At 71.7% G+C, this 55463-nt stretch carries 57 protein-coding genes (1 of these 57 running past the window's edge); 36 read left to right on the top strand and 21 right to left on the bottom strand.

What is annotated here, in order from left to right:
* From HYV93_06440 to HYV93_06410, 7 genes are all read right to left on the bottom strand, one after another.
* Nucleotides 1-808: the start of an efflux RND transporter permease subunit gene (locus HYV93_06440; GenBank protein MBI2525605.1), read on the bottom strand. Its footprint begins 2417 nt before the window's first position; 808 of the gene's 3225 nt are visible here — the first part of the coding sequence; it begins with the start codon at nt 806-808; its stop codon lies beyond the left edge, outside the window.
* A gap of 44 nt (nt 809-852) precedes the next feature.
* Nucleotides 853-2037, bottom strand: coding sequence for an efflux RND transporter periplasmic adaptor subunit (locus HYV93_06435; protein MBI2525604.1), 1185 nt, complete (start codon nt 2035-2037; stop codon nt 853-855).
* A gap of 228 nt (nt 2038-2265) precedes the next feature.
* Nucleotides 2266-3609: an aminomethyl-transferring glycine dehydrogenase subunit GcvPA gene (gene gcvPA, locus HYV93_06430; GenBank protein MBI2525603.1), complete on the bottom strand. Its 1344-nt coding sequence runs from the start codon at nt 3607-3609 to the stop codon at nt 2266-2268.
* Between the two features lie 22 nt (nt 3610-3631).
* Entirely contained in the window at nt 3632-4024 is a 393-nt protein-coding gene (gcvH, locus tag HYV93_06425) for a glycine cleavage system protein GcvH (GenBank protein ID MBI2525602.1), read from the bottom strand.
* A gap of 25 nt (nt 4025-4049) precedes the next feature.
* Nucleotides 4050-5168 (bottom strand): glycine cleavage system aminomethyltransferase GcvT, encoded by a 1119-nt coding sequence (gene gcvT / locus HYV93_06420; protein MBI2525601.1) that lies wholly within the window; start codon nt 5166-5168, stop codon nt 4050-4052.
* 147 nt (nt 5169-5315) lie between these two features.
* Nucleotides 5316-5750: a hypothetical protein gene (locus HYV93_06415; protein ID MBI2525600.1), complete on the bottom strand. Its 435-nt coding sequence runs from the start codon at nt 5748-5750 to the stop codon at nt 5316-5318.
* Nucleotides 5751-5833: 83 nt separating this feature from the next.
* A complete protein-coding gene (locus tag HYV93_06410; protein MBI2525599.1) occupies nt 5834-6607 on the bottom strand; it encodes a LamB/YcsF family protein in 774 nt (257 codons plus the stop codon).
* Between the two features lie 175 nt (nt 6608-6782).
* Here HYV93_06410 and HYV93_06405 point away from each other — a divergent pair, with 175 nt between their 5' ends.
* Nucleotides 6783-7556, top strand: a complete 774-nt coding sequence (locus HYV93_06405; protein MBI2525598.1) for an SDR family oxidoreductase — start codon at nt 6783-6785, stop codon at nt 7554-7556.
* 70 nt (nt 7557-7626) lie between these two features.
* On the opposite strand, the gene HYV93_06400 is transcribed toward HYV93_06405, so the two are convergent.
* From HYV93_06400 to HYV93_06370, 7 genes are read right to left on the bottom strand one after another with little or no spacing between them, the layout of a single operon-like run.
* Nucleotides 7627-8463: an MBL fold metallo-hydrolase gene (locus tag HYV93_06400; protein MBI2525597.1), complete on the bottom strand. Its 837-nt coding sequence runs from the start codon at nt 8461-8463 to the stop codon at nt 7627-7629.
* 37 nt (nt 8464-8500) lie between these two features.
* On the bottom strand, nt 8501-9826 hold the full coding sequence (locus HYV93_06395) for an aspartate aminotransferase family protein (GenBank protein ID MBI2525596.1): 1326 nt from the start codon (nt 9824-9826) through the stop codon (nt 8501-8503).
* A 10-nt stretch (nt 9827-9836) separates the two neighbouring features.
* Nucleotides 9837-10811: a biotin-dependent carboxyltransferase gene (locus HYV93_06390; GenBank protein ID MBI2525595.1), complete on the bottom strand. Its 975-nt coding sequence runs from the start codon at nt 10809-10811 to the stop codon at nt 9837-9839.
* The gene (gene pxpB, locus HYV93_06385; protein ID MBI2525594.1) at nt 10772-11647 is read right to left on the bottom strand and encodes a 5-oxoprolinase subunit PxpB; all 876 of its coding nucleotides are present in this window, start codon (nt 11645-11647) and stop codon (nt 10772-10774) included. Before pxpB ends, HYV93_06390 begins: the two co-directional genes overlap by 40 nt.
* A gap of 4 nt (nt 11648-11651) precedes the next feature.
* Nucleotides 11652-12440, bottom strand: a complete 789-nt coding sequence (locus tag HYV93_06380; GenBank protein ID MBI2525593.1) for a putative hydro-lyase — start codon at nt 12438-12440, stop codon at nt 11652-11654.
* 51 nt (nt 12441-12491) lie between these two features.
* Nucleotides 12492-13472, bottom strand: coding sequence for a hydroxyacid dehydrogenase (locus tag HYV93_06375; GenBank protein ID MBI2525592.1), 981 nt, complete (start codon nt 13470-13472; stop codon nt 12492-12494).
* A 21-nt stretch (nt 13473-13493) separates the two neighbouring features.
* Nucleotides 13494-14222, bottom strand: coding sequence for a class I SAM-dependent methyltransferase (locus tag HYV93_06370; GenBank protein MBI2525591.1), 729 nt, complete (start codon nt 14220-14222; stop codon nt 13494-13496).
* A 174-nt stretch (nt 14223-14396) separates the two neighbouring features.
* Between HYV93_06370 and HYV93_06365 the strand changes: the two genes are divergently transcribed.
* Together HYV93_06365 and HYV93_06360 are read left to right on the top strand one after the other, a co-directional pair.
* Nucleotides 14397-15380, top strand: a complete 984-nt coding sequence (locus HYV93_06365) for an NAD(P)-dependent oxidoreductase (GenBank protein MBI2525590.1) — start codon at nt 14397-14399, stop codon at nt 15378-15380.
* Nucleotides 15377-15895 (top strand): N-acetyltransferase, encoded by a 519-nt coding sequence (locus HYV93_06360; protein MBI2525589.1) that lies wholly within the window; start codon nt 15377-15379, stop codon nt 15893-15895. Before HYV93_06365 ends, HYV93_06360 begins: the two co-directional genes overlap by 4 nt.
* 15 nt (nt 15896-15910) lie before the next feature.
* Here the strand turns inward: HYV93_06360 and HYV93_06355 are convergent, their stop codons facing one another.
* The 4 genes from HYV93_06355 to HYV93_06340 form a co-directional block, all read right to left on the bottom strand.
* Complete coding sequence (locus HYV93_06355; GenBank protein ID MBI2525588.1) at nt 15911-16489, bottom strand: GNAT family N-acetyltransferase; 579 nt, start codon at nt 16487-16489, stop codon at nt 15911-15913.
* A gap of 162 nt (nt 16490-16651) precedes the next feature.
* Nucleotides 16652-18487: a TRAP transporter permease gene (locus tag HYV93_06350; protein MBI2525587.1), complete on the bottom strand. Its 1836-nt coding sequence runs from the start codon at nt 18485-18487 to the stop codon at nt 16652-16654.
* A 63-nt stretch (nt 18488-18550) separates the two neighbouring features.
* A complete protein-coding gene (locus HYV93_06345) occupies nt 18551-19531 on the bottom strand; it encodes a TAXI family TRAP transporter solute-binding subunit (protein MBI2525586.1) in 981 nt (326 codons plus the stop codon).
* A 19-nt stretch (nt 19532-19550) separates the two neighbouring features.
* Nucleotides 19551-20801 carry a [Fe-S]-binding protein gene (locus HYV93_06340; protein ID MBI2525585.1) on the bottom strand — a complete coding sequence of 417 codons (1251 nt, stop codon included), beginning with the start codon at nt 20799-20801 and terminating at the stop codon, nt 19551-19553.
* 80 nt (nt 20802-20881) lie between these two features.
* On the opposite strand from HYV93_06340, the gene HYV93_06335 reads away from it, so the two are divergent.
* The 5 genes from HYV93_06335 to HYV93_06315 all read left to right on the top strand — a co-directional run bounded on the left by HYV93_06335 (nt 20882) and on the right by HYV93_06315 (nt 25716).
* On the top strand, nt 20882-21670 hold the full coding sequence (locus HYV93_06335; GenBank protein MBI2525584.1) for an outer membrane protein assembly factor BamD: 789 nt from the start codon (nt 20882-20884) through the stop codon (nt 21668-21670).
* Nucleotides 21671-21674: 4 nt separating this feature from the next.
* A complete protein-coding gene (ltaE, locus tag HYV93_06330; protein MBI2525583.1) occupies nt 21675-22712 on the top strand; it encodes a low-specificity L-threonine aldolase in 1038 nt (345 codons plus the stop codon).
* A 96-nt stretch (nt 22713-22808) separates the two neighbouring features.
* Entirely contained in the window at nt 22809-23786 is a 978-nt protein-coding gene (locus HYV93_06325; protein MBI2525582.1) for an ABC transporter ATP-binding protein, read from the top strand.
* Nucleotides 23787-23799: 13 nt separating this feature from the next.
* Complete coding sequence (locus HYV93_06320; protein ID MBI2525581.1) at nt 23800-24741, top strand: ATP-binding cassette domain-containing protein; 942 nt, start codon at nt 23800-23802, stop codon at nt 24739-24741.
* Nucleotides 24742-24903: 162 nt separating this feature from the next.
* Nucleotides 24904-25716 (top strand): alpha/beta fold hydrolase, encoded by an 813-nt coding sequence (locus HYV93_06315; GenBank protein ID MBI2525580.1) that lies wholly within the window; start codon nt 24904-24906, stop codon nt 25714-25716.
* Nucleotides 25717-25781: 65 nt separating this feature from the next.
* Here the strand turns inward: HYV93_06315 and HYV93_06310 are convergent, their stop codons facing one another.
* A complete protein-coding gene (locus HYV93_06310) occupies nt 25782-26678 on the bottom strand; it encodes a M23 family metallopeptidase (GenBank protein MBI2525579.1) in 897 nt (298 codons plus the stop codon).
* Between the two features lie 279 nt (nt 26679-26957).
* Here HYV93_06310 and alaC point away from each other — a divergent pair, with 279 nt between their 5' ends.
* From alaC to HYV93_06245, 13 genes are all read left to right on the top strand, one after another.
* Nucleotides 26958-28130 carry an alanine transaminase gene (alaC, locus tag HYV93_06305; protein ID MBI2525578.1) on the top strand — a complete coding sequence of 391 codons (1173 nt, stop codon included), beginning with the start codon at nt 26958-26960 and terminating at the stop codon, nt 28128-28130.
* Between the two features lie 108 nt (nt 28131-28238).
* Nucleotides 28239-29540: a homoserine dehydrogenase gene (locus HYV93_06300; GenBank protein ID MBI2525577.1), complete on the top strand. Its 1302-nt coding sequence runs from the start codon at nt 28239-28241 to the stop codon at nt 29538-29540.
* 121 nt (nt 29541-29661) lie between these two features.
* Nucleotides 29662-30726, top strand: a complete 1065-nt coding sequence (locus tag HYV93_06295; GenBank protein MBI2525576.1) for a threonine synthase — start codon at nt 29662-29664, stop codon at nt 30724-30726.
* An 8-nt stretch (nt 30727-30734) separates the two neighbouring features.
* Nucleotides 30735-31733: a flippase-like domain-containing protein gene (locus HYV93_06290; protein ID MBI2525575.1), complete on the top strand. Its 999-nt coding sequence runs from the start codon at nt 30735-30737 to the stop codon at nt 31731-31733.
* A gap of 136 nt (nt 31734-31869) precedes the next feature.
* Nucleotides 31870-32247 (top strand): hypothetical protein, encoded by a 378-nt coding sequence (locus HYV93_06285; protein ID MBI2525574.1) that lies wholly within the window; start codon nt 31870-31872, stop codon nt 32245-32247.
* Nucleotides 32248-32333: 86 nt separating this feature from the next.
* Nucleotides 32334-32921 (top strand): sigma-70 family RNA polymerase sigma factor, encoded by a 588-nt coding sequence (locus HYV93_06280; protein ID MBI2525573.1) that lies wholly within the window; start codon nt 32334-32336, stop codon nt 32919-32921.
* Nucleotides 32918-33415, top strand: a complete 498-nt coding sequence (locus tag HYV93_06275; GenBank protein MBI2525572.1) for a zf-HC2 domain-containing protein — start codon at nt 32918-32920, stop codon at nt 33413-33415. Before HYV93_06280 ends, HYV93_06275 begins: the two co-directional genes overlap by 4 nt.
* Complete coding sequence (locus HYV93_06270) at nt 33416-33769, top strand: hypothetical protein (protein MBI2525571.1); 354 nt, start codon at nt 33416-33418, stop codon at nt 33767-33769.
* 1 nt (nt 33770) lies between these two features.
* Complete coding sequence (locus HYV93_06265) at nt 33771-34433, top strand: DUF3106 domain-containing protein (protein MBI2525570.1); 663 nt, start codon at nt 33771-33773, stop codon at nt 34431-34433.
* A 66-nt stretch (nt 34434-34499) separates the two neighbouring features.
* A complete protein-coding gene (locus HYV93_06260; GenBank protein MBI2525569.1) occupies nt 34500-35729 on the top strand; it encodes an aspartate kinase in 1230 nt (409 codons plus the stop codon).
* Between the two features lie 95 nt (nt 35730-35824).
* Nucleotides 35825-36961, top strand: a complete 1137-nt coding sequence (locus HYV93_06255) for a zinc-binding dehydrogenase (GenBank protein ID MBI2525568.1) — start codon at nt 35825-35827, stop codon at nt 36959-36961.
* Between the two features lie 539 nt (nt 36962-37500).
* Nucleotides 37501-37959 carry a helix-hairpin-helix domain-containing protein gene (locus HYV93_06250; GenBank protein MBI2525567.1) on the top strand — a complete coding sequence of 153 codons (459 nt, stop codon included), beginning with the start codon at nt 37501-37503 and terminating at the stop codon, nt 37957-37959.
* Between the two features lies 1 nt (nt 37960).
* Entirely contained in the window at nt 37961-40528 is a 2568-nt protein-coding gene (locus tag HYV93_06245) for a DNA internalization-related competence protein ComEC/Rec2 (GenBank protein ID MBI2525566.1), read from the top strand.
* On the opposite strand, the gene HYV93_06240 is transcribed toward HYV93_06245, so the two are convergent.
* Complete coding sequence (locus tag HYV93_06240; protein ID MBI2525565.1) at nt 40425-41426, bottom strand: DNA-directed RNA polymerase subunit alpha; 1002 nt, start codon at nt 41424-41426, stop codon at nt 40425-40427. The two genes, HYV93_06245 and HYV93_06240, sit on opposite strands and share 104 nt — an antisense overlap.
* Before the next feature lie 142 nt (nt 41427-41568).
* On the opposite strand from HYV93_06240, the gene mltG reads away from it, so the two are divergent.
* From mltG to HYV93_06220, 4 genes are read left to right on the top strand one after another with little or no spacing between them, the layout of a single operon-like run.
* Nucleotides 41569-42624 (top strand): endolytic transglycosylase MltG, encoded by a 1056-nt coding sequence (gene mltG, locus HYV93_06235; GenBank protein MBI2525564.1) that lies wholly within the window; start codon nt 41569-41571, stop codon nt 42622-42624.
* Between the two features lie 60 nt (nt 42625-42684).
* A complete protein-coding gene (locus HYV93_06230) occupies nt 42685-43425 on the top strand; it encodes a 1-acyl-sn-glycerol-3-phosphate acyltransferase (protein ID MBI2525563.1) in 741 nt (246 codons plus the stop codon).
* 28 nt (nt 43426-43453) lie between these two features.
* The gene (gene argH / locus HYV93_06225) at nt 43454-44863 is read left to right on the top strand and encodes an argininosuccinate lyase (protein ID MBI2525562.1); all 1410 of its coding nucleotides are present in this window, start codon (nt 43454-43456) and stop codon (nt 44861-44863) included.
* Nucleotides 44860-45939 carry a hypothetical protein gene (locus HYV93_06220; GenBank protein ID MBI2525561.1) on the top strand — a complete coding sequence of 360 codons (1080 nt, stop codon included), beginning with the start codon at nt 44860-44862 and terminating at the stop codon, nt 45937-45939. Before argH ends, HYV93_06220 begins: the two co-directional genes overlap by 4 nt.
* A 51-nt stretch (nt 45940-45990) precedes the next feature.
* Here HYV93_06220 and HYV93_06215 read toward each other — a convergent pair whose 3' ends face one another.
* Nucleotides 45991-47253 carry a diaminopimelate decarboxylase gene (locus HYV93_06215; protein MBI2525560.1) on the bottom strand — a complete coding sequence of 421 codons (1263 nt, stop codon included), beginning with the start codon at nt 47251-47253 and terminating at the stop codon, nt 45991-45993.
* 167 nt (nt 47254-47420) lie between these two features.
* Here HYV93_06215 and HYV93_06210 point away from each other — a divergent pair, with 167 nt between their 5' ends.
* The 11 genes from HYV93_06210 to HYV93_06160 all read left to right on the top strand — a co-directional run.
* Nucleotides 47421-48311, top strand: coding sequence for a 4-hydroxy-tetrahydrodipicolinate synthase (locus tag HYV93_06210; GenBank protein MBI2525559.1), 891 nt, complete (start codon nt 47421-47423; stop codon nt 48309-48311).
* A gap of 10 nt (nt 48312-48321) precedes the next feature.
* Entirely contained in the window at nt 48322-49125 is an 804-nt protein-coding gene (locus tag HYV93_06205) for a 4-hydroxy-tetrahydrodipicolinate reductase (protein MBI2525558.1), read from the top strand.
* Entirely contained in the window at nt 49122-49895 is a 774-nt protein-coding gene (locus HYV93_06200; GenBank protein MBI2525557.1) for a fumarylacetoacetate hydrolase family protein, read from the top strand. Before HYV93_06205 ends, HYV93_06200 begins: the two co-directional genes overlap by 4 nt.
* A gap of 14 nt (nt 49896-49909) precedes the next feature.
* Nucleotides 49910-51073 (top strand): LL-diaminopimelate aminotransferase, encoded by a 1164-nt coding sequence (locus HYV93_06195; GenBank protein MBI2525556.1) that lies wholly within the window; start codon nt 49910-49912, stop codon nt 51071-51073.
* Between the two features lie 71 nt (nt 51074-51144).
* Nucleotides 51145-51432, top strand: a complete 288-nt coding sequence (locus HYV93_06190; protein ID MBI2525555.1) for a dihydroneopterin aldolase — start codon at nt 51145-51147, stop codon at nt 51430-51432.
* Nucleotides 51433-51443: 11 nt separating this feature from the next.
* Nucleotides 51444-51983, top strand: a complete 540-nt coding sequence (gene folK, locus HYV93_06185) for a 2-amino-4-hydroxy-6-hydroxymethyldihydropteridine diphosphokinase (protein ID MBI2525554.1) — start codon at nt 51444-51446, stop codon at nt 51981-51983.
* Between the two features lie 22 nt (nt 51984-52005).
* A complete protein-coding gene (locus HYV93_06180) occupies nt 52006-52530 on the top strand; it encodes a sigma-70 family RNA polymerase sigma factor (protein MBI2525553.1) in 525 nt (174 codons plus the stop codon).
* 4 nt (nt 52531-52534) lie between these two features.
* Nucleotides 52535-53254 (top strand): hypothetical protein, encoded by a 720-nt coding sequence (locus HYV93_06175; protein ID MBI2525552.1) that lies wholly within the window; start codon nt 52535-52537, stop codon nt 53252-53254.
* A gap of 50 nt (nt 53255-53304) precedes the next feature.
* Nucleotides 53305-53799 (top strand): CinA family protein, encoded by a 495-nt coding sequence (locus HYV93_06170; GenBank protein MBI2525551.1) that lies wholly within the window; start codon nt 53305-53307, stop codon nt 53797-53799.
* A 58-nt stretch (nt 53800-53857) separates the two neighbouring features.
* The gene (gene leuC, locus HYV93_06165) at nt 53858-55261 is read left to right on the top strand and encodes a 3-isopropylmalate dehydratase large subunit (protein MBI2525550.1); all 1404 of its coding nucleotides are present in this window, start codon (nt 53858-53860) and stop codon (nt 55259-55261) included.
* A partial coding sequence (locus HYV93_06160) for an isopropylmalate isomerase (protein ID MBI2525549.1) occupies nt 55258-55463 on the top strand: 206 nt, incomplete at its 3' end. The genes leuC and HYV93_06160, both read left to right, overlap by 4 nt.

The raw sequence follows: 55463 nt of genomic DNA, 5'->3' as shown, positions 1-55463 counted from the left end.
AGCGCTGCTCGGCGGTGCCGTCCTCGGCGCGGCCGATGTCCCGCACCCGTATCGGCGCGCCGTTGGCGGAGGCGATCACGACGTCGTCGAAGGACCGCGGGTCGGCGAGGCGGCCGAGGGTACGGAGCGAGGACTCGCGAAGGCCGGCGGTGACATTGCCCCCGGGCATGTCGGCGTTCTGCCGGATCAGGGCGTCGCGGACCGCGGTGATCGGGAGCTGGTAGGCGGCCAGCCGGTCCGCCTCGACCCAGACGTTGATCGCGCGGGTCAGGCCGCCCACCAGCCGGACCTCCCCGACGCCGAACGACCGCTCGAGCCGGACCTTGACGACCTTGTCGGCCAGCTCGGTGAGCTCGCGCAGCGGCCGGTCCCCCGCCACCGCCACCGTGAGCACCGGGGCCTGGTCGTTGTCGGCCTTGGCGATGATGGGCGCCCTCGCGTCGCGCGGAAGGTTCCGGATCGCGAGAGCAACCTTCTCGCGCACGTCCTGGGCCGCCACGTCGATGTTCCGACGCAGCTCGAACTCCACGATGACGATAGACTGGCCGGGGCCCGAGATCGACCGGAGCTCGCGGATGCCCTGCACCGTGTTGACCACCTGCTCGATCTCGCGCGTGACCTGGGTCTCCACCTCCTCGGCCGAGGCCCCCGCCAGCTCCGTGCGGACGCTGACGGTGGGGAGATCCACGGAGGGGAACCGGTCGACGCCGAGGCGGGCGTAGGACGCGGCGCCGACCACGACCAGGGAGAGCACGATCATGGCCGCGAACACCGGACGGCGGATGCAGACCTCGGCGAGCTTCTGCACGGGGGGTCTGGCCTAAACCCTCGTGCGGGCGGAGCCGGGCGCGATCAGGGGTGCACCGCCACCGGCTGGCCGGCGGTCAGACTGCCCGGCTGGTCGACCACCGGCATGCCGGCTTCGACGCCGGCCACGATCTCGACACGATCGCCCAGACGGCGCCCGGTCTGCACGCGGACCTCGACGGCGCGCCCCTGGTCCACCGTGAGCACCTTCTCGACACCGGCGAAGGTGACCACGGCCGCCGCGGGCACGATGACGATGCGCACGTCGCCCGCCACCACGATATCGGCCTTGGCGAAGGCGCCGGGGCGGAGCGCGGCTCCCCCGTTGGCTACCTCCGCCTCCACCATCAGCGTGCGGCTCAGCTCGGTGATCGCGGGCGAGATGCGGGCGACGCGACCGCGGTGCTCGCCCGGCGCGCCCTCGACGGTCACGAGAACGGGCTGCCCCACCCGCACCCCGGCCGCCTCGCGCTCGGGGACGGCCAGCCGGAGCCGCAGCGGGTGCAGCTTGACGATCGTGACGACCGGGGCGCCGGCCGCGAGGTACTCCCCCACCGATGCCCGGCGCTCGCTCACCGCGCCGTCGATGGGGGAGGTGACGATGGTGTCGGTCAGCTGCTGGCGCGCCAGCTCGAGATCAGAGCGGCGCTGGAGCAGCACGGCCTGGCGGATGCGCACTTCCTCGATCGCGTCCTGGTAGCGTCCCTCTGCCACGCCCAGCGCCGAAACCGCCGTGTCGACCTGGGCCCGGGCCACGAGCTCCTGCTTCCAGAGACGCTCCATCCGCTCCCGGGTGAGTCTGGCCTCATCCAGCACCGCGCGCGCCTGTCGCACGGGGGCGGTTTGCTCGGGATCGACGCGATCGTCCCTGGCCTGGGGGGACAGCCCCAGCCGCGCCCGCGCCTGCTGGAGCGCCGCCACCGCCTGGTCCACCCGGATCTGCGCGTCGGTCGGGTCGAGCCGCGCCACCGCCTGGTCGCGGCGGACTCGACTGCCGAGATCCACCAGCAGCTCCCCGACGCGGCCGGCGACCTTGGCGCCGAGCACGACCTGCTCGTCCGCCGCCAGCGTCCCCGTCGCGTTGACGCGACGGTCGGTGACGGACTCCCGCGCGGGGACGAGCCGAACCGGCCGCGGCTCGAGCGCGTGGCCCGCGGACGACGCCGGGGCCGCCGCCGGGCCCGGGCCCTCGCAACCGAGACCCGCGAGGGCGGCTGCCAGCCCGAGCACGCATGACAGGTGGCCTTGGCGCGCGCGTGACGCAGCCATACTTGGATGTTACACCAGCAGCTCCCGGGAGGATGGGCTGTGAGGTGGCCCCCCGCTGCGGCCGGGGCGAGCCGGCTCCCGGCCCCGCCCGGCGCGTTACGTGGCGGGCGCCGGGACGGAACAGTAGCGGGGACACCCCGGCGAGAGGTGGAGCCACATCTGCGTCACCGGCGTGGAGATCCTCGCCGCTCAGGCCACCGCGGCGGCGAGGGCCGCCGCGTAGGCGTCGATCTCGCCCCGGGTCCGCTGCTCGGTCACCGCCACGAGGAGACAGTCCTTGTGGGCCCGGTCGAAGGCCTTGAGCGGCACCCCGGCGAGGATCCGCGCCTTCATCAGCCGCTTCACGACGCGGTCGGGCGCCTTGGGCAATGCGAGCACGAACTCCTTGAAGAAGGGCGCCCCGTAGCGGAGGCGGACGCCGGGAACCTCCGTGAGCCGCGCCGCCGCGTAGTGCGCCTTGGCCGTGGACAGCTCCCCCACCCGGCGCAGACCCTGCGTGCCCATGATCGCCACGTAGATGGTGGCCATGAGCGCGCACAGGGCGACGTTGGTGCAGATGTTCGAGGTGGCCTTCTCGCGGCGGATGTGCTGCTCGCGCGTCTGGAGCGTGAGCACGAACCCCCGCCGCCCGTCGCGGTCCACGGTGGCACCCACCAGGCGCCCGGGCATGCGGCGGACGATCTCCTGCCTCGCGGCGAAGACCCCCAGCCCCGGTCCCCCGTAGCTCATGGGCACCCCGAGCCCCTGCCCCTCGCCCACCACGATGTCGGCCCCGAGCGCGCCGGGCGGGGTGAGGAGGCCCAGGTTCACGGGGTCCGCCGCCACGATCAGGAGCGCGCCGGCCGCATGCGCGAGTTCCCCCGCGGCGCGGATGTCCTCGAGGCAGCCGAGGAAGTTCGGGTACTGGATCACCACGCCGGCGGTCTTCTCCGAGACCGCCTTGCGGAGGGCATCGAGGTCCGTGACGCCGTCGCCCAGGGGCGCCGAGCGGAGCCGGAGATCCACCCCCTCGCAGTAAGTCTCCACCACCTGCCGGTAGAGCGGGTTCACCCCCCGGGAGAGCAGGATGCCGTCGCGCCCGGTCACCGCATGCGCCATGAGCGCCGCCTCGGCCAGCGACGAGGCGCCGTCGTAGATGGAGGCATTGGCCACGTCCATGCCGGTGAGCTCGGCCATCATCGTCTGGTACTCGAAGATGGTCCGGAGCGTGCCCTGGCTGGCTTCGGGCTGATAGGGCGTGTAGGCCGTGAAGAACTCGCCGCGGGAGATCAGGTGGGTGATGGGGCTCGGGATGGCATGGTCGTACGAGCCGGCCCCCAGGAAGCAGGCGAAGTCGTCGGCTGACGCGTCCCGAGCGGCCATGGCCCGCATGTGGCGCACCAGCTCGTTCTCGGCCATGGCGGCCGGCAGGCCCAGCGGCCGCGACAGCCGGGCCTTGGCGGGGATGCCGGCGAGCAGCTCCTCGATGCTGCCCGCGCCGATCCGCGCGAGCATCTCCCGCTGCTGGGCGGGCGTGTTGGGGATGTAGCGCATGTCCGGGGCTCGCCGCGTCCGCTCAGTGGCCGGCGGCGGCGATGAGCTGCTCGTACGCCTCGGCGCTCAGGAGGCCGTCCGCCTCGGCGGGATTGGACAGCTTCACGACGATCATCCACCCCCGGCCATACGGGTCGCTGTTCACGGTCTCCGGCTGCTTCGTCAGCTCGACATTGACCTCGACGACCTCGCCGGAGAGGGGCGCGAAGAGATCCGAGACGGCCTTCACCGACTCCACGACGCCGAAGCTCTTCGCGCCCGTCACCCTGGCTCCGACCTTCGGCAGCTCGACGAAGACCACGTCCCCCAGCTGCTCCTGGGCGAAGGCCGTGATGCCGACGCGGGCCTGTCCGCCCTCGATCTTCGCCCACTCGTGCTCCTTGGTGTACTTGAGGTCCGCCGGCACGTTGGACATCTCGCCTCCCTGGGACTGGCGGCCGCTAGGCCTTCTTGGTGTGGGACGGGCAAAAGGGCGTGCGCGCGACGCGCGCCGGGTGGGATGCGCCGCGGATCTCGACGTCGATCTCGGTGCCGATCGCGGCGAGGCCCGCCCGGACGTAGCCCATGCCGATGCCGCGCTCGAGGCTCGGCGCGAAGGAGCCGGAGGTGACGGCGCCGACGGGGGCGCCGGCTCTGAGGAGCCGGTAGCCGTGCCGCGGCACCGCGCGCTCGATCATCTCGAAGCCCACGAGCTTTCGCGTGAGGCCGCGCGCCCGCAGGGCCTCGATGGCCCCCCGGCCGACGAACTCCCCCTTGGCCGGCTTGACCACCCAGCCGAGCCCGGCCTCCAGCGGGCTCGTGCTGTGATCGATGTCGTTGCCGTAGAGCGCGTAGCGCATCTCGAGCCTGAGCGTGTCGCGGGCGCCGAGCCCGATGGGACGGAGGCCGTGGGGCCGACCGGCCTCCATGAGGGCGTGCCACAGCCGCTCCGCGTCCCCGGCCGCCACGTAGAGCTCGAAGCCGTCCTCCCCCGTGTACCCCGTGCGGGAGATAAGGGTCGGCACGCCGGCCACCGCGCCCCGGGCGAAGTGGTAGTAGGCGACGCCCGTGACGTCACGGTCCGCGAGTCCTCCGACGAGGGCCTCGGCCGCGGGCCCCTGCACCGCCAGGAGGGCGGTCTCCTGGCTCAGGTCGCGCCACTCGACCTCCGCGCCCTGCGCCGTGACCCACGCCCAGTCCTTGGCGGTGTTGGCGGCGTTGACCGTCAGCATGAAATGCTCGGACCCGAGCCGGTAGAGCGTGAGATCGTCCACGATCCCGCCCTCCGGATCGCACAGGAGCGTGTACTGGACCTGGCCCTCGGCGAGCGCCGCGGCGTCGTTGGTGGTGAGCCGTTGCACCACCGTCAGCGCCCGGGGCCCGCGCACCTCGAGCTCGCCCATGTGGCTGATGTCGAAGAGCCCCGCGGCCCCGCGCACCGCGCGGTGCTCCTCGATGATGCTCGAGTACTGCACCGGCATCTCCCAGCCGCCGAAGGGCACCAGCTTCGCTCCCGCCTCGACGTGGACGTCGAACAGCGGCGTGCGCTTGAGCGGGGACGTGGATGCGGAGGCGGTCATGAGAAAACCCGACTCATCTTAATCGAGCGGGAGCGGCAGGTAAAGCGCGAGTGCGGCCCGACAGCGGGCGACGAGCCACCCGCGCGGGCCGGCGCGCGGCGCCGCTCCCCGGCCACGCAACTCGCCGGGGGGTCGGGCCATCGGATCTCAGCGAGTGGAGTAGCCGCGGCCGCCCATGCAGGCGCCGAAGGCCTGGTCGTACCCGCCCTTCGACTTGGAGTAGTTGTAGGTCCCGCCGGTGGCGGCCCCGCCGATGCCGCCTGCCGCCGCCCCGATCGCCGCTCCCGTGCCCGGGCTCCCGGTGGCCGCGCCGATGGCAGCACCCGCGGCGGCCCCGCCGAGGGCGCCGAGCACGGCGCCGACGCCGGCGCCCTTGGCGGTGTCCATCGCCGGGTCGAAGCCCGACTGCTGCTTGGCCCAGGCCTGGCACTCCATCGTGTCCCGCGACTGCTGCTCGGCCGTCTGGCCCTTCTTCGGGTAGGCGTAGACGTTCGGGCGCTCCGCCGAAGCGCAGCCCGAGAGCGCGGCCGCGAAGCCGATGACGGTCCCCCAGCTGGTCACGCGCTGCCATGCACGGTTCATGTGAGATCCTCCCTGCGAGCGGATGGGACGGCGCGCGGCCGTCTCGCTCCATTATGCACAGGAGCGGCGGCCAGGGCGAACACTCAAGGCAGGGGCAGCCAGTGGCGCAGCGGCTTCACCTGGCAGCCCGCCTTCTCCAGTGCCTCGCGCACCGCCCGCACGTTCCGGTCGGCCCCGGGGGTGTCGCCGTGGCAGCAGATGGTCTGCACGGAGATGTCGATCTCGACGCCGTCGAGGGTCCGCACCTTTCCTTCCATGGCCATCTTCACCGCCTGGGCGGCGGCCTTGGCAGGATCCGTGATGACGGAGCCGGCAATCTTCCGCGAGGTGAGCGTGCCGTCCACGTTGTAGGTGCGATCGGCGAAGCCCTCCGAGGCCACACGGGCGCCCAGCTTGCGGCAGGTGGCGTCGTACTTGCCAGACGCCAGCGTCATCAGGATGAGCCCGGACTCCATGGCCGCTTGCCCCGCCGCCGCCGCCAGGGCCTCGTCGGCCTCCATCATGTTGTAGAGGACCCCGTGGGGCTTGACGTGCTGCAGCTCGGCGCCGGCCACCCGGAGGTATTCCCGCAGCGCGCCGGTCTGGTAGCACATGTAGTCGCGCACTTCCTGCGGCGTGACCTCCAGCTTCCGCCGCCCGAAGCCGATGAGGTCGGGCAGCCCCGGGTGCGAGCCCACGGCCACGTTGTGCCTGAGCGCCAGCTCCACGGTCTTGCGGATCACGTGGGGATCGCCGCCGTGGAAGCCGCAGGCCACGTTCGCCGAGGTGATGAACGGCATGACGGCCTCGTCGGCCCCGAGCGTCCAGCGCCCGTAGGACTCCCCCATGTCGCAGTTGAGGTCGATGCTCTTCGCCATGGCGGCGGCTCCTTTCTCAGTTCCTGGGTCGACGGCCTCTCCCGTGTGACGATTCTAACTCGCCGGGAGCGGCGCCGCGCAGCGCGGAACACCGCGGGGCCCTGGCGGCGGCGCCGGCACCACCCGTGCTAGAGTCCCGCGAGGGGCAGTGACCGCGTCACAGGGGGGGAGCGACATGGCCAGGGGCTTCGAGGGCAAGGTGGTCGTCATCACGGGCGGCGGCGGCGGCATCGGCCGGGCCGCCGCGGTGCGCTTCGCGACCGAGGGCGCGCGCGTCGCGCTGGTGGATCTGGCAACGGCGGGCCTCGACGAGAGCGCCCGGGCCGTGACGCGCGCGGGCGGGGAAGCGCTCACCGTGGAGGCCGACGTCACCCGGGCCGCCGACGTCCAGCGCTATGTCGCCGCCGCGGTCGAGCGCTGGGGCGGCATCGACTGCTTCTTCAACAACGCGGGCGTGCTCGGCGCCGTCGCGCCGCTGGTGGAGTACCCCGAGGACGTCTTCGACCGCGTGATCGCGGTCAACCTCAAGGGCGTGTGGCTCGGGCTCCGCTCCGTGGCGCCGGCGATCCGGGCGCGGGGCGGCGGCGCCATCGTCAACACCGCCTCGATCTCGGGGATGCGGGGGACTCCGGGCCTGGTGGCCTACACGGCCAGCAAGCACGCCGTGGTGGGGCTCACGCGCACCGCCGCCCTGGAGCTGGCGCGCCACGGCATCCGCGTGAACGCCATCTGTCCCGCTCCCATCGAGACGGCCATGGCGCACGATCTCCACGTTGGCTTCAACGCCAGGGACGAGGAGGGAGCGCGGCGGCGGTTCGAGGCCACGATCCCCCTGCGGCGCTACGGGACGCCCGGAGAGGTGGCCGAGCTGGTGGCCTTCCTGTGCAGCCCGGGCGCCGCCTTCATCACCGGCGGCCTCTACACGGTGGACGGCGGCGCCATGGCGTAGCAGGCTGCTGCACGGAGTTGTCCCGCATCCTGCTAGCCGGCCCCGCGGCCCGTCGCGCGGCGGCCCGGACTCAGACGTCGAGGATCAACCCCTCGAAGGCGGCGCTGCACCGCGTCCGCGCGCCGGCCCGCTCGAGCCACGCCCGCGCGTCGTCCTGGATGGCGTCGATCTCCGCGTCGTCCCGCTCGGGATCGTGGTGGTAGAGGACCAGGTGCTTCACCTGGGCAGCGACGGCGAGCCGGCAGGCGTGACTCACCACGCTGTGGCCCCAGCCGTGCTTGCGCCCCATGTCGCTCTCGAGGTACTGAGCGTCGTGGATCAGCACGTCAGCCCCCCGGCAGAACTCCGCGAACTGCTCGCGCGTCGTGGTCTCGGGGGGCGGGGGCTCGAGCTCGTTGTCGGTGAGGTACACGACCGACCGCCCCTCGCTCGCGATCCGGTAGCCCCAGCCGCCCCCCGGGTGGTTGGTCGCGATCCGGGCGATGTCGAACCCGCGCCCGCGGAGGATGGCCATGTGGTCCGCGGTGATACAGCTGATCCGGGACGGGAGGCGATCCGGCGTCACCGGGAAGCGGAACCCGTCCATCTGCTCGACGAGCCCGCAGAGCATGCTATGACTGTTCGCCGGGGCGAAGACGTCGATGACCCGGTCTCGCTGGTAGATGGGCTCGAAGAACGGAAAGCCCTGGATGTGGTCCCAGTGGGTGTGGGAGAGGAGGAGGACGATCGGTTCCGTCCCCCCCTCCAGCACCCGGCCCAGCGCCCGGATCCCGGTGCCGGCATCCAGCACGAGCCTTCGGCCGGGATTGCAGTCGACCGTGAGGCAGGAGGTGTTGCCGCCGTAGCGCAGGGTGGACAGCCCCGGGCTCGGGACGGACCCGCGCACGCCCCAGAACGTCACGCGCATGGACGGGTGAGCGCCCCGGCGCTGGCGGCGGTCCGCACTAGCTCTCCCGGTCGAGGACGCGGCCCAGCGCCTCGACGAACCGGTCCACGTCGGCCTCGCTCATGGCCAGCGAGCAGGCGCCGAGCCCGCGCTGCGACATGAGCACGCCCTCGTTGACGAGCCCCATGAACAGGCGCATCGGCGCCCTCGGGTCCTCCGGCCGCGCCGAGCGGAAGTCGCCGAGCCGCCGTTTCGTCCAGTGGAGCCAGAAGAGCGAGCCGGCGCCGGTCACCTGCCCCGGGCGCTTCTTGCGCTGGAGCATCCGCCTCACGCCGTCCCGCAACCGATCGCCCAGGGCGTCGAGCCGCGCATAGGCCTCCGGGGTGAGCTGCTCCAGGGTGGCCACTCCCCCCGCCATCGTGAGCGGGTTGGCGTTGAAGGTGCCGCCGTGGTTGATGCGCCCCCGGCCGCCGCGCGGATCGTAGAAGTTCATCACCTCCGCCCGCCCGCCGAAGGCGCCGACGGCCAGGCCGCCGCCGATGATCTTGCCCAGCGTGGTGAGGTCGGGGCGGACCCCGAAGCGCTCCTGGGCCCCTCCCCGCGCGACCCGGAAGGATATGACCTCGTCGAAGATGAGGAGGATGCCGAGGCGGCTCGTCGCCGCCCTGAGCCCCTCGAGGAACCCCTCGCCGGCGGGGATCATCCCGGCGTTGGCCAGCATCGGGTCGATGATGAGCGCGGCCAGCTCCGCGGCGTGCTTCTCGAGAATCGCGGTGCAGGCGGCGAGATCGTTCCAGGGGAGCACCACCACGTGCTTGAGCACCGCGGGGGGAATCCCCGCCGACCAGGCCACGGACTTCGGGCGCTTCCGTGAGCCGGCCTGGGCCGGGTCGGGCGAGACGCTCACGAGCACCCAGTCATGGGTGCCGTGATAGGCGCCCTCGAACTTGGCGATCCTGCTCCGGCCCGTGGACGCGCGCGCCACCCGGATGGCGTGCATGGTGGCCTCGGTGCCCGAGTTGGCGAAGCGGATGACCTCCATGCTCGGGATGCGCGCCGTCAGGATCTCGGCGAGCCGGATCTCCTGCTCGCTGGGACCGGGAAAGCACATGCCGCGGGTCGCCTGCTCCTGGATCGCCCGGACGACGGCGGGGTTGGCGTGGCCCAGGATGAGGCTCGTGTAGTTGCCGTTGAAGTCGAGCCGCTCGACCCCGTCGGCGTCCCAGATCCGCGCCCCGGACCCCCGGCTGATGTAGAAGGGGTACGGGTCGAAGAAGGTCGTGGTCCGGCTGTTGCCGCCCGGCATCACCCGCAGCGCCTCCTCGAAGAGGGCGCGCGAGCGCGGGGTCTTGGCCGTGTAGTCGCCGATCTCGTGCTCGAGCATGATGGCCTCCCTATCTCGCGGGCTCCGTGGCGGCGGCGAGCTCCTGGCGCCGCGCGCCGAGCAACGCGTGGGCCTCCCCCACCGAGACGCGGCGGAAGCGGAGCCGCTGCCCGGGCTTCACCTGCCCCACCCTCCCGATGTCGAAGGAGCACACTGTGGCGATCTTGGTATACCCCCCCGTGGACTGCCGGTCCACGAGTAGCACGATGGGCTGCCCTTCGCCGATGACCTGGATGCCGCCCAGCGCCACGCCGTCGGAGACGATGTCGTGGCCGCTCGTGTGCGCGATGCGCGGGCCGCGGAGGCGCGCGCCCATGCGGTCCGACTGCTGCAGCATCTCGTAGGGCCCCTCGAGGAAGGCGCCGATCCCGGCCGCGGTGAACCGGTCCTCCTGGGGCCCGAGCACCACGTGGACCTCGGGCTCCACGGAGTAGTCGGGGATGCGCTCGCGCCGCAGCCGGGCCGGCCGGCCGGCGCCCGGCGGCCCGAGCGGCAGCGAGTCACCCCGCTCGAGGGTACGCCCCGCGAGTCCCCCCAGCCGGCCGCGCACGTAGGTGGCCCGCGAGCCCAGGGCTGGGGGGGTGTCGATGCCGCCCGAGACCGAGAGATAGCAGCGCACGCCCCAGCGGGCCGCCCCGAGGCGGAGCACTGTGCCCGCCCGGACGGGGAACGCTTCCCAGCGCGGGGCCGCCACGCCGTCCACCGTGACGGGCATGTCGGCCCCCGTGATCGCCACGATCCGGTCATCGGCGAACTCGACGCGTGGCCCGCTGTACGTGGACTCCAGCGCCGCCACCCCGTCCGCGTTGCCCACGAGGCGGTTGGCGAGGACGAAGGCCTCGCGGTCCATGGGGCCCGAGGGCGGGATGCCCACGCGGAGGTAGCCGGGCCGCCCCAGATCCTGCACGGTCGTGAACGGTCCGGCCTCGCGGATGCCCAGCCGGCTCACCGCGCCCCCTCCTCGCTCTGCTCGGGGGACTCCCATATCCGCTCGCCTCGCCGTGCGACACGCCCCGGCTCGCCCTGCCCGCTCTGCTCGGGGGACTCCCATATCCGCTCGCCTGGCCGTGCGGCACGCCTCGGCTCGCCCTGCCCGCTCCGCTGTCCATACGTGCCGGCGGCCACCTGGGCGGCGATGGCGTCGAACTCGGCCCGGTCGATGAGGCGGAAGCGCACCCGGTCCCCCGCACGGAGCAGGATCGGATCGGGCGCGGCCGGATCGTAGAGCCGCAGCGGGGTGCGTCCGAGCACCCAGAAGCCGCCGGGGCTCTCGACGGAGTAGATGCAGCACTGGGTGCCGCCGATGCCGACGCTTCCGGGAGGCGTGTTGGTGCGGGGGGTCGGAAGCCGCGGGATGGTGAGCCGCTCCGGCATGCCCGTCATGTACGGGAGCCCCGGCGTGAACCCGACGAAGAAGACGTAGTAGTCCGCCGAGGCGTGCAGCCGTGCCACCTCGTCAGGGGCGAGCCCGAGCTTCGCCGCGGCGGCCTCCAGCTCGAAGCCCAGCTCGCCGCCGTAGCAGCACGGCAGCTCCACCGTCCGGGCCGGCGGCAGCACATCGGGCCGCGCCTCGGCCGCGAGCCCGCGGAGCGCCGCGCACAGGGCGTCGAAGCCGACGACGAGCGGGTCGTAGTAGACGAGCAGCGACCGGAACGACGGGACGGTCTCGCTGACGCCCGCCAGCCCCGTCTGCCGGATCAGGTACTCGAGCGCCAGGACGCGGGCGTTGACCTCCCGGCTGATCTCGTCCCCCAGCTCCACCGACACGGCCAGGTCGCCGCAGGGCAGGAAGCGCGGCTCGGGACGGGTGACCACGGGCACCCCGCTAGATCACGGCCAGGGCATGGTTCGGCAGGTCCGTGATGAACATGTGCCCCGGGCTATGGGTGATCATCAAGGCGGGCTTCGAGGCCAGCGCCACGGCCTGCGGCGTCACCCCGCACGCCCAGAACACGGGGACCTCACCCGGCCGGATGCCGACGAAGTCGCCCCAGTCGGGCTTCGTCACGTCGGCAATGCCCAGGGCGGCGGGATCCCCCACCTGGATGGGCGCGCCGTGGGCCCCGGGGAAGCGTGCCGAGGCCGTCACGGCCCTGGCGAGCATCGCCTGCGGGATCGGCCGCATGGAGACGACCACAGGGCCGTGGAAGCGTCCGGCCGGCCGGCACGCGATCGAGGTCTTCCACATGGCGACGTTCTTCCCCTCCTCGATGTGGCGGAGCGGGATCCCGGCGTCCAGCAGCGCCCACTCGAAGGTGAAGGAGCAGCCGAGGAGGAAAGACACGAAGTCATCGCGCCAGAAGGGCGTGATGTCGGTGACCTCGTCGGCGAGGACGCCGTCCTTGTAGATGCGGTACCGCGGGATGTCCGTCCTCAGATCGGCCCCCGGCGCCGCCCCGACCGGCTCGGGGGAGCCCGGATCCGTCACCTCGATGAGCGGGCACGGGCGCGGGTTGCGCTGGCAGAAGAGGAGGAAGTCGTAGGCGCTCTCCTTGGGCAGGACCGCGAGATTCGCCTGGACGAATCCCGGCGCCAGCCCGGCGGTGACGCCGGTGAGGGCGCCCCGGCGGATGTCAGCCCGGATCTCCTTCGGGTGGCGGGCGTCGATGGGCATGGGCCCCTCCCGGCGCGGGAGTGGGAGGGCCCCCGCACCTGTTGTCGCTGCTTACCTGAGGTGGGCGAGCTTCGGCCAGAGGTCGGGGTTGCCCAGGACGGTGGGCCGCTCGCCGCGCAGCACGCGCAGCATCTCGGCCGTCACCTGGAGCCCGATGCTGCGGTGCGCCTGCTCGGTGACGCCGGCGATGTGCGAGCTGACCACGACGTTGTCGAGCTGGAGCAGCGGGTTGTCCGAGGACACCGGCTCCTCCTCGAACACGTCGAGGCCGGCCGCGCGGATCTTGCCGCTGCCGAGTCCCGCCAGCAGCGCGCCCTCGTCCTGGGTCTTGCCGCGCGAGGTGTTGATGAAGATGACGCCGTCCTTCATCTGGGCGACGGTCGTGGCGTTGATCATGTGGTGCGTCTCGGGCGTGTGGGGCGTGTGGCAGGTCACGATGTCGGCCTGGCGCAGGAGCGTGGCCAGATCCGGCACGGGCTCGGCGCCCCGGGCGCGCAGCTCATCGGGCGCCACGTAGGGGTCGTAGCCCAGGACACGCAGCCCGAAGGCCGCGCCGAGCCGCGCCACGCGCCGGCCGATGTTCCCCACGCCGATGATGCCGAGGGTCAGGCCCTTGATCTCGGTCAGCCCTTCCCAGCGGGCGGGCGACCAGTCCGACTTGCGGGTCATGCGGTCCAGCACGATGGTCCGCTTGGCGCAGGCCAGGATCAGCATGAGGGCGTGCTCGGCCACGGAGTCGGAGTTGGATCCCGGCGCATGCACGACGGCAATGCCCAGCTCGGTCGCCGCGGGGAGATCCACGGTGTCGAGCCCCACGCCGTAACGCCCGACGACCTTGAGCCGGGCGCAGGCCGCCATGAGCGACCGGCTGCAGGGGGGCTTGATCCGGAAGAGGATCCCCTCGGCCTCCCTGGCGGCGCGGACCATCCCCGCCTCGCTGGTCTCCTCGGTGACGACGACGCGGGCCTCGGTCTCGAGCTGTGCGATCCCGTCCGGATGAATGGCGCCACCGACGACGACGAGCGGTTTCATATGGCTCCCAGGGTTGTGGAGTTATTTCGTGGCAACGAGGACGAGGCGGGCGGAGTCGAGCTCGAAGCGCCGGCCGTCGAGACCGCCGAACAGCTCGACCCGTGACCAGCGCTCGGGGCGCAGCATGCGGTAGAGCTCGTGGGCCGCGTAGAGGCGGAGCTCGGTCTCGCCCAGGCAGCGGTGTCCATCCTCGAGCCACCACTCGCCGTGGACCCGGCTCGTCGTGAGATCGATGCGGTTCTTGATGGTGACCCTGCCGGCCGGCAGGGAGTAGGTCTCCTCCGCGGCGCAGCTCCGGATGAAGTGGTCGCGGTTCCGCGTGTCGAGCACGAAGGTTCCGCCGGGCTTGAGCGCGAGGCAGAACCGGTCCAGCAGCAGGCGGTCCTCGTCGTCCGAGAAGTAACCGATGCTCGAGAAGAGGTTGAGGGCGAGGTCGAACTCCGCCGAGAAGTCCATGTCGCGCATGTCCTGCTGCACGAGCCGGAGCGTCACGCCCGCTGCCGCGGCCCGCTCCCGGGCGCGGGCCAGCTCGGTCTCGCTCAGGTCCACGCCCGTGACGGCGAAGCCCCGCCGCGCCAGAGCAAGCGAGTGACGCCCGAAGCCGCAGGGGGCGTCGAGCACTCGGCCGGCGGCGGGCGGCCGCGCGTGCCCGACGATCCAGGCGATCTCCGCCTCGGCGTCGGCCTCGGACTCGAAGCCCTGGGAGACCTTGGGCCACGACTCCTCGAAGAACCGCTTGCTGTCGAACACGAGCCGCATTATACCCAAAATGGCGCGGCGGAGGCACCGTGCCAGCGCCTGACCGCGTCCGGCCCCGCGCGACGGGTCGGAGCGCCGCGCGCCGCGTGAACGTCAGGCGGGGGCGAGAATCCGGCGGGGGCGGGCCCGAGGGAAGCCCGCGCGCCCGCCCCATGTGGAGGAAAGATGGCGACGCTGGTGACGGGCGCACTCGGATGCATCGGAGCATGGGTCATCAAGCGGCTGCTGGCCGCGGGCGAGCACCCGGTGGGCTACGACCTCGGCGATGACCCGTGGCGCCTGCGCCTGGTCGTGGGGCCCGAGCGGCTCGCCGAGGTGGTCCTCGTGCGAGGGAACATCGCGGACCGCGACGCCCTCATCCGGGCCGTGGGCGACCACGGCATCACGCGCATCATCCATCTGGCCGCCTGGCAGGTGCCGCTCTGCCGGCAGGATCCCTCGGGGGGGGCGCTCGTCAACGTGGTGGGGACGGCCAACGTCTTCGAGGCGGCCAAGGTGCATCGGGACCGGGTGCGCCGCGTCACGTACTTCTCCTCGGCCGCCGTGTTCGGGCCGCCGCACCTCTACGGGCCCGGGCCCCTCTCCGACGACTCCCCGCCGAAGCCCGCCACGCATTACGGCGTCTACAAGGTCGCCAACGAGGAGACAGCCCGCATCTACTGGGAGGAGCATCGGATCGCCTCCATTGGCTTCCGTCCGCTGTCGGTATACGGGCCCGGACGCGACTTCGGTCTCACCGCCGACCCGACGCTCGCCATGAAGGCCGCCGTCCTGGGGCGGTCCTTCGAGATCCGCTGGGGCGGCGCCACAGATCTCGTCTACACGGACGACGTGGCCCAGGCCTGCCTCGCCGGAGCCGGCTCGACGCTGGACGGCGCCCGGGTGTACAACCTCCACGGCGAGTCGGCCAGGATCGCGGACGTCGTGCGCATGATCGAGGAGGCCTGGCCCCAGGCCAGGGGACGGCTCTCTCACGTGGAGCGACAGATGCCCTTTCCCGAGGAGCTGGCCGACACGGGCTACCAGCGCGACCTCGGGCCCCGCCCCCGGACGGGGCTCCGCGAGGGCATCAGGAAGACGCTGGACGAGTTCGCGGCGCTGGCCGGCTCGGGCCGTCTCGATGCGCGGGAGCTGGAGCCGGCCCGGTGAGCCCCGCAGTCAGCGTGCGCCCCGCCACCGAGGCAGATGCGGAGGCCATCTGCCTCATCTACAACCAGGGGATCGAGGACCGCATCGCGACCCTCGAGACCGAGCTGCGCACGCCGGCCGAGCGACGACACTGGATGGCCTCGCGAAGCCGCCGCCACCCCGTGATCGTGGCCGAGGTCCTCGCGCCCGAGGGTGCCCGGTCCCCGCTCACCATCGGCTGGGGCAGCCTCAACCAGTTCAACTCGCGCAAGGCCTACGAGCACGTGGCCGACTTCTCCGTGTACGTCGACCGGGGGTGGCGCGGCCGGGGTGTGGGCCATCGGCTCCTCGAGCGGCTGGTCGAGCTGGCGCGGGAGATCGGCTACCACAAGATGGTGCTCTCGACCTTCCCGTTCAACGAGTCGGGCGTGGCCCTCTACGAGCGGCTCGGCTTCAGACGGGTCGGGATCTACCGCGAACAGGGAATGCTCGACGGCAAGTGGGTGGACACCCTGATCATGGAAAAGCTGCTCTGACGGGCCGCCCCGCGCTCAGCCGGTTGGCGGCGGAGCGGGCTGTCGCCTGAAGACGAGGCTCACGACACCGTCCTCCAGCTTGCGCTCCAGGACGTCGGTGAAGCGCGTCAGGAGATCCAGCATCCGGTCGTTGTCGGCGAGGACGAAGGCGCGGAAGCGGAGCACGCCGCGCGCCTCGCCCGCCCGCGTGACGTCGTCGAGGAGGACGGCCCCGAGGCCCCTCCCCTGCCAGCCGTCCTGCACCACGAAGGCCACCTCGGCAGTGGCCGCCTCGTCGGCCGGCTCGTAGCGGCCCACCCCGATCAGCTCGAGCCGGCCCTCATGCTCGTGCTCGGCCACCAGCGCCATCCGCTTCCGGTAGTCCACGTTGGCGAAGAAGTGGGCCCAGTCGGGCGGCAGGCGCTTCAGCACCGTGAAGAAGCGCTGGTAGGCGGTGTGGTGGCTCAGCCGGCCGTACAGGTCCACCAGGCGCGCCTCGTCGTCGGGACGGATAGCGCGGAGCCAGACACGCGCCCCGTCCCTGAGGACGACCTGGCGGTCGAATTCCCGCGGGATCGCCTCCGGCGGGGGGGTCGGCGGATCGGAGGTGCCCATCGCCCTCGGGATGCGCCGCCGGCCCTCAGGGGAGCGGCACGAGCGGGAGCTGAAGCGTCACGGCGGCCCGTCAGTACGCGTAGAGGCGCAGGATACCGTAGGCGACGGTCCCGCACAGCAGCGCCGCCGCGATGAGGGTGAGGGCCGCCAGGGCCGCGCGGCTCACGGGGGCGATCCCACCGCCAGCGCCACCGCGCTCCGGGGCCGCAGCCGCTGCAGCCCCAGCGCGACCAGCAGCAGCCCGAGCCCCGCCAGGTCGGTGTACAGGCCGGGCTTGATCAGCATGACGGCGGCGGCGATGAACAGGACGCGTTCCCACCAGTGGGCGGTGCGGATGAAGTAGCCCTCCAGGCCCGCGGCCAGCGCCACGACCCCGACGCCTCCGGTCACCACCGCCAGCAGGATCTCCTCCCAGGAGCCCGAGAAGAGGAGCGGGGGCGAGTAGACGAAGAAGAAGGGCACGATGAAGCCCGCCGCGGCGAACTTCACGGCCTGCCAGCCGGAGCCCCACAGGCCCGACTTGCTGATGGACGCCGCAGCGTACACGGCCAGCGCCACGGGCGGCGTCACGGCCGACAGGCACGAGAAGTAGAAGGCGAACATGTGGGCCGCCATGGGGGCGACTCCGAGCTTGATCAGCGCCGGGATCAGCAGCGCCGCCTGCATGATGTAGGCCGGCGTGGTCGGCATGCCCATGCCGAGGATGACACCGGCGATCATCGTGATCGCCAGCGCGATCAGCAGGCTGCCGCCGGCGACGCTCACGAGGAAGCTGGTGAACCGGATCGCGAGCCCGGTCTGGAGGATCACGCCGATCACGACGCCGGCGGAGGCCGTGGCCATGGCCACGGGCACCGTCTGGAAGGCCCCGTCCTGGAGGGCCTCGATGGCCCGGCGGGGGGTGACGCGGGACTCGGGCCTCACCCACGACAGGACCAGCACGGAGGCCGTGGAGATGATCGCGGCGTACGTGGCCGTGTATCCCTGCACCAGCAGCGCGAAGATGATCAGGAGCGGGATGAACAGGTGCCCCTGCCGCATGATGATGTGGCCCAGGATCGGGAGCTCCTCGCGCGGGATCCCCCGGAGCCCGCTCCGGATCGCGTTGAAGTGGATCGCGGCGAAGAGCGCGCCGTAGTAGAAGAGAGCCGGGATCGCCGCGGCGATCATCACCTGCCCGTAGGACACCCCCAGGAACTCCGCCATCACGAACGCGGCGGCTCCCATGATGGGCGGCATGATCTGGCCGCCCGTGGACGCCACCGCCTCGATGGCCGCCGCCGCCTCCGGCTTGAACCCCGTCCGCTTCATCATGGGGATGGTGAGCCAGCCGTCCACCATGACATTGGCCACGGCCGACCCCGAGATGGTGCCGAAGAGGCTGGAGGACACCACCGCCACCTTGCCGGGGCCGCCCCGGGAGCCGCCGGCGATGGCGTTGGCGAAGTGCATGAAGAACTGGCCGGCGCCCGACTTCTCCAGGAAGGCGCCGAAGATGATGAACAGGATGACGTAGGTGCCCGCGACCCCGATGGGGATCCCGAAGATGCCCTCGGTGGTGAAGTACGTCTGGTCGAGGAGGATCTCGAGCGACAGCCCCCGGTGCCCGAGCCCGCCGGGGAGCCACGGGCCGGCGAGCCCGTAGGCGATGAACCCGAGGGCCACCACGGGCAGGGCGAGGCCGATGGTCCGGCGCGTCGCCTCGAGCACCAGGAGCGTGCCGACTGCTGCGACGATCATGTCGGCCCGGCTCAGGGGCTCCGCTGTGGGCATCCGGGTCGTCACGTACTGGTAGTTTGCGAAGAGGTAGCCCACGCAAGCCAGCGAGAGCGCCGCCAGGGCGAGGTCGCTCCAGGGGATCCGCTCGGGGCTGCCGCCGGCCTTCCGGGGGAAGAGCAGGAAGGCCAGGGTGAGGCTGAAGGCCAGCGTGATGATCCTGAGGGCGAGGCTATCGGGCGCCGCCGTCGTGAGCCGGGCGTGGAGGTGGTAGAGGGACATGGCCACCCCCACCACGCCCACCACCAGCCCGGCGTAGCCCGCGAGCTTGCGCACCGGACGCGGCTACTTCAGCAGGCCGGCTTCCCGGTAGTACCTCTCGGCCCCCGGGTGGCGGGGAAGCCCGAAGCTCTCGGCCATCTGCCCGGCGCTCACGCCCTTCATGGCCGCCGTGACGTTGCCGAAGGCCTCGCGCCCCTCGACGATCGCCTTGGTGATCTTGTAGATCACCTCCGCGGGGGTCTTCGACGAGGCGATGAGGATGGTCGGCGCCTGGATGGTCACCACATCGGCCTCCACCCCCTGGGCCGCGTAGGCCCCCTTCAGGACCACGTGACGCACGAAGCCCGCGTTGAGCTTCTTCATCTCCGCGATCTTTTCCTCGGGGACCGCCAGCAGCCGGATCTTGCGCGCGGAGCCGAGGTCGAGGGCGAAGGAGGCGGGCACGGTGGTGAACCACCCCATGGCCACGGCCTGCCGGTTCTTGATGAGCTCGACGTTCTCGGTCAGGGAGCCGTAGCTCTTGGTGCCCAGGTCGTCGAGCTTCATCCCGTGGACGCGCAGCAGGAGCTCCCACCCCTCGGCGAGACTGGTGTTGCCACGCGGCGGAAGCGCCACCGGCTTTCCCTTGAGGTCGGAGATCTGCTTGATGTCCGAGTCGGCCGGCACGACCAGCTGCCAGACGTTCGGATAGTAGTTGGCCACCAGGAGAGGCTTGTCCGTCTGCTTGCCTTTCCAGGAGCCGGCCCCCGCGCGGGCGTCGGCCACCACGGTGGTCATGGACCAGCCGAGGTCTGCCTTGTCGTTGCGGATCTTCTCCATGTTGACCAGGGCCGCGCCCGGCTCCACCTGGACGTCCACCTCGGGGAACTTCTTCCTGACGACGTCCGCGGTGGCCGCGGCCATGGGAGTCCACGAGCCCCCCGTGGGGCCGGCCGAGAACACCACGTTCGCCTTCTGCTGGGCCTGGGCGGGCACCACGAGCGCCGCGCCGCTGAGCCCCAGCGCCAGCAGAACCGACAGGATGCGTGTCCCCCGAGTAGGCATGGCGGAGTCTCCTTGTTCGTTAGGGCGCCAACGGGACGATCTGCCCGCCGGCGTCGAACGGAAGCGCGCGCGGCGGGCCGATGACCTCCAGGTCGGAGCGCGCGGCGATCTCCGGCAGGAAGGCCTCGGAGCAGTCGATCTCGCCGAGGACGAGGGTGTTCGTGACGCGGATGACGCGCGCCTGCTCGGGCCGGGTGAGGCCGATGCAGTCGAGCGCGCTCTCCACGGCCTCACGGTCGGAGTCGAAGACCAGCGGCAGCTTGGCCCCGTTGGGGGCACAGGCCGTGAGGCAGTTGATGGCCGTCTTCTTCCAGTCGACCTTGTCGCGGAGCCGCCGGGTGGTGAAGTCGGCGTTGCCGATGCCGGTGGCGTTGCCGCCGCTCTCCTCGGTGAGGTCGAGCGCCACGATCCAGAGGATCTTGGGATCCGCCGGGAACGGTTCGTGGGGGTTGGACGGGCGGCCGATCACGTTGGTGTCCATGCCGGCGCCGGAGATGTTCTTGCCGATCGCCTCGACCACCAGCACGTCGATGGGGGAGAAGGGCAGCCGCGCCATCCAGTCCCGGGCGTCCTTCAGGAGCCGGCGCTCTCCCGCCTCGAGCTCCGCGGCGTTGAAGGCCTCCACGCGCGCCGTCTCGTCGTACCCGTTCTCGACGATGCCCAGCCCGAAGCCGATCCGCGCCCTGGCGAGCATCTCCCGCCCCACGGCACTGATCACGGTCTCGTAGCCATGGGTGACATTGGCCCGGTGGTACTGGGTGGCGCCCTGCCACTTGCCGAGCCCGATGGTCATCATCTTGAAGAGGCCGGACTCGATGCTGCCCTTGAAGTCGGTGTGGGGCTTGACGCGGTTGACGAGCCCGATCCAGCCGGCCTCGGAGGCGATGCGGTCGAGCCACACGGGCATCCCCAGGGCCTCGCCCACCTGGACGACCTCCATGGTGGCGCGGATCTCGCAGCCCATGGCGCCTTCCGTGATGCCGTAGTGGGCGAGCACCTCGCGCTGGCCCTCGGGGGTGGCGCCTCCGTGGCTTCCCATGGCCGGGAAGATGAACGGACGGGCGCCGAGGTCGCGGAGGAAGTTCACCGTCGCCTTGACGATGACGTCGATGTTGGCGATGCCGCGGCTGCCCGCGCCGACCGCCACCGTGTCGCCCGGCTTGATGGGCAGGCGCGCCGCAGCGAGAGCCGCACGGACACCGCCGGGGATGTCGGCCAGCCGGGGGCGCGGGAAGGTCTGCCGGACGCGCACCATCCTGGGGAACGGCATCGGCGGGATCATACGGAAGGGATCGGGGCCTGTCAACATGTCCTTGACTTTGAAGGGGTCTGACCGTACCTTCCTCACGAATGCGCCCCAGGTCGCAGGCCCTTCTGGTCCCCGCCGTGCTCGCGGCAGCGCTCCTCGTCGGAGGGTGCTCCTCCGTCGGCTCGTACGTCGCCGAGCTGTTCAGGCAGAGGCCGCAGCCGCTCCTGCCGGCCGCCGATCTCTACCAGGCGGGCGAGTCGGAGATGACCAAGAAGCGCTACGAGGAGGCCCGGACCCACTTTCGCAAGATCGTCGAGCGCCACCCGCAGTCCAGCCACGCCGCCCGCGCCCGCTTCCTCCTGGGCGAGGCCTACTACCGCGAGGGGGAGTGGGACAAGGCCATCAAGGAGCTCGAGGGTTTCCTGGCCTTCTTCCCGCGTCACGAGATCGCCGACCTCGCGCAGTTCCGGCTGGCCATGAGCTACTACGACCAGCTCAAGCCCGTGGAGCAGGACCAGGGCATCACGGCCAAGGCCATGGAGGCCTTCAAGAAGCTGGTCCGCGACTATCCCGACAGCCGTTACGCCTCCGACGCGCTGGCCAAGATCGACATCTGTCGCGGGCGCCTCGCTCAGAAGGAACTCTGGGTCGCCTCCTACTACCTGGACCAGGGCAACCCGGCCGCGGCGCGCCAGCGGCTCGAGGCCCTGCTCAAGGACTACCCGCGGACCCTGGTGGTGCCCGAGGCTCTCTACAGGCTGGCGGACGTCTATGCCAAGGAGGGCCGGGCCCAGGACGCCCAGGACCGGCTCCGCCAGCTGGCCACCGAGTTCGCCCACACCGACTGGGGCCGGCGCGCGGCCCAGCGGCTCCGGACGGCGGTGAGGTAGCCCCATGCACGACGTGGTGGATCTGCGCTCGGACACTCTCACGCTCCCCACCCCGGCCATGCGGGAGGCCATGGCGCGCGCCGAGGTGGGGGACGACGTGTGGGAGGAGGATCCCACCGTCAAGCGCCTCGAGGAGGACGCGGCCCGGCGCGCGGGAAAGGAGGCGGCGCTCTTCGTCACCTCCGGCACCCAGGGCAACCTCGTCTCCGTGCTGGCACAGACGCGGCCGGGCCAGGAGATCATCCTCGACCGTGACTGCCACATCTTCAACTACGAGGTGGCGGGAACGGCCCTCATCGGCGGGGTGCAGACGCTGGCCATTACCACCGCGCGGGGCTTCCTCACGCCGGAGCAGGTGCGCGAGAGCATCCGCCCGAGCAACGTCCACATCCCGCCGACGGGACTCGTCTGCCTCGAGAACACGCACAACCGGCACGGCGGCACCTGCTGCACTCCGGAGGAGATCGAGGCCGTGGCGGCCGTGGCGCACGTCGCGGGCGTCCCGGTGCACCTCGATGGCGCGCGGATCTTCAACGCGGCGGTCGCCCTCGGCCGCCCGCTGCGGGACTTCACCCGCCACGTGGACTCGCTCACCTTCTGCCTGTCCAAGGGGCTCGGCGCCCCGGTGGGCTCCCTGGTCTGCGGCACCCGGGACTTCGTGGCGCGCGCCCGGCGCATCCGCAAGATGCTGGGCGGCGGCATGCGGCAGTCGGGCGTGCTGGCCGCCGCAGGGCTCGTGGCGCTGGAGACCATGGTCGAGCGCCTCGCCGAGGACCACGCCCATGCGCGCCGCCTCGCCGAGGGGGTGGCGCGGCTGCCGGGCTGCCGGGTGGACCTCGCCAAGGTGCAGACGAACATCGTCATCTTCCGAGTGGAGCGGGAGGGCGGTGTCGCGGCGCTCGTCACGGGGGCCCTCGCCCGCAAGGTGAAGATCCACCAGATCGGGCCGGCCGCCATCCGCTGCGTCACCCACAAGGACGTGGACTCGGAGGACATCGACCGGGCCCTCGGCGCCCTCCGGGAGATCACGACCACCTGGTAGCGGATCGCCATAACGACCCGCGGGTCGATCCGACCATCTGGCCCACGGTCAACATGCGACAAGCATGTTGAGGACAAGAGGATGAAGGGACAGGCCATGGCCGAGCGCCTCCTGGACGTCAAGAACCTCAAGACATACTTCTTCACCGACGAGGGCACCGTCCGCGCGGTGGACGGGGTGGACCTCTACATCGACAAAGGCGAGACCCTGGGCATCGTGGGTGAGTCCGGGTGCGGCAAGTCGGTGACGGCGCTCAGCATCATGAAGCTGATCCCGCAGCCGCCGGGCCGGATCGTCGAGGGCGAGATCCGCTACGGCGGCCTGAACCTGGTGGACCTGCCGGCCGGCAAGATGCGCAAGATCCGCGGCAAAGAGATCTCCATGATCTTCCAGGAGCCCATGACCTCCCTGAACCCGGTGTTCACCTGCGGGGAGCAGATCGCCGAGGCGCTCAGGCTGCACGAAGGGCTCGGGCGCCGGGACGCCATGGCCAAGACCGTGGACATGCTGAAGCTCGTGCACATCCCCAACGCCGAGCGGCGGGTCAGGGAGTACCCCCACCAGCTCTCGGGGGGCATGCGCCAGCGCATCATGATCGCCATGGCGCTGTCCTGCAACCCGAAGCTGCTCATCGCCGACGAGCCCACCACGGCGCTCGACGTGACCATCCAGGCGCAGATCCTGGAACTCCTCAACGAGCTCAAGTCCAAGCTCAGCATGGCCGTCATGCTCATCACCCACGACATGGGCGTCATCGCCGAGACCGCCCAGCGGGTGGTCGTCATGTACGCCGCCAAGGTCGCCGAGGAAGCGTCGGTGGGGAACCTGTTCAAGGAGCCGCTGCACCCCTACACGCAGGGGCTCCTCCGCTCCATTCCGCGCATCGACCTGGCCGCCACCCAGCGCCAGCGCCTGGAGGCGATTGGCGGCACCGTCCCCACCCTCAAGGGCGACATCCCGCCCGGCTGCCGCTTCGCGCCGCGTTGCCCCTTCGTGAAGGCCGTGTGCACCGAGAAGGATCCGGTGCTCAAGGAGATGAAGCCCGGCCACAAGGTGTCCTGCTGGCTGTACTGAGAGGACCGAGACCATGGCGGAACAGGCGCTGCTCCGGATCAAGAACCTCAAGAAGTACTTCCCGATCCGCGGGGGCCTCTTCTCCCGGGAGGTCGCCCGCGTGCACGCCGTGGACGACATCTCCTTCGAGATCCTGAAGGGGGAGACACTCGGGCTCGTGGGCGAGTCCGGCTGCGGGAAGTCCACCACGGGGCGCTGCATCCTGCGGCTCATCGAGCCCACGGCCGGCGAGGTGTGGTTCGGCCAGCAGAACGTGACCACCCTGGACAAGCGGGCCCTGCGCCACCTGCGCCGCGACATGCAGATCATCTTCCAGGACCCGTACGCGTCGCTCAACCCGCGCATGACGGTGGGCTCGATCATCGGCGAGGCGCTGGTGATCCACAAGCTCGCCAAGACGAAACGCGAGCGCGAGGACCGGGTCGTCCACCTGCTCGAGACGGTGGGGCTCGCCGCCGACCACCTCCGGCGCTACCCGCACGAGTTCTCCGGTGGGCAGCGGCAGCGCATCGGCATCGCCCGTGCCCTGGCCGTGAGTCCCAAGCTCATCGTCTGCGACGAGCCGGTGTCCGCCCTGGACGTCTCCATCCAGGCCCAGGTGATCAACCTGCTCGAGGACCTCCAGAAGCAGTTCGACCTGACCTATCTCTTCATCGCCCACGACCTTTCCGTGGTGGAGCACATCTCCACGCGCGTGGCGGTCATGTACCTCGGCAACACGAACCCCAAGCACCCCTACACCGAGGCGTTGCTCTCCGCGGTGCCGATCCCCGACCCCGCGGTGAAGCGGAAGCGGATTCTCCTCGAGGGCGACGTGCCGAGCCCCATCAAGCCGCCCTCCGGCTGCCGCTTCCACACGCGCTGCCCCGTCCGCATCCCATCCTGCGCGGAGAACGACCAGGTCCTCAAGCAGATCTCGCCGGGGCACTGGGTAGCCTGCCAGGTCCGCGCTTAGCCGGGCGCCGAGAAGGGCCCATCTGCTGCGTTGGCGCCCTCGGCCGCAGGCTCAACGTACAGGGAGTACGCCTCGCCTGCGGCCAGCGGGCGCCGCCTTGCATCTGGACCCTTCTCGGCGCCCGGCGCCGTGGGCGCCGTCCGCTGGGGGAGAGTGACGGTCATGCCCGAGGTGCGCGTCAACGACGTCGAGATCTTCTATCAGCAGGTCGGCCCCGAGGACGGCGTGGCGCTCGTCCTCATCATGGGCTGGGGGGGCGATCACACGGCCTGGGCCTTCCAGGTGCCGGCCTTCTCGGCGCAGTACCGGGTGGTCCTCCTCGACAATCGCGGCGCCGGGCAGAGCGCGCAGCCCGACTCCCCCTACACCATCTCCGGAATGGCCGCCGACACCGTGGGGCTCCTCGACGCGCTCGGCATCGCCCGGGCCCACGTGCACGGCATGTCCATGGGCGGGATGATCGCCCAGGAGATCGCGCTGAGCCACCCCGCTCGGGTGCTCACGCTCGGGCTGCACGGCACGCTGCCGCAGACCGACCCTTTCCTCTCCTTCCGCGGTGATGGAATGCTCCGCGTCCGCGCCCAGGAGAGCCGCGAGACCTTCGCGCGGATGATGCTGGCCTGGGTGCTCAGCCCGAAGACCGTGGCGGAGAAGCCCGGTCTCGTGGATCTCCTGATCCAGCGGGCCGTGGACAACCCCTATCCGACGAGCCTCGTGGGGCTCAGGCGTCAGGCCGACGCCATCGGCCGCTGGTCGAGTCTGGAGCGCCTGTCACAGATCCGCGTGCCCACGCTCATCACCACGGGGGCCGACGACATCATGGTCCCGCCGGGCCACTCACGCGCCCTGCAAGCCCGCATCCCGCAGGCCGACCTCGTCGTGATCCCGGACGCGGGCCATCTCCACCCCATCGAGCAGCCCGAGGCCTTCAACCGGGCGGCGCTCGCCTTCCTCGCCAGGCACCCCTCCTCCTGACCCCGCGAGCCACCCCCCACCAGGACGGGGAGAGGCTCCCCAGATGGGCCTCTATCGGCGGCCGGCTAGTCCCAGAGGTAGCTGCGGGGATCGACCGGCTGGCCCTTGACCTGGATCTCGTAGTGGAGGTGGGGACCGGAGGAGCGGCCGGTGTTGCCGGTGACGGCGATCTGCTGGCCGCGCTGCACCGTCTGGTCCTGGGCGACGGTCACCTTGGTCAGGTGCCCGTAGAGCGTCTTGATGTCGTTGCCGTGGTCGATCACGAGGGTCACCCCGTACTCGGCGTGGCGCCCGGCGAACACCACGGTGCCGGGGGCGGGCGCCATGACGGGGGTCCCGCGGGCCGCCCCGATGTCGAGCCCACCGTGGAACTCCGATGAGCCCGACGACCAGGGGGAGGACCGCCCGCCGAAGTCCGAGTTGACCGGACCGCGCACCGGCCAGCGCGATGGGAGCGAGGCCAGCACCTTCCCTGCCTTGCCGATGAAGCGCTCGAGGGCGCGGAGGCTCTCGCCCTCGTCCGCCACCACGGCTGTGAGTTGCTCCAGCTCATCCAGGATGGAGAACCGGGGCTGGGAACTCTCCAGGTGCCGCTGGGCGGTGCCGCCGCCGATGCCGGTGCCGCGCGCGGGCATGCCGGCGTCCGGACCGAAGGGCTGCCAGATCTTCGCGCGCAGATCCTGCCAGCTGTCCACCTCGGCGCGCACGCGGCTCACGCGCTGCTGGAACCCGTCGATCACCTGCTGCTGCTCGGCGAGGCGCACCTCCAGGGCCGCGAAGGCAGCCCGCTGCTTCTTGAGGGCGACGTAGTCGGTGTACAGCGCACCCGCAGCCACCAGCATGAGCCCGCCGAGCCCCACCACGACGGAGACGAGCCAGCGTGGCGCCGGCAGGCGGACGATGCGCGAGCCGTCCGTCCGCTCGATGACCAGGTGGACCCGCTCTGCGCTCCCGCTGCTCATGGACCTCGCCGGCCTCCTCGTTGGCCTGGACTCGTTCATCCCGGGTCACCGTTGCTCGGCGTCGGGAGCGCTCGTGAGCACGCGCTGACTACCTGAATTCCGGAAGGCGCCGCGGCGGTTTCCTGCCCGCAGGCTAGCGAGTTCTTAGCATCCCCATCAGGGGGTGTCAACCCCGAACTGCCAGCGGCCCCGGGTGCTGTCTATCTCCGCGCCATTGGGACGTTTTGTTGACACCGAGCGCGAGCGCGGAGTATGATTTCCCGCACCGAGAACCAAGCCATGGACGAGTTCTACCGGATCAAGCGGCTGCCCCCGTACGTCTTCGCCATCGTCAACGACCTCAAGGCCAAGGCGAGAGCCCGGGGCGAGGACATCATTGACCTGGGGATGGGCAACCCCGATCAGCCCACGCCAAAGCACATCGTCGACAAGCTCGTCGAGGCCGCCAGGAATCCGCGCAATCACCGGTACTCGGCCTCCCGCGGCATCACGCGGCTCAGGAAGGCCATCACCACCTGGTACCGGACACGCTACGGGGTGGAGCTCGACCCCGAGAGCGAGGCCATCGCCACCATCGGCGCGAAGGAAGGGCTGGCCCACCTGGCGCTGGCCGTGCTGCAGCCGGGTGACGGGGCGCTGGTCCCGAATCCGACCTACCCGATTCACGCCTATTCGGTGGTCATCGCCGACGGGGATCTGCGCTCCGTGCCGCTCGTGCCGGGAGAGGACTTCTTCGCCCGGCTGCAGGAGACGGCACGGCTCTCGTGGCCCAAGGCCAAGCTCCTGATCCTCTCCTTCCCTCACAATCCGACCACGCTCTGCGTCGATCGCGACTTCTTCGTCAAGGTCGTGGACTTCGCGAAGGAGCACCGGCTCATGGTGGTCCACGACTTCGCGTATGCCGATATCCACTTCGATGGCTACACGCCCCCGTCCTTCCTCGAGGTGCCGGGGGCCAAGGAGGTGGGCGTCGAGCTCTTCTCGGTCACCAAGTCCTACAACATGGCTGGCTGGCGGCTGGCCTTCTGCTGCGGCAACCGGGAGATGGTCCAGGCGCTGGCGCGCATCAAGTCCTACCTCGACTACGGCGTGTTTCAGCCCATCCAGATCGCGGGCATCATCGCCCTCGAAGAGGATCAGTCCTGCGTGGAGGGGATCCGCGAGGTCTACCGGCGCAGGCGGGACGTGCTGGTGCACGGGCTGAACAAGCTCGGCTGGAAGGTCGAGAAGCCCAGGGGCACGATGTTCGTCTGGGCCCCCGTGCCGGAGACCTTCCGTGCGATGGGCTCCCTGGAGTTCGCCAAGATGCTCATCCAGGAGGCCGGCGTCGCCGTCTCCCCGGGCGTCGGCTTCGGGGAGTACGGCGAGGGGTTCGTGCGCTTCGCGCTGGTGGAGAACGAGCAGCGCATCAGACAGGCGCTCCGGGGCCTTCGGAGCCTCACCTCCAGGTAGTCAGGAGCGGGCGGGCCACCGGCCCGGGTGCCCGCGACCCCCCATGAACCCGAGCGCAGCGAGCCACAAGGAGCGGGCGGGCCACCGGCCCCGGTGCCCGCGACTCCAATGACCGAGATCAGAATAGGCCTTCTTGGACTGGGCACCGTCGGCGCGGGCGTCGTCAAGATCCTCGATAGTCACCGCGACGAGATGCAGGAGCGCACCGACTGCCAGCTCACGCTGGCGGCCGTCGCTGACGCCGACCTCACGCGGCCCCGGGAGGGAATCGACCTGGCCCGCCTGCCGCTCTGCCCCGACGCCGCGCAGGTGCTCGAGGATCCCTCCATCCAGATCGTCATCGAGCTGATCGGGGGTCTCGAGCCGGCGCGCACCTTCATCCTGCGCGCGGTCGCCGCCGGCAAGCACGTCGTCACGGCCAACAAGGCCCTCCTCGCCCATCACGGGACGGAGATCTTCGAGGAGGCGCGGCGCCACCGCGTCATGCTGGGCTTCGAGGCAGCGGTGGCCGGAGGCATCCCCCTGCTCCGCGCCGTCCGCGAGGGGCTGCCGGCCAACCGCATGGCCTCGGTGTTCGGCATCGTCAACGGCACGTGCAACTACATCCTGTCGAAGATGACCGACGAGGGGCTCGACTTCTCCGTGGTGCTCAAGGAGGCCCAGGCCCGCGGCTACGCCGAGGCGGACCCGACGCTCGACATCGAGGGGATGGACTCGGCCCACAAGCTGCAGATTCTCGCGATGCTGGCGTTCCGGACCTCCCTGGACCTCAAGGACATCTACACCGAGGGCATCACGGGCGTCGGCCACGAGGACGTGACCAACGCGGCCGAGCTGGGCTACCGTATCAAGCTCCTCGCCATCGCCAAGGCCTCGGACGGCGGGCTCGAGGCGCGGGTGCACCCGACCATGATCCCGGCCCAGTCGCCGCTGGCGGCCGTCTCCGGGGTCTACAACGCCGTGTTCATCACCGGCGACAATGTCGGCAACCTGATGTTCTACGGCCGCGGCGCCGGCCAGCTCCCCACCGCGTCGGCCGTGTGGTCGGACGCGCTCGAGATCGCCCGGCGCGTGGCCCACGGCATCCCGGCGCTCCCGGTCGAGCTGCCGTCGGTGGCGAAGGCGCCGCTGCCGCTCCGGCCCATGGACGAGATCCGCTCCGCCTACTACCTGCGCGTGATGGCCCTGGATCGCCCCGGCGTGCTGGCCCAGGTGGCCGGCATCCTGGGCCGCCACGACATCTCGCTCGTCTCCGTGCTGCAGAAGGGGCGCGCCGAAGGCGAGGCGGTGCCCGTGGTGATGATGACCCACGAGGCCCGCGAGCGGGACATGCGGGCCGCCCTGGCCGCCATCGACCGCCTCCCCGTCGTCGCCTCCCGCACGACGATGATCCGGGTCGAACCAGCATGATCCTCCTCCCGGCGACACAGCAGGTCGGCAATGCGGACGCCCCGATGAGCCCCGCAGGGGCGAAGAGGCCCAACCGCCGCGCGATGTCATCTACATTCAGGCAACGTGGAGAAGACCCGGCATGACATCCGCGGCGTGGCCGGGAGTGATCGAGCGGTACCGGGCCTTCCTGCCCGTCACGCCGAAGACCCCGGTGGTGACGCTCCACGAGGGCAACACGCCGCTCGTGCCCGCCCCGCGGCTCGCCGAGGCCACCGACCCGAGCCTGCGCATCTTTCTCAAGTGCGAGGGCTTCAATCCCACGGGCTCCTTCAAGGACCGCGGCATGACGCTGGCCATCTCCAAGGCCGCGGAGGCCGGCTCGCGCGCCGTCATCTGCGCGTCCACCGGGAACACCTCGGCCTCGGCGGCGGCCTATGCGGCGCGCGCGGGCATGCGCGCCTTCGTCATGGTGCCGAAGGGCGCCGTCGCCATCGGGAAGCTCTCGCAGGCCGCCATCCACGGCGCCACCGTGCTGGTGGTGGACGGCAACTTCGACCAGGCTCTCGACATCGTCCGGCAGATCGCCGAGCGCCATCCGGTGACGCTCGTGAACAGCCTGAACCCCTTCCGGCTCGAGGGACAGAAGACCGGCGCCTTCGAGGTCGTGGACCAGCTCGGGCGCGCTCCCGACTATCACCTCATCCCCGTGGGCAACGCGGGCAACATCACGGCCTACTGGCGCGGCTATCGCGAGTACCACCGCGCGGGGCTCGCCAAGGAGCTGCCGAGAATGGTGGGCTTCCAGGCCGCCGGCGCGGCGCCCATCGTCGAGGAGCGCATCATCACGGAGCCGAAGACCGTCGCCACCGCCATCAAGATCGGCAACCCGGCCTCGTGGGGGCTGGCCAAGGAAGCGCTGCACGACTCGGGCGGCTGGATCGAGGCCGTCACCGACGAGGAGATCATCCGCGGCTACCGCATGCTCGCCCGCGAGGAGGGGATCTTCATGGAGCCCGCCTCCTGCGCGACGGTGGCGGGGCTCATGAAGATGGTCAAGGCGGGGCGCTTCGAGCCGGGGGCGACGCTCGTGCTGACCCTCACGGGACATGGACTCAAGGACCCCGACACGGCGCTCGAGTCCGCCTCCCGCCCCATCAGCGTGCCGCCGCGGCTCGACGCCGTGCTCGCCCAGCTCGGGTTCTGATCCCGCCCGTGCCGTCGCGCGGACGGCTCCTGAAGATCCTGCTGGGGCTGGCGGTGAGCGCGGGACTCCTCGTCTACGTCTTCCGCGACGCCGACGTCCACGCCATCCCGGTCCTGCTGGCGCGGACACACTGGGGGCTGCTGGCGGCCAGCATCGCGCTCAACCTCCTGTCACTCTGGTTCCGCGCGCGCCGCTGGGCCTTCCTGTTCCCTCCCGGCGCCCACCCCGTCCACCTCTTCAGCGCGGTGATGATCGGCTACATGGGCAACAACCTGTTGCCGCTCCGGGCAGGCGAGGTGGTCCGCGCCTACGTGGTGGCCCGCCGCGGGCAGCGCTTCTGGACCACGGTGGCCACCATGGTCGTGGAGCGGGTCCTCGACGCCATCGCGGTGGGGCTCATGCTGGCCGGCCTCTTCCTCCTCGTGACGGTGCCCCGGGAGCTCCGGTGGGCGGCCCTGGTCTTCATCTCAGCGGATCTCGCGCTGATCGTGGCCCTCGCCGTCGTCGCCATCGCTCCGGGCCGTTGCGAGCGCGTGCTCGGCCGGCTCCTGGGCCGCTGGCCCGCCGTCGAGGGCCGCGCCCGGGGCATCTTCGCGACGGTCAACGAGGGGCTGAGCGGGATCCGGGCGCCGCACCACCTCCTGCCCATCGTCTTCTGGTCGGCGGGGATCTGGCTACTCCTGGCCACGGTCGTGTGGACGGCCTTCCGCGCCGCCCATCTGGCGCTGCCCTGGGGCGCGGCGTGGGCGGTCCTGGCCCTTCTCGGCCTCGGGGTGAGCCTGCCCTCGAGCCCCGGCTTCGCGGGGGTGGTGCAGGCCGTGGTCGTGGTCGCGCTGGCGCTGTTCTCGGTGCCGCGGACCGAGGCCCTGTCCTTCTCCCTGCTGCTCCATGCCTCGCAGTACTTCCCGGTCACCCTCTGGGGGCTGGCGTTGCTGTTCGTGGAGCACGTCAGCCTCGCCGACGCCGCCCGCACGACGGGCGTCGCCCCGCCCTCGCTGCGGACCTGATCCCCGCCGGAACCCACTCGCGCGAGGCGCGGCCCGGGGCCTCCCCCGGCCGAAGGTGTAAACGCCTGCCCGGCCCGAGCCGTCTCATGGGGCAAGGTAGCCAATCCGGGGGGCGCCCCGACACGGGAGGACGGCGATGAGGCAAGTGACGGGCTGGACGGCGGGAGCGATCACGGTGACCGCCATCTGCGCTGTGGTGGGGCTCCTGACCCTGGTGGCGGGGGCCCAGGAGATCAGGCAGGATCTCAAGGACATCCGCCAGGACCGGAGGGAAATCCGGCAGGACACCCGGGAGATCCGCGAGGACCGGCTCGAGCTGCGCGGCGACAGGCGGGAGCTGCGCGAGGCCGTGAGGGCAGGCGACCCGGAGCGGATCCGAGACGCGCGTCAGGAGCTCCGGAGCGACCGGCGGGAGCTGCGGGAAGACCTCAGGGACCGGCGCGACGACGTGCGGGACCTGCGCCAGGACCGGCGCGAGCTCCACCGCGACCTCAGGCAGCGGCGCGGACGATGAGACAGGCCGCCGGCGGGGGCGGGGCCGACGCGCCTCGCCTCCGCCGGCTTGGTGGCTGAGATGGGCGTGTGGGAAGATCGGGCCGAGTGGAACCCGTCGAGATCTCGGATGAAGCGCTCTGCCGTCGCGTCGGCGTCCAGGAGCCTGGGGCTTTCGATCTCCTCGTGGAGCGGTACCAGGAGCGTGCCTACCGGATCGCGTGGTCCATGCTGCGGGACCGTGAAGACGCCAAGGACTGCTCGCAGGAGGCCTTCATCAGGCTGCACGAGTCGGCGCGCACCTTCGCCGGGCAGGCCAAGTTCTCCACCTGGTTCTACCGCATCCTGGTCAACTGCTGCCTGGACCACCGGCGCCGCAGCCGGGGCTGGCGTCGGCTCCTGTCCTGGCGTGATCCCGCCACGGCCGACACGGCGGACCGCGATCCCGTGGCGCGGCAGCCGGCGCCCTTCACCGATCCCGGGGATGCCGTGGACGAGGACCGCCGCATGAGCCGGCTCTGGAAGGCCGTGGAGGAGCTCTCGCAGCAGCAGCGCGCGGCCGTGCTGCTCTCCTGCCGGGAGGGGCTGCCCACCAAGGAGATCGCCGAGGTGCTGAGCCTGTCGGAGGCGACGGTGCGTGTGCACCTGCACCGCGCCTTCACGACGCTGAGGCGGCGCATCGGGAGCGCGCCGTGACCGGTCATGCCGACGACCGCCTGGTTCCCTACCTGCGCGGCGAGCTCCCGCCGGCCGAGGCGCGCGAGGTGCAGGCACACATGGCCGCCTGCGCGGCCTGTCGGGCCGCCCTCGGCGAGCTCGAGCGGCTGGCGGCGGAGCTGGCGCGACCGGCGGCGCCGCCCATTCACTGGGGCGCCTACCGGGCCGAGCTCAGGGAGAAGCTCGCCGATCGCAGGCGACGGGCCCGGCCGGGCTTCCTCCGCCGCTGGGCCTGGCCGCCCGTGCCGGTGGCCCTGGCAGCCGGACTCGTGGGCGTGCTCCTCTACGTCGGCCTGCCCGGCGGAAACGGGTGGGGGCCGACCCAGGGGGATCAGGCCGCCATCGAGAACGCGATCCTCGCGAGCCGGCTCGACCTCATCTCGCGGCTGCAGATCGTCCAGCGGCTGGAGCTCCTCGAGGACCTCGACGTGATCGGCGGGCTCGATCGCCTGCCGCTCACCAGTGAGGGGTGAGTGCGCGTCGCCGGCGAGCCGCGGCCGGGACCCCGGGGCCGGGGCGGCTCCCGGCTCGCGGCGCTCCTGCTGGCGCTGCTCGGGCTGATCCCGGCGGCGCGGGGCGCCGGGGCGCAGCCGGCCCCGGCGGGAAGGCTCGACGCCGAGATGCTGCGGGACCTCGACGTCCTGAACAGCGGCGACTACGCGCGTGACCGCGAGGTCGGCAAGCGGCTCCGGCTGCTGGAGCAGCTCCGCGTGCTCGAGGCGCTCCGCTTCCTGGAGAGTCCGCCGCCCCAGGCGGCGCCCACGGGGTCCGGGCAGCCTGCGACGCGGTCCTCGCCTGCGACGCAGTCCTCGAAGGAGGTGAAGTGAGATGGTGAGGCTCCTGTGGGTGGCGACGCTGGCGGCGGCCATGCTGATGGCCGACACGGGTGCGCCGCTGGCCCAGCTGCCGCCGCGGGGCCAGCCCTCCGAGCCAGGGATCCAGGGGCTCGAGCGGCTCTCCCCCGAGGAACAGGAGATCGTCCGGCGGAATCTGGAGCGCTGGCGGGCCCTGCCTCCCGCCGAGCGCCAGCGCGTCCTTGACAACTACCGGCACTGGAAGTCGCTGACCCCGGAGGAGCGCAGGGCGGCGCGGCAGAACCAGGAGCGGCTGGGGAAGCTGAGCCCGCCCGAGCGCGCCAGGATCCTCGAGGACCTCCAGCGGTGGAACTCGCTACCGGCGGAGCGCCAGCGCGAGCTGGAGACCGCCCACGAGCGCTTCCGGCGGCTGCCCCCCGAGCGACAGCAGCAGCTCCTCCAGCGCTTCCGCCAGTACCAGGCCATGACGCCGGAGGAGCGCCAGCGCGTGGAGCGGAATCTGGAGCGCTGGCGTGCCATGACCCCCGCGGAGCGCCAGCGTGCGCGCGAAGTGTGGCGGGAGCGCCGCGAGCGGCAGGGCGGCCAGGGCCTGCCGCGCCGGGAGGAGCTCCCGCGCCGCGGCAGGCCCGGCCTGCCAGGCCCGCATCCGCCCGGGCCCGAGCGGCCGGGCCGGTAGCGCTCCGCCTGCGGCGCGTCCGGCTCTTTTTCGGCCGGCGGATCTCGTGTAGGATGCCTCTCTGTCATGGGCCTCCTCATCGTCCAGAAGTACGGCGGCTCCTCCGTCGCCGATCCCGAGAAGATCAAGAACGTCGCCCGGCGGGTGGCCGAGTCGGCGGGCCACGGGGATCGCGTGGTGGTCGTCGTCTCGGCCATGGGCAAGACCACCGACTCCCTGGTCGCCCTGGCCTCCGCGATCACGCCAACCCCGGACCCGCGCGAGATGGACATGCTGCTGGCCACCGGCGAGCAGGTCACCATCGGGCTCCTGGCGATGGCGCTGCAGAGCCTCGGCCACCCCGCCTGCTCCTTCACCGGGCCCCAGGTGGGCCTGATCACGGATGCCGTCCACACCAAGGCCCGCATCAAGCGCATCAGCGCCGAGCGCATCGCCGCGGCGCTCGCCGCGGGGAAGATCGTGGTGGTGGCCGGCTTCCAGGGCATGACGGAGGCGGGCGAGATCACGACGCTGGGGCGCGGGGGCTCGGACCTCACAGGCGTCGCGCTGGCCGCCGCCCTCAAGGCCGACGTCTGCGAGATCTTCACCGACGTGGACGGCGTCTACACGGCCGACCCCAACGTGGTACCCGAGGCGCGAAAGCTCCCGCGCGTCTCCTACGACGAGATGCTCGAGATGGCGAGCCTTGGCGCCAAGGTGCTACAGTCGCGCTCCGTCGAGTTCGCCAAGAAGTTCGGGGGGCCGGTCCACGTCCGCTCCACGTTCAAGCCGGACCCGGGCACGCTCGTGACCAGGGAGGATCACAGCATGGAAGAGGTGGTGGTCACCGGCATCACGCATGACCGGGGCCCGGCCAAGGTTTCCATCCTCCGCGTGCCCGACCGGCCCGGCATCGCCGCGCAGGTCTTCGGGGCCCTGGGCGCCCAGGGCATCGTCGTGGACATGATCGTCCAGAACATCAGCCGCGACGGCTTCACCGACATCTCCTTCACCCTCCCGCGCGCCGACCGCGCGCGCGCCGAGCAGGTGCTGGCCCGGCAGGCGCAGGACATCGGGGCGGCGGGCGTGGCCGCGGACGACCGGGTGGCCAAGGTCTCCATCGTGGGCGTGGGCATGCGGAGCCACGCGGGCGTGGCCGCGCAGATGTTCTCCACGCTCTCCAAGGAAGGGATCAACATCCAGATGATCTCCACCTCCGAGATCGCCGTGTCCTGCGTGATCGAGGACAAGTACACGGAGCTCGCCGTCCGCGCGCTCCACGACGCCTTCGATCTTGCCAGGGAGCGCAGAGGCTGAGACGGTGAAAGGGGACGCCCCGATGAGCGCTTGCGCGAAGAGGCCGAACCGCCAGACCGAAGTCATTTACACTCAAGCGAGACAAAGGACCTGAGATGCCGGAGACAGCCCGCGCCGCCGTCTTCTTCGGTCCCGGCCGGCCCTTCGAGCTGCGCGAGGTGCCCATCCCCGAGCTGGAGCCGGAGGGCATCCTGGTCCGCGTCACGGTGGCGAACATCTGCGGCTCCGATCTCCACTTCTGGCGGGGGGACGCCCCCCTCAAGTACCCCGAGGACGGCTGGATCTTCGGTCACGAGATGACGGGCCGCGTCGCCCGCCTCGGCTCCCGGATCAAGACGGACTCGCTCGGCCGGCCCCTCAAGGAAGGCGACCGCGTGGCCTATGCCTACTTCTACCCGTGCGGCCGCTGCTATGCGTGCCTGGGCCGCTGCCATGCGTGCCTGCACAAGGAGCCGGCGGCCTGCCGCCACAAGATCGAGCGGCCCGTGGGCGCCTCCGTCTTCCCGCACCTGCACGGGGCCTTCGCGGACCACTACTATCTCCGCCCGGGCGGCGCCGTCTTCAAGGTGCCCGACGGGCTCTCCGACGACGTGGTCTCTCCCGTCAACTGCGCCCTGTCCCAGGTGATCTACGGCCTCACCGTGGCGGGCGTGCGCCTGGGGGACCGCGTGCTGATCCAGGGCGCGGGCGGGCTCGGGGTCCAGGCCGCCGCCGTCGCCAAGGACATGGGCGCGTCCTGCGTGATCGTGGTGGACCAGCTCCCCGGTCGGCTCGAGCTGGCCCGGGCCTTCGGCGCCGACCACACGCTGAACATCCGCGAGGTCCCCGACCGGAAGGAGCGCCTCCGGCTCGTGCGCCAGTGGACCGACGGCGTTGGCGCCGACGTGGCCTGCGACCTCGTGGGCTTCCCCGCCGTCATCCCGGAGGGGATCGACATGCTGCGCGCCGGCGGCACCTACATCGAGATCGGCACCATCAGCCGCGGCGCCAAGGTGGAGCTGGAGCCCTCTCTCCTCGTCTGGGGCTCGAAGAAGATCGTGGGTGTCTTCCAGTACGACCCGTGGGTCATCCCGCGGGCGCTGGACTTCCTCGCGCGCACCAAGAGCCGCTGGCCGTGGGACCGGATCCTCTCCCACAAGTACCCCCTCGAGCGGATCAACGAGGCCTTCGCGGCCAGCGAGTGGCACAACAAGGAGACGCTCACCCTCACGCGCGCCGCGCTCACCCCCTGACCCCGTCGCCGCCGCTGCCCAGCTCCGTGGTGGGCTGCCTCGGCGCAGGACGTGGCCGCGCGCATCCGCAGGCTGCTGCAGTCCGCCTCCTCCGCCAGGAGATCGCAGGCCGACGCGAGCCCCGTTCCCTGTATACTGAGATCCTCTTCGCGGAAGAGAATGGCGGGGCCGGCGTCCCCGCTACCCTCGCGCGTCCTCGCCGGTAGCTCCCCGTCCCACCGTCGGCCTCGCCGGACTCCATCTGCCGGGCGAGGAAGGGAACTGCGCATGAAACCTACCGAATCGGCCCCAGCTTCGGAACGCACGAGCCGTCAGCCCTGCCCCGACCGCATCGAAGTCGATCGGGACGAGACCGAGGTCCCTGCAGCCACCGTGAAGGCCTGGGTGGCCCATCTCCGGTCCCACGGCTGGGCCGATGCCGACCTGGCGCAGGTGTGGCTCACGCGGGCCAAGCAGGGCGTCACGCGCTAGCAACTCTGCGGGGCGTATCTGATCTGACACTCTAGTCGCGCGCCGGCGGCGATGGCAGGGTGAGCGTGATGCTCTACCCGCGCCCTCAGCTCCGCCTCCTCCTCGCGGTGGCGGCCTTGCTCCTTCTCGGGCTCGCCGTGCGCGAGTGGCGCGCCGGTTTCCCCGAGTGGGCGGAGCGACTCGAGTCCTTCGACCGCGAGGAGCCGGTCACCCCGCTGCCGCCTCCGCCGCCGCCCCCGGCGCGCGAGGCCCGACCGCGGCGGGGGGCCGGATCGTCCCGCCCGGCGGACGAGCCAGGCCAGCCGTCCGATCCCGTCACGGCGGACCCGCGCCCGCTCGATGTCAACCAGGCGGATGCGGAGCAGATCGCCCGATTGCCCGGCATCGGCCCGGGCCTCGCCCGGCGCATCGTCGAGGAGCGCCAGCGCCGCGGGCGCTTCGACTCCCCCGAGGCGCTGCGCCAGGTGCTGGGCCTCGGCGCGAAGAGGCTCGCCGCCCTGCGCGATCTGATCTCCGTGGGCGACTAGGATGGGCGCCGCCGGGGCGCCCCTGGTGCCCCTGGCGCTGGCCTGGGCGGCCGGCGTCGCCGCGGGCGCGTGGCTGACCGTCCCCACGCCATGGCTCATCGCCGGCGCCGGCGGCCTGCTGGCGGCCGCGGCCACGGCGCTCGCGCTTCGTCACGAGCGCGTCGCCACGGCCGGCCTCCTCCTCGCCGTGGGCGCCGTCGCGCTGCTGCGCGTCCATCCCCAGCCGCTGCCGCCCGAGCACATCACGGCCCTGGCAGGAGAGGGACCGGTCACGGTGGAGGGGACGCTCGCGGAGGAGCCGCTGCGCTGGGCTCCCGACCGGATGCGCCTCCTCCTCGAGGTGGATGCGGTCTGGGACGGCGAGGCCCGTCGGCCGGCCACGGGACGGCTGCTGCTCACCATCTACGGCGAGAGCGCCGAGGCCCTGGGAGAGGGGCAGCGCCTCTGGGCGCATGTCCGGCTCCACCCGCCCGTGGGCTTCAGGAACCCCGGGGCTTTCGACTATCCGGCGCACCTGCGCCGCGAGAGCATCGCCCTCGTCGGCAGCGGCCGCGGCGACCGGCTGGGGGCGCTCACGGTGGACGCGCCGCCGTGGCCCGTGCGCGTCAGGCGATGGGCGGTGGCGACGATGCGGGCGCGGCTCCCGGAGGGCTCGGCGGCCCTCCTGGCTGGGCTCGTGCTGGGCGAGCGGAGCGCCATGCCGAGGGAGACGGACGAGGCCTTCCGGCGCGCCGGTGTCTATCACGTGCTGGCCGTCTCCGGCTCGAACGTCGCGCTCGTCGCCGCCTCCGTCTTCGTGACGCTCTCCCTCCTCGGCGTGCCCCGACGCGCGACGGCGATCGTCGCCGGGGCGGTCCTCGCCGGCTTCGCCCTCGTCGTGGGCGGGCAGGCCTCGGTCCTGCGGGCCACGGTCATGGGGCTCCTGATTCTCCTCGGGATGCTGCTCGAGCGTGAGTCGCGGGTGGGCAATGCCCTCGGGCTGGCGGCGCTGCTGCTGCTGGCCTGGCGCCCGGCCGATCTCTGGGATCCGGGCTTCCAGCTCTCCTTCGCCGCCACCGCCGGCATCGTCCACGCGGCTCCCGTCCTGCAGGCAGCGCTGGAGGCTCGCCGCTGGCCACGCGTCCTCGCCGTGGCCGTCGCCGTGAGCCTGACCGCCCAGGGGGCCGTCACCCCGATCATGGCCGCCCACTTCAACCAGCTCTCGCTCGTCGGAGTGGCGGCCAACCTCGCGGTGGTTCCGCTGGCGGGAGCGGCCACCACGCTCGGCCTCCTCGCCGTCGTCGTGGCCGCACTGAGCGAGGCGCTGGGCGGCCTCCTCCTGGATGCGCTGTGGGCCCTCCTGCTCCTGCTCCGCCTCGCGGTCTGGTCGGCGGCGGCCGTCCCCGCGGCCATGGTGCACCTGCCGGCGCCCGGCTGGGCCGCCATCGCGACGTGGTACGCAGCCCTGCTCCTGCTGCCCCATGCCAGCGCCATGCCCTGGACGCGGAGTGCGGCGGCAAGTTGCCTCGCCCTGGCGGTGGCGCTGTCGGCCTGGCCCTGGCTCCGCCCGGGCGACGGCCGGCTGAGAGTGGTCTTCCTCGACGTGGGCCAGGGCGACGCGGCGCTGATCGATCTCCCGGAGGGGCATCGGATGCTCGTGGACGGGGGCACGGGAGGCGCCGGGCGCTTCGACGCGGGCGAGCGCGTGGTGGCGCCGTTCCTGTGGAACCTGCCGGCGCGGCGGCTGGACGTGGTGGTGGCCACTCATTCCGATGCCGATCACGCGGGCGGGCTGGCCGCGATCATGCGGGGCTTCCGGGTCGGCGAGGTGTGGGAGAACGGCCGGTGGCACGCGGGCAGCGAGGAGACAGTGCGCGCGATGGAGCGCTCGGGGGCGCCCCGCCGCGTCCTGTCGGCGGGGCAGCGCATCTGGGTCGGGTCGGCGCTCGTCACGGTCCTGAACCCCGCGCCCCCCTCGCCGGATGCGCCTCGCGCCCCCGCGAGCGCGCCGGTGACCGACAACGACCATTCCCTCGTCCTGAGGCTCGACTGGCGCGGCCTCTCCCTCTTGCTCACGGGCGACCTCGGCCTCGACGGTGAGACCGCCCTGCTGGACCGCAGCCCCCCGCTCCGGAGCATCGTGCTGAAGGTCGCCCATCACGGCAGCCGCCTCGCGACGAACCACCCCTTCCTCGAGGTCGCCCGGCCCGGCGTCGCCGTGGTCTCGGCGGGGGTGCGCAACCCCTTCCGCCATCCGGCCGTCGAGACCCTGGGGCGGCTGGCCGCCGCGGGGGCGCGCGTCTACCGCACGGACCGGGACGGCGCCGTCATCCTGGAAACCGACGGGTCGCGGCTGTGGACGACGCGGTGGGCCCGCGGGATCACGGAGCGGCTCGACCTGGACCCCGAGGCCGTCCCTGAAGACACCACGGCCCCCGGCGGGGGCCCGGGGGCCGTGGTGGGACGCGCGGGAGCGGGCAGGAAGGCTAGCCCTCGAAGGCGCGCTCGTACTGCGCGCGCAGCCGCTCCAGCTCCTCGGGATCAAGCCGGATGCCCAGGGAGAGCCCCATCTCTCCCAGGATCGTCTTGATCTCGTTCAGAGACTTCTTCCCGAAGTTCTTGGTCTTCAGCAGCTCCGACTCGGTCTTCTGCACGAGGTCGGCGATGCTGCGGATGTTGGCCGTCTTGAGACAGTTGGAGGCGCGTACCGACAGCTCGAGCTCGTCCACGTTGCGGAAGAGATGCTCGTTCAGCTCGATCCTGGGCGGCGGCTCGGCCCCCTCTTCCCGCCCGTGCTCCTCCTCGGGCGGGGTATGCGGGAAGTCCACGAGCAGGGCGAACTGGTCCTCCAGGATCCGCGAGGCCTCGGCCACGGCGGCCTCGGGGGTCACGCTGCCGTTGGTCCAGACTTCCAGGAGGAGGCGCTCCTCGGCGCCGCCCGGCAGCGGCTCAGCGTGGAAGTTGACGCGCTTCACGGGGGAGAAGTTCGAGTCGATGAGCATGGCGTTGATGGCCAGGGCCTCCGGCTCGCGCCGCTCGGCGGCCTGGTAGCCGCGGCCGCGCTCCACGCACAGCTCCAGGTCGAGGCTGCCGTCCTTGTCCAGCGTCGCCAGCGTCACTTCCGGCGTGAGGATGTCCACGTCGGCGTCGGGCTCGAAGTTCCCCGCCGTCACGGTGCGCGGCCCCTGCGCCTTCAGCCGCAGGATCTTCGGCCGGTTCACGTGCAGGGCGAAGATCACCTTCCGCAGGTTCATGATGATGTCGAGGATGTCCTCGTTCACGCCCTGGAGATAGGAGAACTCGTGGAGCACCCCCTCGATCTTGGCCCACGTGGGGGCCGCTCCGTGGATCGAGGAGAGGAGCACCCGACGGTAGGCGTTGCCCACCGTGAGCGCGAAGCCCGGCTCGAACGGCTCCACCGCGATCTTGCCGTACGCGCGCTCGCTGGTGAGCCATTCGTGGCGGACCGGAAGCGTCAACTGCAGCATGGGAATTCCTCCTGGGACGGTCGAGCGGCGGCGCCCCGGTCAGCCATTATACCAGCAAAGCCCCGGAAGGGGAGCCCGCGGGGGCTCCGAGGCCCCACTTCGTTGACTGGGCCGCGAAGTCCAGGCAAGATAACACGAAATCATGATGGGGCGAGCGTGGTTCTCCGCGAGCCGTGGCGACGCCCCCCAGCGCCCCGGCCGCACCCGGCGGGCGGCGCTCGGGAGCGCCGCGGCGGCGCTGCTGCTCTTCCTCGGCCTCCAGGCGTGGTGGGTCTCCACCGCCGCCCCGGGGCTCGCCCACGGGAGCCAGGTGGTTGAGATCCCGGCCCAGACGGGACTCCTGTCCATGGCCCGGCGGCTCGGCGAGGCCCGCGTGATCCGGAGTCCCCTCGGTTTCACGCTGCTCTCCGTCATCCGGGGCAGCGCCCGCGCCCTCAAGGCGGGCGAGTACGAGTTCCCCCAGGGCGCGACCACGCTGGACGTGCTGGCGCTCCTCGAGGCCGGGCGGATCCGCCAGCGCACCGTCCTCCTCCGCGAGGGAGCGACCCTGGAGGATCTGGCGCGCCTCCTCGAGGCGGAGCGGCTCGCCCCGGCCCGGGACGTGCTCCGGGCGGCCCACGACCGTGTCGTCCTCCGACGGCTCGACATCGACGCCGACAGCGCGGAGGGCTACCTCTTCCCCGACACCTACCAGTTCGTGAAGGGCGTGACGGTGGAGGAGCTGCTGGCGCGGATGGTGGCGCGGATGCGGGAGCGGATGACGCCGGAGCTGCGCGAGCAGGCGCGGGCGCGTGAGCTCGGCGTCCACCAGCTGCTGACGCTGGCCTCCATCATCGAGAAGGAGGCCGTGGAGCGGAGTGAGATGCCGCTCATCTCGGCCGTGTTCTGGAACCGGCTCAAGCGCGACATGCCGCTGCAGGCCGACCCGACCGTGCAGTACGCCATCGGCAAGAACGGCCGCGCGCTGTCGCGGGAGGACCTGCAGGTGGACTCGCCGTTCAACACGTACCGGCGTGTGGGCCTGCCGCCGGGGCCCATCGCCAGCCCCGGGCGCGCGGCCATGGAGGCCGCGGTCAATCCCGCGCGGGTGGACTATCTCTACTTCGTCTCGATGGATGATCGGCGCCACCACTTCTCGAGCAGCCTCGAAGACCACAACAGCGCCGTGGCGAGGTACCGCCTGGCGAGACCGCGCTGACGGGGCACGCCCGCGCCTTCCTTGTCTGAGCGAGCAGCGAGTGCTATAACCGACCGCGTCATGACATCAGCGGAGGACCGGAGCGCGGTGTCCATCCTGCCGCGGCCGGCGGCTCTGCCCGCGCCGTGCCGCGATGGCGAGGGTTTCCCGCTCCTCTACCGGCTCCTGCGGACGGGGTGCGCCCCGGTGCTGCGCGTCTGGTTCGACCTGGCGGTGGAGGGCACCGAGCACCTCCCCCCCTCGGGACCCTTCATCCTGGCGGCCAACCACCACAACTACCTGGATGGCGTCGTGCTGGGCGTGGCGCTGCCGAAGCCCATCGCGTTCCTCGTCATGCCGCGCGTGTACCGCGCGAGCCCGCTTCATCCGGCCTTCCATCGTCACATCCGGTCCATCCCCATCAACCTCCAGCGTCCCGACCCCGGGGCCATCAAGCGCGCGCTCAGGGTGCTGGAGGACGGCGGCGTCCTGGGCATCTTCCCCGAGGGGCCGTTCAGTCGCCAGGGCCGCCTCATGCCCGGCCAGCCGGGCGTGGCCACCATCGCGCTCCGGTCGGGGGCACCCGTGGTTCCTGCCGCCATCCGGGGCACGTTCGAGGCCCTCGCCGGTCAGCGCTTCTACCTGCCCCGGCGGCACCCGCTGTCGGTGTCCTTCGGGCCGCCGGTGCACGCAACCCTCCCGCGGCATCGGCGCGCGACGCGCGACGATCGCGAGGAGTTCACCCGGCGCGTCATGGCTCAGATCGCCGCGCTCCTGGACCGTGGCCCCGAGCCCATGCGCGAGGCCCGCGCTTGGCGCTGACCGCCCGCCGGCCGACGGTCGGGGCTGGATCCCTCTCGTGAGCCCCGGAGCCGGCAAGCCCTGGGCGGGGCGCTTCGCCCAGGGGCAGGACCCGGAGGCCGAGGCATTCACCGCCTCCCTGGCCTTCGACCGCCGGCTGTGGCCCCACGACATCGAGGGCAGCGCCGCGTGGGCCCGCGCCCTCGCCCGGGCCGGTCTCATCAGCGAGGGGGAGCTCACCGCGCTGCTCGACGGCCTCGCGGCCGTCCGCGCGGAGCTGGCCGAGGGGCGCTTCCCGTTCCGCCGCGAGCTCGAGGACATCCACATGAACATCGAGCGCCGGCTCGTGGAGCTGGCCGGGCCCGTGGGAGGCAAGCTGCACACGGGCCGCTCGCGCAACGATCAGATCGCGCTGGACGAGCGCCTCTACCTGCGGGAGGTCATCGTCCGGGTGGACGAGGGCGTGCGGGAGGTCCAGCAGGCGCTCCTCGATCGCGCCGAGGAGCATCTCGGCGCGGCCATGCCCGGCTACACGCATCTCCAGCGGGCGCAGCCGGTCCTCCTCTCCCACCACCTGCTGGCCTACGTCGTCATGCTCCAGCGCGACCGCGATCGCCTGCGCGACGGCCGGGCGCGCGTGAACGTGCTGCCGCTGGGCGCGGCGGCGCTGGCGGGGACGGCCTTCCCCATCGACCGGGAGACGCTGGCGCAGGAGCTGGGCTTCACCGTGGCGAGCCCCAACAGCATGGACGCCGTGAGCGACCGCGACTTCGTCGTCGAGTTCCTCTCCCACGCCGCCATCGTCGGCATGCACCTCTCGCGGCTGGCGGCGGACCTCACGCTCTGGGCCACCAGCGAGTTCGGCTTCGTGGAGTTCTCCGACGCCTTCGCGACGGGCTCGTCCATCATGCCGCAGAAGAAGAACCCGGATGTGGCCGAGCTGATCCGCGGCAAGTCGGGGCGGCTGTACGGCAACCTCGTGGCGGTACTCGCGACGCTCAAGGGCCTCCCGCTCACCTACAACTCCGACATGCAGGAGGACAAGGAGCCGCTCTTCGACAGCGTGGACACGCTGCGCGCCGTCCTGGCCGTGGTGCCGCCGATGCTCCGCTCCCTCACCTTCAAGGTCGAGCGCATGCGCGAGGCCGCCGGGGCCAACTACTCGACCGCCACCGACCTGGCGGACTACCTCGTGCGCAAGGGGCTGCCCTTCCGGGAGGCGCACGAGGTCGTGGGCCGCGCCGTGCGCCACGGCCTGGCGCAGGGCAAGGAGCTGGGGGACCTCACGCTGGAGGATCTCAGGGGGTTCTCACGGCTGATCGAGGCCGACGTGCACCGCGCCCTCACCGTGGAGGCCTCGCTCGCTGCGCGGGCGGTGCTCGGCGGGACGGCCCCCGACGAGGTGAAGCGCGCCCTGGCCGCCGCCCGGGCGCTCGTGGAGAAGGGCTGGCGCGGGTGAGGCGTCTGGCCTGGGCTCTGGCGGCGCTGGCGCTGCTGGGCGTGGGTCCCGCCGGCTGCGGCAAGAAGGGGCCGCCCGTGGCGCCGGAGCGGCGGCTTCCCGCCGCGGCGTCGGCGCTGGAGGCCTCCGTCGACGCGGACGCCATCGTGCTCCGCTGGGTCAACCCGAAGACGCGGATGGACGGCACGCGGCTCCGGGACCTGGCGACGGTCAAGCTCCATCGCCGCGAGGCGGTCGAGGGGGCGCCGCTCAGGTCCGCCATGGTCTCCCGGGGCCAGGTGGTGGGCTACGAGGAGATCGCCGCGATCCGGCTGGCAGCCCCCGAGCCGGCGGTGGTCCGGGGCGACAGCGTCCAGTGGGTGGATCGCCGGGGCCTCGCCTTCGGCCGCCAGTACGTCTACGTGGTCACCGCGCTGGACGCCACGGGGCGCTCGAGCGCGCCCTCCGAGCGGCTCGTCGTGGGCTACCTGGCAGCGCCGGCCCCCCCGCGCAACCTGGCCGCGGCCCCGGGCGAGGGACAGGTGCGCCTGCGCTGGGAGGCCCCGGCACGCCTCATCGACGGCAGCGCCCTCGGGGGCGACATCCACTACGTCATCCTCCGCGCCGCGGGCGCGGAGGCCCCCCTGGCGCCGATCACGCCGGAGCCCCTCGCCGCCACCACGTTCACCGACACGGGCCTCGAGAACGAGACCACCTACCGGTACGCCATCCGCGCCGTGCGGAGCGTGGGGACGGGCACGGCGCGCAGCGAGGCCTCCGCGCCGGTCGCCGTCACGCCCGTGGACATGACGCCTCCGAGCCCGCCCGCCAACCTCGCGGCCATCCCCTCCCCGACGGCGGTGCGGCTCGCCTGGAGTCCCAGTCCGGACGCCGACGTGGCGGTCTACGCCATCTACCGCGCGACCGGGAGCGGCGCCTTCCTGCGCGTGGGCACCACGGCCGCCGTCAACACCGTGTTCGTCGACCGCGAGGTCACCGCTGGCGCCCGCCTGCGGTATGCCGTGACCGCACTGGACCGGGCGCGGACCCCGAACGAGAGCCCCCGCTCCAACGAGGTCACCGTCGTCGTCCCGTGACCGGGACGCGGCTGTCCGGCGCCTCGCGGGCACGGTATTCCGCGAGAGCCCTCAGTCGACCTCGTTCTGCCAGATCTGCTCCAGGCTCTGCCGGCCGCGGAGCAGGCGCAGCGTCCCGTCGGGCTCGAGCATCACCTCCGGCGCCTGCGGATAGGAGTTGTAGTTGATGGTCGCCATCGCGGCACAGTAGGCCCCGGCTCCCCCCACCACCACCAGGTCGCCGATCTCCGGCCGCGGCACCCAGCGCGGCGCCAGGGCCTCCGGATCCCCCGGCGCCGGCGTGAGGATGTCGCCGGACTCGCAGCACGGGCCCACGAAGACCACCGCCGCCGGCTCGCGGCCCGTGGCGAGCACGTCGATGGGGTGCTGGGCGCCGTAGAGCGAGGGCCGCGCGATCTCCGGCATGCCGGTGTCGAGCTTGGCGAAGAGATAGCCCTCGCGCCCCGTGTCCACCACGTCCACGCAGGTGGCCACGACCGCCCCGGCCAGCGCCACCAGGTAGGTGCCGGGCTCGATCTCGAGCCTCAGCTCGCGGCCATGCCGCCGGCGGAACCCCTCCAGCTCGCGGCGGACATGGGCGCCGACCTCCGCCAGGTCCACCGAGGGCTCTTCCGGCATGCGGCCCACCTTGAATCCCCCGCCGAGATTGACGGCGCTGACATCCGGGAGCTCGGCGGCGAGATCGAGGGTCATCAGAGCGCAGCGGTTCCACACCTCGGGGTCGGTGCCCGAGCCCACATGGGTGTGCAGCCGCGTGATCCCGAGGCCGTGGCGCGCCGCGATCGCCTTCACCTCGTCGAGGTGCTCGTGCCAGATCCCGAAGCTCGAGGCGGGGCCGCCCGTGTTGGTCCGCTTGGTCGAGCCGGTCCCGAGCCCCGGGTTCATGCGGACGGAGACTTCGTGGCGGGGGGCGATGCGACCGAACTCGGCGAGCTGATGCAGCGAGCAGGCGTTGAACCGGACGCCGCGGGCCACGTGCTCGCCGAGGCGCCGGGACGGGAGCTGGGAGGTGAGCTGGATGGCGTCGGGACGGAACCCCGCGCGGAGCGCCCGCTCCACCTCGTGATCGCTGGAGGCGTCGATGTGCAATCCGAGGTCGCGGAAGAGCGCCAGGATGCCGCGGCTGGGATTGGCCTTCATCGCGTAGCGGACGGTGAGCCCGAACGGCGCCGGCATGGCCAGCGCCTCGCGCGCGGCCGTCTCGAGGGTGGCGCGATCGTAGACGTAGCTCGGCGTGCCGAAGCAGCGGCGCACCTCGGCGGCCCGCTCGGCGGTGAGGAACGGGCGCGCGCCGCCCGCGGACGTTGGGGACATGCCGGCTCCTCCTTCCCGGGATGACAGCCGGGCCATGATACCCCAGCTGGCGGCGCGACGGCCACGGGAGGCGTCCGCTTGAAGTGGTTCGGGGTGTGGTGCTAGAGTCGGACAAATCCCGCGGCGCCGGAATCCCGTCCGGCACGAGCATGACGGAGGACTTGGTGATGCGACGCACATTCCAGGGCTCGATCGTCGCGATGGTGACCCCGTTCCGCAATGGGGCGGTGGACGAGGCCAAGGTCAGGGAGCTCGTGGAGTGGCACGCGTCGAGCGGCACGGACGCGATCGTCCCCTGCGGCACCACCGGGGAGTCCCCGACCCTGTCCCACGACGAGCACAAGCGCGTCGTGGAGGTGGTCGTGGAGGCCGCCGGCGGCCGGATCCCGGTCATCGCGGGCACCGGCTCCAACTCCACGGCCGAGGCCATCGATCTCACCCGCCACGCGAAGGGGGCCGGCGCGCACGGCGCGCTCGTGGTGAACCCGTACTACAACCGGCCGACCCAGGAGGGACTCTACCGCCATTTCCGGGCCGTGGCCGAGGCGGTGGACATCCCGATCCTCGTCTACAACATCCAGAGCCGGACGGCGGTCAACGTCGAGACCGACACGCTCCAGCGCCTGGCCAAGGGCTGTCCGAACATCGTGGGCGTGAAGGAAGCCTCGGGGTCGCTCGACCAGATGACCCAGGTGCTCTTGGCCTGCGGCCCGGACTTCTCGGTCCTCTCGGGCGACGACACCCTCACGCTGCCGCTCATGTCCGTCGGGGGACGCGGGGTCGTCTCGGTGATCGCGAACATCGTTCCGCGGGACACCGCGGAGCTGACGCATGCGGCGCTGGCCGGAGACTGGAAGCTCGCCCGGGAGATCCACCTGCGGCTCTTCCCGCTCTGCCGCGCCATGTTCATCGAGACCAACCCCATCCCGGTCAAGGAAGCCATGGCCATGATGGGCAGGCTCGAGCCCGAGTTCCGCCTGCCGCTGTGCCGCATGTCGGACGGCAACCGGGAGCGCCTCCGGACCGTCCTCAAGCAGCAGGGCCTCCTCCCGGGCTGATCCCGCCGCCATGCCAGACGTGGTGATCGCCGGCGCGGCCGGCCGCATGGGGAGCCGTCTCGTCGCCCTGCTCCAGGACGAGCGCGATCTCCGGCTGGTGGGGGCGCTGGAGGCACCGGGCCACCCCGCCCTTCACAGGGACGCGGGGGAGGTGGCGGGCATCGGGCGCGTGAACGTGCCGATCTCGGGCGACCCCGATGGCCTCCTCGGCCCCGACCGCATCCTCATCGACTTCTCCGTGGCGGACGCGAGCCTCGCCCACCTGCGCGCGGTCGCGCGGCAGCGCGGGCGCGCGGTGATCGGCACCACCGGCTTCTCCGCCACCCAGCGGCACGAGATCGAGCTCCTGGCGCGGGAGGCGGCCGTCCTCCTCTCCCCCAACATGAGCGTGGGAGTCAACGTGGCCTTCCGCGTGCTCCGCGAGATGGCCCGGCTCCTGGGGGAGGACTACGACGTGGAGATCACGGAGGTCCACCACCGCTTCAAGAAGGACGCCCCCAGCGGCACGGCGCTCCGCCTGGCGGAGGTCGTGGCGCAGGCGCTCGGGCGCGATCTCACCCGCGCGGCCGTCTACGGGCGCCACGGGCTGCCGGGGGAGCGGACCCGCGGCGAGATCGGGATCCTCGCCCAGCGCTCCGGCGACGTGGTGGGCGAGCACACGGTCTCCTTCGGCGCGCTCGGCGAGCGGCTCGAGCTGACCCACCGCGCTCACAGCCGGGACACCTTCGCCCGGGGCGCGCTCCGCGCGGCCCGGTTCGTGGCGGAGGCGCGCCCGGGACTCTACTCGATGGAGGACGTCCTCGGGCTGACATGAAGATCGTCCGGTTCAAGGCGGCGGGCAAGACGCGCTACGGCGTCATCGAGGGCACCCACGTCATCGAGTACGCCGGCACCCCGTTCGGGACGTTCAAGAAGGGGCGGAAGCGGTACCCCCTCCGCCAGACCGTGCTGCTGAGCCCGCTCCTGCCTGGCAAGATCGTGGGCATCGGGCTCAACTACCGCGACCACGCCGAGGAAGTGGGCCTCCCCGTGCCGACCCAGCCGTTCATCTTCCTCAAGCCCCCCTCGGCGCTCATCGGTCCCGGCGACCCGATCGTCTACCCCGCCCAGTCCACGCGGGTGGACTACGAGGCCGAGCTGGCCGTGGTCATCAAGAAGCGGGCGCGCCACGTGCCTCCGGGGCGCGCGCGGGAGCATGTGCTGGGCTACGCGTGCCTGAACGACGTCACCGCGCGGGACTTGCAGGTGCGGGACGGGCAGCTGACCCAGGCCAAGGGCTTCGACAGCTTCTGCCCCCTGGGCCCCTGCATCGCCACCGACCTGGACCCGGGGGGGCTCGAGATCGAGAGCTTCCTCAACGGCGAGCGCAAGCAGGCGTCCAGCACCAAGAACCTCATCTTCCCCGTCGAGGAGCTGGTGGCGCGCATCTCGGCGGTGATGACGCTCCTCCCGGGAGACGTCATCGCCACCGGCACCCCGGCGGGCATCGGCCCCATGCAGCCCGGCGACAGGGTGGAGGTTCGCATCGAAGGCATCGGGAGCCTCGTCAATCCCGTGATCAGGCTCCAGGAGGCGATAGCGTGACACACGGTTCCAGGATCCCGGAGCTGGCGGAGCGCCTGAAGCGGCTCCCCCCTTACCTCTTCGCCGAGATCGACAGGAAGAAGCGCGAGGCGCGGGCGCGGGGCGCCGACCTCATCGACATGGGCATCGGCGATCCCGACCTGCCGACGCCCCCGCATGTCGTCGAGGCCCTCAAGCGCGGCGCCGAGAACCCGGAGCATCACCGCTACCCCTCCTATGAGGGGATGATCGAGTTCCGCACCGCCGCGGCCGACTGGTACCGGCGGCGCTTCGGCGTGGTCCTGGACCCGGAGACGGAGGTGCTCGCGCTCGTCGGGTCCAAGGAGGGCACGGCGCACATGCCGCTGGCCTTCGTCAACCCCGGCGACGTGGTGCTGGTGCCCGACCCGGGGTACCCCGTGTACGCGGCGGGCACCTGGTTCGCGGGCGGCGAGGTCCACTTCATGCCGCTCCTGCGGAAGAATGGGTTCATGCCCGATCTCGACGCGGTTCCCCCCGCCATCGCCCGCCGGGCCAAGCTCATGTACCTGAACTACCCGAACAACCCCACGGCCGCCACGGCGACGCGCGAGTTCTTCGCGCGCGTCGTGGAGTTCGCCCGGGCCCACGGCATTCTCGTCTGCCACGACGCGATGTATTCCGAGCTGCGCTTCGATGACTACCGCCCCCCCTCCTTCCTGGAGACGCCGGGGGCCGGCGGGATCGGCGTCGAGTTCCACTCGCTGTCGAAGACCTACTCCATGACCGGCTGGCGCGTGGGCTTCATCGTCGGCAATGCCGAGGCGGTGGCGGGGCTCGGCAAGGTCAAGACCAACGTGGACTCGGGGGTCTTCCAGGCGATACAGGAGGCGGCCATCGCCGCGCTCAGCGGGCCACAGGACGTCGCCGAGCAGTACCGGCGCATCTACCAGGAGCGCCGCGACGTCGTCGTCGCCGGGCTCCGGGCTCTCGGCTGGGAGGTGGACGTCCCCCGGGCCGCCTTCTTCGTCTGGGCGCCCACGCCGGGAGGGCTCGACTCGCGCAGCTTCGCGGCCCGGCTGCTGGAGGAGGCCGCCTGCGTCGTGACCCCAGGGGTCGGCTTCGGGCCCTCCGGCGAGGGCTTCTACCGCATCGCGCTGACGATCGAGGCCAAGCGGCTGGCGGAGGCCATGGAGCGGCTCCAGAGGCTCAAGCTCTGACCTCCGACAAGATCTTCCTCGAGGACGTCCGGTTCTACGGCCACCATGGCGTCACCCGCGCCCAGCAGACGGTGGGCGCCTGGTTCTCGGTGGATGTGGAGCTTCACGTGGATCTCGCTCCGGCGGCGGTGTCCGACGACCTGCGGGCCACGGTGGACTACGGAGCGGTGGCGGCCCGGGTGGTGGAAGTGTGCACGCGGGAGCGGGTCAATCTCCTCGAGCGCCTCGCCGGGGGGCTGGCCCAGACGCTGCTCGGGGAATTCCCCTGCCGGCAGGTCCGGGTGCGGGTGCGGAAGCTGACGCCACCCATGGAGGGTCTGCATGCGACTCCGGGGGTGGAAGTGACCCGCGAGCGCTGACCGTGGCCAGGGTGTTCCTTGGCCTCGGCTCCAACCTCGGTGACCGGCTCGAGTGCCTGCGCCAGGCCGTGGAGCGGCTCCGGCGCCTCCCCGCCGTGCAGTTCCTGGACGCCTCGCCCCTGTACCAGACCGAGCCCTGGGAGGCGAACCCCGGTGAGGCGGCGGATCCGGAGGCGTCGTTCTTCAACTGCGTGGTGGCCATCGAGACCTCGGTGCCGCCGAGGGCACTCCTCGACGAGCTCCAGGGCATCGAGCGGGCGCTGGGGCGGGTGCGGGTCGCCGGCACGCCCGAGGATGGCCGGTACGAGCGGCGGACGCTCGACATCGACATCCTCGGCTACGGTGACAAGGTCATCAGCGCCACCGCCGAGCTCAGCATCCCGCATCTCCTCATGCACGAGCGCGCCTTCGTGCTGAGACCCCTGGCCGATCTGGCGCCCGACTGGGAGCACCCCACCCTCTACCGGACGGCCGAGGCCCTCCTGGCCGGCCTCTCGGACGAGCACGAGGTGCAGATGACCAGCCTGCCGCGCCGCTGGTTCGAGCGGTGAGGCCCGGGCGGTCGAGCCCGCGATGAACCCCGACGAGGAGTTTCGCCAGGAGGCCCTCCAGCACCTGGACGCACTCCACAACCTCGCGGTCTATCTGACCCGGAACGGCTCGGAGGCCCAGGATCTGGTGCAAGAGACCTATGTCCGGGCGATGCGTTTCTCCCATCGTTTCGAGCGGGGAACCCATCTCAGGGCCTGGCTGTTTCAGATCCTGAGGAATACGTTCCTCACCTTTTACCGGCTGCGGGAGCGCGAGCCGGCGCTCTCCGAGGACGGCGTTCCGGCGGGCGGGGCGCCCATGTTCCACGATGCCCCGGATGAGGGCGGCGCCAGCACCGAGGTGCACACCGACCTCGAGCGGGCCCTGGCCCGGCTTCCGGAAGAGTTCAAGACCCCGCTGCTGCTGGCCGAGGTGGAAGGGTTCCCCCTGGAGGATGTGGCGCGGATCATGGACTGCCCGGTCGGGACGGTGAAGTCGCGCATCTTCCGGGCCAAGGAGCGGATGCGCGAATACCTGAAGGACTACGGACGAGAGCAGAAGGCCTGAGACCATGTGCCCCGAAGCCCAGAACCTGCCCGGCGACGACGCGGAGGTCGGCCGCTGGCTGAGAGAGCGGCTGCCGCGCCATCCCGCTCCGCCCGAGCTGCGGGCCGCGGTGCGGCGGGTGCTCATGCCCGAGGAGCACCAGCCGCGCTGGCGCTGGGCGTGGCTGGCCCCGTCGGTGGCCGCGCTGGCCACCGCCATGGTGATGGTCATGTGGATGGCGACCGGGCTGCCCGCGATCCGCTCCGTGGACCCCATCCAGCAGATCGCCCGCGCCGTCGTCACGGAGCACGCCCGCACGCTGAGCTGGGCCCAGCGCGAGCCCGACGTGGTCCCGGCGGCCCTGCCCCGCGTCATGGAGGAGAGCGGCGTGATCCTGAACTGGGTCTTCACGGGGGACGAGCAGATCCGCCTCGTGAACGCCCAGCCGACCTACGTGGAGGGACACCGCGGCATGTCGCTGGGCTACATGGACAGGGACGGCCATGCCGTGACCTACATCATCGTCCCCGGCGGCGGCGTGCCCCTGCCCGAGCAGGGCCGGGTCCAGATCGACCGCTGGCGCCCGCTCATCCGTCGGGAGAACGGCTTCAGCCTCATCCTCTGGAAGGACAAGGGACTCCTCTGCGCGCTGATCTCCGCCCTCGTCTCCGAGGACGACGTGACGCGGCTCAAGGAGTACTTCGTCAAGGTGCGCTCGCAGACCGAGCTGTCGCCCGTGTTCTGATTCCTGACCTGGCACGGGCCCCCGGGGCGTCCCGTGCTATCCTCGGCGCCGTGCCCGATCTGCTCGCCTCCCTGGCCGCCTCCGTCGCCGCGCGCCTCGTGGCCCGCGGGCATACCGTCGCCGTGGCCGAGTCCTCGGCCGGCGGCCTGATCTCCGCCGCCCTCCTCTCCATCCCCGGAGCCTCGGCCTATTTCCTGGGCGGGGGCGTGATCTACACGCGGGCGGCGCGGCGGGTCCTGCTCGCGGTGCCCGACGAGGCGCTGCGCGGCATCCGCTCGAGCACCGAGGCCTATGCGCTCCTCAAGGCGCGGACGGCGCGCGAGAGGCTCGGCGCGACGTGGGGGCTGGCCGAGACCGGCGCGGCCGGGCCCAGCGGCAACCGCTACGGCGATGCCGCGGGCCACACCTGCATCGCGGTGGCGGGGCCCATCGAGCGCGCCCGCACCGTCGAGACGGGGCGCGCCGACCGCGAGGCCAACATGTGGGCCTTCAGCCGCGCCGCCCTCGAGCTCTTGGAGTCCTGCCTGAGCGAGGACGCGCGCTGATCACGAAGGGTTTACACTAGCCGGTAGCCCGGCTCTATCACGCTCGAAGAGGAGTTCCATGGCACACACGCTGCTCGACAAGGTGTGGGAAGCGCACACGGTCCGGACGCTGCCGTCCGGTCAGACCCAGCTCCTGATCGGTCTCCACCTCATCCATGAAGTGACGACCCCCCAAGCCTTCCAGATGCTCAGGGACCTGAAGCTCAAGGTGCGCATGCCCGAGCGCACCTTCGGCACGCTCGACCACATCATCCCGACCACGGACCAGAGCCGCCCCTACGCCGACCCCATGGCGGAGGAGATGGCGGCGCACATGTACCGGAACATGAAGGAGTTCGGCCTGCCGCTCTTCGACATGGCGAGCGGCAAGCAGGGCATCGTCCACGTGATCGGCCCTGAGCTGGGCCTCACCCAGCCCGGCATGACCATCGCCTGCGGCGACAGCCACACCTCGACCCACGGCGCCGTCGGCGCCATCGCCTTTGGCATCGGCACCACCCAGGTGCGCGACATCCTGGCGACCCAGTGCCTCTCCATGGCCAAGCCCAAGCTGCGCCAGGTGCGCGTGGAGGGATCGCTCGCCAGGGGCATCTATGCCAAGGACGTCATCCTCGCCATCATCAACCAGCTCGGCGTGAAGGGCGGCGTGGGTTACGCCTACGAGTACGCCGGCGACACCATCGACCGCATGACCATGGAGGAGCGCCTCACCGTCTGCAACATGTCCATCGAGGGCGGGGCGCGCTTCGGCTACGTCAACCCCGACGCGACCACCATCGAGTACCTCCGCGGCCGGCCCTATGCCCCCGCGGGCGCCGCCTTCGACCGCGCGGCCGCCTGGTGGAAGACCATGGCCACCGAGCCCGGCGCCAGCTTCGACGACGTCGCGCGCCTCGACGGCTCGGCCATCGAGCCCGTGGTGACCTGGGGCATCAATCCGGGCATGTCAGTGGGCGTCAGCCAGAAGATCCCGGCGCCCGAGGCCCAGCCCGAGCCCGAGCGGCCCACCTTCCGCGAGGCCCTCGCCCACATGGGCTTCCAGGCCGGCCAGCCGATCAAGGGCGCGAGGATCGACGTGGCCTTCGTGGGCTCCTGCACCAACGGCCGCCTGTCCGACCTGCGCGCCGCCGCGGAGGTGGCGAGGAAGGGTAAGGTCGCACGCCACGTCCGCGCGCTCATCGTGCCCGGCTCCCAGCAGGTCGCCGAGGCCGCCGAGGCCGAGGGCCTGCACGAGATCTTCCAGGCCGCAGGCTTCGAGTGGCGCAAGGCCGGCTGCTCGATGTGCCTCGGCATGAACGAGGACAAGCTCCAGGGCCGCGAGATGAGCGCCTCGTCCAGCAACCGCAACTTCATCGGCCGCCAGGGCAGCCCCACGGGGCGCACCCTCCTCATGAGCCCGGCCATGGTCGCGGCCGCCGCCATCACCGGCGCCGTCGCCGACGTGAGGGAGATTCTGGCATGACCACGACTGATTTCAAGCGCCGCCAGATCTCGGGCCGCGGCATCCCCGTCACCGGCAACGACATCGACACCGACCGCATCATCCCCGCGCGCTTCCTCAAGGCCGTGACCTTCGAGGGCATGGGCGAGCACGCCTTCGAGGACGCGAGGAAGCAGAACCCCGAGCATCCCTTCAATTCGCCCGTCTACAAGGGCGCGTCGGT

Source organism: Candidatus Rokuibacteriota bacterium, assembly GCA_016188005.1.
Lineage (GTDB): Bacteria > Methylomirabilota > Methylomirabilia > Rokubacteriales > CSP1-6 > UBA12499.
The sequence above is the reverse complement of the archived record's forward strand: the minus strand, read 5'-3'. Positions and strand labels throughout refer to the sequence as shown.

What these genes read in the sequence shown, in the direction of transcription:
- gcvPA (MBI2525603.1), bottom strand. Translation starts at nt 3,609, where the DNA reads ATGCGCTACATCCCCAACACGCCCGCCCAGCAGCGGGAGATGCTCGCG.
- gcvH (MBI2525602.1), bottom strand. Translation starts at nt 4,024, where the DNA reads ATGTCCAACGTGCCGGCGGACCTCAAGTACACCAAGGAGCACGAGTGG.
- gcvT (MBI2525601.1), bottom strand. Translation starts at nt 5,168, where the DNA reads ATGACCGCCTCCGCATCCACGTCCCCGCTCAAGCGCACGCCGCTGTTC.
- HYV93_06415 (MBI2525600.1), bottom strand. Translation starts at nt 5,750, where the DNA reads ATGAACCGTGCATGGCAGCGCGTGACCAGCTGGGGGACCGTCATCGGC.
- HYV93_06410 (MBI2525599.1), bottom strand. Translation starts at nt 6,607, where the DNA reads ATGGCGAAGAGCATCGACCTCAACTGCGACATGGGGGAGTCCTACGGG.
- HYV93_06405 (MBI2525598.1), top strand. Translation starts at nt 6,783, where the DNA reads ATGGCCAGGGGCTTCGAGGGCAAGGTGGTCGTCATCACGGGCGGCGGC.
- HYV93_06400 (MBI2525597.1), bottom strand. Translation starts at nt 8,463, where the DNA reads ATGCGCGTGACGTTCTGGGGCGTGCGCGGGTCCGTCCCGAGCCCGGGG.
- HYV93_06395 (MBI2525596.1), bottom strand. Translation starts at nt 9,826, where the DNA reads ATGCTCGAGCACGAGATCGGCGACTACACGGCCAAGACCCCGCGCTCG.
- HYV93_06390 (MBI2525595.1), bottom strand. Translation starts at nt 10,811, where the DNA reads ATGGGAGTCCCCCGAGCAGAGCGAGGAGGGGGCGCGGTGAGCCGGCTG.
- HYV93_06380 (MBI2525593.1), bottom strand. Translation starts at nt 12,440, where the DNA reads ATGCCCATCGACGCCCGCCACCCGAAGGAGATCCGGGCTGACATCCGC.
- HYV93_06375 (MBI2525592.1), bottom strand. Translation starts at nt 13,472, where the DNA reads ATGAAACCGCTCGTCGTCGTCGGTGGCGCCATTCATCCGGACGGGATC.
- HYV93_06365 (MBI2525590.1), top strand. Translation starts at nt 14,397, where the DNA reads ATGGCGACGCTGGTGACGGGCGCACTCGGATGCATCGGAGCATGGGTC.
- HYV93_06355 (MBI2525588.1), bottom strand. Translation starts at nt 16,489, where the DNA reads ATGGGCACCTCCGATCCGCCGACCCCCCCGCCGGAGGCGATCCCGCGG.
- HYV93_06350 (MBI2525587.1), bottom strand. Translation starts at nt 18,487, where the DNA reads ATGTCCCTCTACCACCTCCACGCCCGGCTCACGACGGCGGCGCCCGAT.
- HYV93_06345 (MBI2525586.1), bottom strand. Translation starts at nt 19,531, where the DNA reads ATGCCTACTCGGGGGACACGCATCCTGTCGGTTCTGCTGGCGCTGGGG.
- HYV93_06340 (MBI2525585.1), bottom strand. Translation starts at nt 20,801, where the DNA reads ATGCCGTTCCCCAGGATGGTGCGCGTCCGGCAGACCTTCCCGCGCCCC.
- HYV93_06335 (MBI2525584.1), top strand. Translation starts at nt 20,882, where the DNA reads ATGCGCCCCAGGTCGCAGGCCCTTCTGGTCCCCGCCGTGCTCGCGGCA.
- ltaE (MBI2525583.1), top strand. Translation starts at nt 21,675, where the DNA reads ATGCACGACGTGGTGGATCTGCGCTCGGACACTCTCACGCTCCCCACC.
- HYV93_06325 (MBI2525582.1), top strand. Translation starts at nt 22,809, where the DNA reads ATGGCCGAGCGCCTCCTGGACGTCAAGAACCTCAAGACATACTTCTTC.
- HYV93_06320 (MBI2525581.1), top strand. Translation starts at nt 23,800, where the DNA reads ATGGCGGAACAGGCGCTGCTCCGGATCAAGAACCTCAAGAAGTACTTC.
- HYV93_06315 (MBI2525580.1), top strand. Translation starts at nt 24,904, where the DNA reads ATGCCCGAGGTGCGCGTCAACGACGTCGAGATCTTCTATCAGCAGGTC.
- HYV93_06310 (MBI2525579.1), bottom strand. Translation starts at nt 26,678, where the DNA reads ATGAGCAGCGGGAGCGCAGAGCGGGTCCACCTGGTCATCGAGCGGACG.
- alaC (MBI2525578.1), top strand. Translation starts at nt 26,958, where the DNA reads ATGGACGAGTTCTACCGGATCAAGCGGCTGCCCCCGTACGTCTTCGCC.
- HYV93_06300 (MBI2525577.1), top strand. Translation starts at nt 28,239, where the DNA reads ATGACCGAGATCAGAATAGGCCTTCTTGGACTGGGCACCGTCGGCGCG.
- HYV93_06295 (MBI2525576.1), top strand. Translation starts at nt 29,662, where the DNA reads ATGACATCCGCGGCGTGGCCGGGAGTGATCGAGCGGTACCGGGCCTTC.
- HYV93_06285 (MBI2525574.1), top strand. Translation starts at nt 31,870, where the DNA reads ATGAGGCAAGTGACGGGCTGGACGGCGGGAGCGATCACGGTGACCGCC.
- HYV93_06265 (MBI2525570.1), top strand. Translation starts at nt 33,771, where the DNA reads ATGGTGAGGCTCCTGTGGGTGGCGACGCTGGCGGCGGCCATGCTGATG.
- HYV93_06260 (MBI2525569.1), top strand. Translation starts at nt 34,500, where the DNA reads ATGGGCCTCCTCATCGTCCAGAAGTACGGCGGCTCCTCCGTCGCCGAT.
- HYV93_06255 (MBI2525568.1), top strand. Translation starts at nt 35,825, where the DNA reads ATGCCGGAGACAGCCCGCGCCGCCGTCTTCTTCGGTCCCGGCCGGCCC.
- HYV93_06250 (MBI2525567.1), top strand. Translation starts at nt 37,501, where the DNA reads ATGCTCTACCCGCGCCCTCAGCTCCGCCTCCTCCTCGCGGTGGCGGCC.
- HYV93_06245 (MBI2525566.1), top strand. Translation starts at nt 37,961, where the DNA reads ATGGGCGCCGCCGGGGCGCCCCTGGTGCCCCTGGCGCTGGCCTGGGCG.
- HYV93_06240 (MBI2525565.1), bottom strand. Translation starts at nt 41,426, where the DNA reads ATGCTGCAGTTGACGCTTCCGGTCCGCCACGAATGGCTCACCAGCGAG.
- mltG (MBI2525564.1), top strand. Translation starts at nt 41,569, where the DNA reads ATGATGGGGCGAGCGTGGTTCTCCGCGAGCCGTGGCGACGCCCCCCAG.
- HYV93_06230 (MBI2525563.1), top strand. Translation starts at nt 42,685, where the DNA reads ATGACATCAGCGGAGGACCGGAGCGCGGTGTCCATCCTGCCGCGGCCG.
- HYV93_06215 (MBI2525560.1), bottom strand. Translation starts at nt 47,253, where the DNA reads ATGTCCCCAACGTCCGCGGGCGGCGCGCGCCCGTTCCTCACCGCCGAG.
- HYV93_06210 (MBI2525559.1), top strand. Translation starts at nt 47,421, where the DNA reads ATGCGACGCACATTCCAGGGCTCGATCGTCGCGATGGTGACCCCGTTC.
- HYV93_06205 (MBI2525558.1), top strand. Translation starts at nt 48,322, where the DNA reads ATGCCAGACGTGGTGATCGCCGGCGCGGCCGGCCGCATGGGGAGCCGT.
- HYV93_06200 (MBI2525557.1), top strand. Translation starts at nt 49,122, where the DNA reads ATGAAGATCGTCCGGTTCAAGGCGGCGGGCAAGACGCGCTACGGCGTC.
- HYV93_06180 (MBI2525553.1), top strand. Translation starts at nt 52,006, where the DNA reads ATGAACCCCGACGAGGAGTTTCGCCAGGAGGCCCTCCAGCACCTGGAC.
- HYV93_06175 (MBI2525552.1), top strand. Translation starts at nt 52,535, where the DNA reads ATGTGCCCCGAAGCCCAGAACCTGCCCGGCGACGACGCGGAGGTCGGC.
- leuC (MBI2525550.1), top strand. Translation starts at nt 53,858, where the DNA reads ATGGCACACACGCTGCTCGACAAGGTGTGGGAAGCGCACACGGTCCGG.